The organism is Bacillus sp. NPDC077411, from assembly GCF_044543425.1.
Taxonomy (GTDB): Bacteria; Bacillota; Bacilli; order Bacillales; family Bacillaceae_G; genus Bacillus_A; species Bacillus_A bruguierae.
In genome coordinates this window covers 115,344-173,014 of the sequence record NZ_JBITWA010000001.1, presented here as the reverse complement: position 1 = coordinate 173,014, position 57,671 = coordinate 115,344, and the positions used below count along the sequence as shown (strand labels likewise).

General features: G+C 35.1%; 54 protein-coding genes and 2 riboswitches (1 of these 56 only partly in view). Of the genes, 36 read left to right on the top strand and 18 right to left on the bottom strand.

The window, feature by feature from the left end; translation table 11 throughout:
* Positions 1–107 precede the first annotated feature (107 nt).
* Complete coding sequence (locus ACIGHG_RS00840) at positions 108–1,355, bottom strand: murein hydrolase activator EnvC family protein (RefSeq protein WP_396546702.1); 1,248 nt, start codon at positions 1,353–1,355, stop codon at positions 108–110.
* Between the two features lie 428 nt (positions 1,356–1,783).
* On the opposite strand from ACIGHG_RS00840, the gene gltP reads away from it, so the two are divergent.
* The 8 genes from gltP (at position 1,784) to ACIGHG_RS00800 (ending at position 9,527) form a co-directional block, all read left to right on the top strand.
* Positions 1,784–3,055, top strand: coding sequence for a glutamate/aspartate:proton symporter GltP (gltP, locus tag ACIGHG_RS00835; protein ID WP_336471576.1), 1,272 nt, complete (start codon positions 1,784–1,786; stop codon positions 3,053–3,055).
* Positions 3,056–3,218: 163 nt separating this feature from the next.
* Complete coding sequence (locus tag ACIGHG_RS00830) at positions 3,219–3,746, top strand: ribonuclease FAU-1 family protein (protein WP_336471577.1); 528 nt, start codon at positions 3,219–3,221, stop codon at positions 3,744–3,746.
* Between the two features lie 292 nt (positions 3,747–4,038).
* A riboswitch (SAM riboswitch) is annotated at positions 4,039–4,144 on the top strand.
* Between the two features lie 97 nt (positions 4,145–4,241).
* Positions 4,242–5,558 carry a Na+/H+ antiporter NhaC family protein gene (locus tag ACIGHG_RS00825; protein ID WP_336471578.1) on the top strand — a complete coding sequence of 439 codons (1,317 nt, stop codon included), beginning with the start codon at positions 4,242–4,244 and terminating at the stop codon, positions 5,556–5,558.
* A gap of 372 nt (positions 5,559–5,930) precedes the next feature.
* Complete coding sequence (locus ACIGHG_RS00820) at positions 5,931–6,287, top strand: lmo0954 family membrane protein (RefSeq protein ID WP_396546699.1); 357 nt, start codon at positions 5,931–5,933, stop codon at positions 6,285–6,287.
* 45 nt (positions 6,288–6,332) lie between these two features.
* The gene (locus tag ACIGHG_RS00815) at positions 6,333–6,995 is read left to right on the top strand and encodes a PspA/IM30 family protein (protein WP_336471580.1); all 663 of its coding nucleotides are present in this window, start codon (positions 6,333–6,335) and stop codon (positions 6,993–6,995) included.
* A gap of 105 nt (positions 6,996–7,100) precedes the next feature.
* Positions 7,101–7,841, top strand: a complete 741-nt coding sequence (liaF, locus tag ACIGHG_RS00810; RefSeq protein ID WP_336471581.1) for a cell wall-active antibiotics response protein LiaF — start codon at positions 7,101–7,103, stop codon at positions 7,839–7,841.
* Entirely contained in the window at positions 7,841–8,902 is a 1,062-nt protein-coding gene (locus ACIGHG_RS00805; RefSeq protein ID WP_336471582.1) for a sensor histidine kinase, read from the top strand. Before liaF ends, ACIGHG_RS00805 begins: the two co-directional genes overlap by 1 nt.
* The gene (locus tag ACIGHG_RS00800) at positions 8,895–9,527 is read left to right on the top strand and encodes a response regulator (protein ID WP_396546696.1); all 633 of its coding nucleotides are present in this window, start codon (positions 8,895–8,897) and stop codon (positions 9,525–9,527) included. The genes ACIGHG_RS00805 and ACIGHG_RS00800 overlap by 8 nt, the downstream gene beginning before the upstream one ends.
* 41 nt (positions 9,528–9,568) lie before the next feature.
* On the opposite strand, the gene ACIGHG_RS00795 is transcribed toward ACIGHG_RS00800, so the two are convergent.
* Positions 9,569–11,107: a bifunctional metallophosphatase/5'-nucleotidase gene (locus ACIGHG_RS00795; protein WP_396546694.1), complete on the bottom strand. Its 1,539-nt coding sequence runs from the start codon at positions 11,105–11,107 to the stop codon at positions 9,569–9,571.
* A 400-nt stretch (positions 11,108–11,507) separates the two neighbouring features.
* Between ACIGHG_RS00795 and ACIGHG_RS00790 the strand changes: the two genes are divergently transcribed.
* Complete coding sequence (locus tag ACIGHG_RS00790) at positions 11,508–11,717, top strand: hypothetical protein (RefSeq protein ID WP_336471804.1); 210 nt, start codon at positions 11,508–11,510, stop codon at positions 11,715–11,717.
* A gap of 33 nt (positions 11,718–11,750) precedes the next feature.
* Here ACIGHG_RS00790 and ACIGHG_RS00785 read toward each other — a convergent pair whose 3' ends face one another.
* The gene (locus ACIGHG_RS00785) at positions 11,751–12,527 is read right to left on the bottom strand and encodes a class I SAM-dependent methyltransferase (protein ID WP_336471585.1); all 777 of its coding nucleotides are present in this window, start codon (positions 12,525–12,527) and stop codon (positions 11,751–11,753) included.
* A gap of 111 nt (positions 12,528–12,638) precedes the next feature.
* Here ACIGHG_RS00785 and ACIGHG_RS00780 point away from each other — a divergent pair, with 111 nt between their 5' ends.
* A complete protein-coding gene (locus ACIGHG_RS00780) occupies positions 12,639–13,505 on the top strand; it encodes a YhfM domain-containing protein (RefSeq protein WP_396546692.1) in 867 nt (288 codons plus the stop codon).
* Between the two features lie 49 nt (positions 13,506–13,554).
* Here the strand turns inward: ACIGHG_RS00780 and ACIGHG_RS00775 are convergent, their stop codons facing one another.
* On the bottom strand, positions 13,555–13,752 hold the full coding sequence (locus ACIGHG_RS00775; protein ID WP_090915460.1) for a hypothetical protein: 198 nt from the start codon (positions 13,750–13,752) through the stop codon (positions 13,555–13,557).
* Positions 13,753–13,874: 122 nt separating this feature from the next.
* On the opposite strand from ACIGHG_RS00775, the gene ACIGHG_RS00770 reads away from it, so the two are divergent.
* From ACIGHG_RS00770 to hmpA, 3 genes are all read left to right on the top strand, one after another.
* Positions 13,875–14,972 (top strand): site-2 protease family protein, encoded by a 1,098-nt coding sequence (locus tag ACIGHG_RS00770; protein ID WP_336471587.1) that lies wholly within the window; start codon positions 13,875–13,877, stop codon positions 14,970–14,972.
* A 113-nt stretch (positions 14,973–15,085) separates the two neighbouring features.
* A complete protein-coding gene (locus ACIGHG_RS00765; RefSeq protein WP_336471588.1) occupies positions 15,086–15,604 on the top strand; it encodes a hypothetical protein in 519 nt (172 codons plus the stop codon).
* A 225-nt stretch (positions 15,605–15,829) separates the two neighbouring features.
* Positions 15,830–17,038: an NO-inducible flavohemoprotein gene (gene hmpA / locus ACIGHG_RS00760; protein WP_336471589.1), complete on the top strand. Its 1,209-nt coding sequence runs from the start codon at positions 15,830–15,832 to the stop codon at positions 17,036–17,038.
* Between the two features lie 17 nt (positions 17,039–17,055).
* On the opposite strand, the gene ACIGHG_RS00755 is transcribed toward hmpA, so the two are convergent.
* Complete coding sequence (locus ACIGHG_RS00755; protein WP_090915466.1) at positions 17,056–17,568, bottom strand: Crp/Fnr family transcriptional regulator; 513 nt, start codon at positions 17,566–17,568, stop codon at positions 17,056–17,058.
* A gap of 633 nt (positions 17,569–18,201) precedes the next feature.
* On the opposite strand from ACIGHG_RS00755, the gene ACIGHG_RS00750 reads away from it, so the two are divergent.
* Entirely contained in the window at positions 18,202–18,426 is a 225-nt protein-coding gene (locus tag ACIGHG_RS00750; RefSeq protein WP_090915468.1) for a hypothetical protein, read from the top strand.
* 647 nt (positions 18,427–19,073) lie between these two features.
* Here the strand turns inward: ACIGHG_RS00750 and ACIGHG_RS00745 are convergent.
* The 3 genes from ACIGHG_RS00745 to ACIGHG_RS00735 all read right to left on the bottom strand — a co-directional run bounded on the left by ACIGHG_RS00745 (position 19,074) and on the right by ACIGHG_RS00735 (position 21,616).
* Positions 19,074–19,874, bottom strand: coding sequence for a sulfite exporter TauE/SafE family protein (locus ACIGHG_RS00745; protein ID WP_336471590.1), 801 nt, complete (start codon positions 19,872–19,874; stop codon positions 19,074–19,076).
* Between the two features lie 111 nt (positions 19,875–19,985).
* Positions 19,986–20,984 (bottom strand): inorganic phosphate transporter, encoded by a 999-nt coding sequence (locus ACIGHG_RS00740; RefSeq protein WP_090915470.1) that lies wholly within the window; start codon positions 20,982–20,984, stop codon positions 19,986–19,988.
* 11 nt (positions 20,985–20,995) lie between these two features.
* Positions 20,996–21,616, bottom strand: a complete 621-nt coding sequence (locus ACIGHG_RS00735; RefSeq protein WP_098915380.1) for a DUF47 domain-containing protein — start codon at positions 21,614–21,616, stop codon at positions 20,996–20,998.
* Between the two features lie 305 nt (positions 21,617–21,921).
* Here ACIGHG_RS00735 and ACIGHG_RS00730 point away from each other — a divergent pair, with 305 nt between their 5' ends.
* Positions 21,922–23,955, top strand: coding sequence for a transglycosylase domain-containing protein (locus tag ACIGHG_RS00730; RefSeq protein WP_396546688.1), 2,034 nt, complete (start codon positions 21,922–21,924; stop codon positions 23,953–23,955).
* 76 nt (positions 23,956–24,031) lie between these two features.
* Here the strand turns inward: ACIGHG_RS00730 and ACIGHG_RS00725 are convergent, their stop codons facing one another.
* The gene (locus ACIGHG_RS00725; RefSeq protein WP_396546687.1) at positions 24,032–24,667 is read right to left on the bottom strand and encodes a hypothetical protein; all 636 of its coding nucleotides are present in this window, start codon (positions 24,665–24,667) and stop codon (positions 24,032–24,034) included.
* 141 nt (positions 24,668–24,808) lie between these two features.
* Complete coding sequence (locus tag ACIGHG_RS00720) at positions 24,809–25,261, bottom strand: hypothetical protein (protein WP_396546685.1); 453 nt, start codon at positions 25,259–25,261, stop codon at positions 24,809–24,811.
* Positions 25,262–25,898: 637 nt separating this feature from the next.
* On the opposite strand from ACIGHG_RS00720, the gene ACIGHG_RS00715 reads away from it, so the two are divergent.
* The 4 genes from ACIGHG_RS00715 (at position 25,899) to ACIGHG_RS00700 (ending at position 31,259) form a co-directional block, all read left to right on the top strand.
* On the top strand, positions 25,899–26,744 hold the full coding sequence (locus ACIGHG_RS00715; RefSeq protein ID WP_396546683.1) for a DUF72 domain-containing protein: 846 nt from the start codon (positions 25,899–25,901) through the stop codon (positions 26,742–26,744).
* 19 nt (positions 26,745–26,763) lie between these two features.
* Positions 26,764–26,892 (top strand): hypothetical protein, encoded by a 129-nt coding sequence (locus ACIGHG_RS00710; RefSeq protein ID WP_396547209.1) that lies wholly within the window; start codon positions 26,764–26,766, stop codon positions 26,890–26,892.
* Between the two features lie 149 nt (positions 26,893–27,041).
* Entirely contained in the window at positions 27,042–29,102 is a 2,061-nt protein-coding gene (locus ACIGHG_RS00705) for a hypothetical protein (protein WP_396546681.1), read from the top strand.
* Positions 29,103–29,300: 198 nt separating this feature from the next.
* Entirely contained in the window at positions 29,301–31,259 is a 1,959-nt protein-coding gene (locus tag ACIGHG_RS00700) for a beta-propeller fold lactonase family protein (RefSeq protein WP_461781907.1), read from the top strand.
* Between the two features lie 80 nt (positions 31,260–31,339).
* Here the strand turns inward: ACIGHG_RS00700 and ACIGHG_RS00695 are convergent, their stop codons facing one another.
* The 5 genes from ACIGHG_RS00695 to deoD all read right to left on the bottom strand — a co-directional run bounded on the left by ACIGHG_RS00695 (position 31,340) and on the right by deoD (position 35,268).
* Positions 31,340–31,531, bottom strand: a complete 192-nt coding sequence (locus tag ACIGHG_RS00695) for a DUF3924 family protein (protein ID WP_090915487.1) — start codon at positions 31,529–31,531, stop codon at positions 31,340–31,342.
* A 183-nt stretch (positions 31,532–31,714) separates the two neighbouring features.
* A complete protein-coding gene (locus tag ACIGHG_RS00690) occupies positions 31,715–31,894 on the bottom strand; it encodes a hypothetical protein (RefSeq protein WP_336471596.1) in 180 nt (59 codons plus the stop codon).
* 39 nt (positions 31,895–31,933) lie between these two features.
* The gene (locus tag ACIGHG_RS00685; protein ID WP_090915491.1) at positions 31,934–32,464 is read right to left on the bottom strand and encodes a tyrosine-type recombinase/integrase; all 531 of its coding nucleotides are present in this window, start codon (positions 32,462–32,464) and stop codon (positions 31,934–31,936) included.
* Positions 32,465–32,570: 106 nt separating this feature from the next.
* Positions 32,571–34,388 (bottom strand): sensor histidine kinase, encoded by a 1,818-nt coding sequence (locus ACIGHG_RS00680; RefSeq protein ID WP_396546678.1) that lies wholly within the window; start codon positions 34,386–34,388, stop codon positions 32,571–32,573.
* Between the two features lie 172 nt (positions 34,389–34,560).
* On the bottom strand, positions 34,561–35,268 hold the full coding sequence (deoD, locus tag ACIGHG_RS00675; RefSeq protein ID WP_336471598.1) for a purine-nucleoside phosphorylase: 708 nt from the start codon (positions 35,266–35,268) through the stop codon (positions 34,561–34,563).
* A gap of 435 nt (positions 35,269–35,703) precedes the next feature.
* Here deoD and ACIGHG_RS00670 point away from each other — a divergent pair, with 435 nt between their 5' ends.
* A complete protein-coding gene (locus ACIGHG_RS00670; protein ID WP_090915497.1) occupies positions 35,704–36,477 on the top strand; it encodes a hypothetical protein in 774 nt (257 codons plus the stop codon).
* 3 nt (positions 36,478–36,480) lie between these two features.
* On the opposite strand, the gene mprF is transcribed toward ACIGHG_RS00670, so the two are convergent.
* Entirely contained in the window at positions 36,481–39,054 is a 2,574-nt protein-coding gene (gene mprF, locus ACIGHG_RS00665; protein ID WP_336471599.1) for a bifunctional lysylphosphatidylglycerol flippase/synthetase MprF, read from the bottom strand.
* A 618-nt stretch (positions 39,055–39,672) separates the two neighbouring features.
* Between mprF and ACIGHG_RS00660 the strand changes: the two genes are divergently transcribed.
* From ACIGHG_RS00660 to ACIGHG_RS00600, 13 genes are all read left to right on the top strand, one after another.
* Complete coding sequence (locus ACIGHG_RS00660) at positions 39,673–40,164, top strand: DUF3907 family protein (RefSeq protein ID WP_336471600.1); 492 nt, start codon at positions 39,673–39,675, stop codon at positions 40,162–40,164.
* A gap of 107 nt (positions 40,165–40,271) precedes the next feature.
* Complete coding sequence (locus tag ACIGHG_RS00655) at positions 40,272–41,186, top strand: superoxide dismutase (protein WP_090915503.1); 915 nt, start codon at positions 40,272–40,274, stop codon at positions 41,184–41,186.
* 138 nt (positions 41,187–41,324) lie between these two features.
* Positions 41,325–42,446, top strand: a complete 1,122-nt coding sequence (locus tag ACIGHG_RS00650; RefSeq protein ID WP_336471601.1) for a D-alanyl-D-alanine carboxypeptidase family protein — start codon at positions 41,325–41,327, stop codon at positions 42,444–42,446.
* Positions 42,439–43,035, top strand: a complete 597-nt coding sequence (locus ACIGHG_RS00645) for a nucleoside recognition domain-containing protein (protein ID WP_336471602.1) — start codon at positions 42,439–42,441, stop codon at positions 43,033–43,035. Before ACIGHG_RS00650 ends, ACIGHG_RS00645 begins: the two co-directional genes overlap by 8 nt.
* A complete protein-coding gene (gene spmB / locus ACIGHG_RS00640) occupies positions 43,032–43,562 on the top strand; it encodes a spore maturation protein SpmB (RefSeq protein WP_090915509.1) in 531 nt (176 codons plus the stop codon). Before ACIGHG_RS00645 ends, spmB begins: the two co-directional genes overlap by 4 nt.
* A gap of 290 nt (positions 43,563–43,852) precedes the next feature.
* On the top strand, positions 43,853–44,581 hold the full coding sequence (gene rluB, locus ACIGHG_RS00635) for a 23S rRNA pseudouridine(2605) synthase RluB (RefSeq protein WP_396546674.1): 729 nt from the start codon (positions 43,853–43,855) through the stop codon (positions 44,579–44,581).
* A 432-nt stretch (positions 44,582–45,013) separates the two neighbouring features.
* On the top strand, positions 45,014–45,535 hold the full coding sequence (resA, locus tag ACIGHG_RS00630) for a thiol-disulfide oxidoreductase ResA (protein WP_090915513.1): 522 nt from the start codon (positions 45,014–45,016) through the stop codon (positions 45,533–45,535).
* Between the two features lie 149 nt (positions 45,536–45,684).
* Complete coding sequence (resB, locus tag ACIGHG_RS00625) at positions 45,685–47,337, top strand: cytochrome c biogenesis protein ResB (protein WP_336471604.1); 1,653 nt, start codon at positions 45,685–45,687, stop codon at positions 47,335–47,337.
* Positions 47,321–48,478 (top strand): c-type cytochrome biogenesis protein CcsB, encoded by a 1,158-nt coding sequence (gene ccsB, locus ACIGHG_RS00620; RefSeq protein ID WP_336471605.1) that lies wholly within the window; start codon positions 47,321–47,323, stop codon positions 48,476–48,478. The genes resB and ccsB overlap by 17 nt, the downstream gene beginning before the upstream one ends.
* Positions 48,479–48,893: 415 nt before the next feature.
* Entirely contained in the window at positions 48,894–49,610 is a 717-nt protein-coding gene (gene resD, locus ACIGHG_RS00615; RefSeq protein ID WP_090915519.1) for a DNA-binding response regulator ResD, read from the top strand.
* Between the two features lie 32 nt (positions 49,611–49,642).
* Positions 49,643–51,379: an ATP-binding protein gene (locus ACIGHG_RS00610; protein WP_396547170.1), complete on the top strand. Its 1,737-nt coding sequence runs from the start codon at positions 49,643–49,645 to the stop codon at positions 51,377–51,379.
* Between the two features lie 323 nt (positions 51,380–51,702).
* Complete coding sequence (locus ACIGHG_RS00605) at positions 51,703–52,284, top strand: cob(I)yrinic acid a,c-diamide adenosyltransferase (RefSeq protein ID WP_336471606.1); 582 nt, start codon at positions 51,703–51,705, stop codon at positions 52,282–52,284.
* Positions 52,285–52,369: 85 nt separating this feature from the next.
* The gene (locus ACIGHG_RS00600; protein ID WP_090915523.1) at positions 52,370–52,984 is read left to right on the top strand and encodes a peptidoglycan DD-metalloendopeptidase family protein; all 615 of its coding nucleotides are present in this window, start codon (positions 52,370–52,372) and stop codon (positions 52,982–52,984) included.
* Between the two features lie 32 nt (positions 52,985–53,016).
* Here the strand turns inward: ACIGHG_RS00600 and ACIGHG_RS00595 are convergent, their stop codons facing one another.
* Positions 53,017–53,703, bottom strand: coding sequence for a hypothetical protein (locus ACIGHG_RS00595; protein WP_336471607.1), 687 nt, complete (start codon positions 53,701–53,703; stop codon positions 53,017–53,019).
* A gap of 433 nt (positions 53,704–54,136) precedes the next feature.
* A riboswitch (FMN riboswitch) is annotated at positions 54,137–54,273 on the top strand.
* 164 nt (positions 54,274–54,437) lie between these two features.
* On the opposite strand from ACIGHG_RS00595, the gene ACIGHG_RS00590 reads away from it, so the two are divergent.
* Positions 54,438–55,016 (top strand): ECF transporter S component, encoded by a 579-nt coding sequence (locus tag ACIGHG_RS00590; RefSeq protein ID WP_090915527.1) that lies wholly within the window; start codon positions 54,438–54,440, stop codon positions 55,014–55,016.
* Between the two features lie 180 nt (positions 55,017–55,196).
* Here ACIGHG_RS00590 and ACIGHG_RS00585 read toward each other — a convergent pair whose 3' ends face one another.
* Positions 55,197–55,445 (bottom strand): ferredoxin, encoded by a 249-nt coding sequence (locus tag ACIGHG_RS00585; protein WP_017152544.1) that lies wholly within the window; start codon positions 55,443–55,445, stop codon positions 55,197–55,199.
* Between the two features lie 226 nt (positions 55,446–55,671).
* Here ACIGHG_RS00585 and ACIGHG_RS00580 point away from each other — a divergent pair, with 226 nt between their 5' ends.
* Positions 55,672–56,733, top strand: a complete 1,062-nt coding sequence (locus ACIGHG_RS00580; protein WP_090915529.1) for a YpbB family protein — start codon at positions 55,672–55,674, stop codon at positions 56,731–56,733.
* Positions 56,723–57,671 carry the 5' portion of a RecQ family ATP-dependent DNA helicase gene (locus ACIGHG_RS00575; RefSeq protein ID WP_336471608.1) on the top strand. The gene runs 578 nt beyond the window's last position, so 949 of the gene's 1,527 nt are visible here — the first part of the coding sequence; it begins with the start codon at positions 56,723–56,725; its stop codon lies off the right edge, out of view. The genes ACIGHG_RS00580 and ACIGHG_RS00575 overlap by 11 nt, the downstream gene beginning before the upstream one ends.

Here is a 57,671-nt window from a genome sequence, read left to right as displayed (position 1 = left end):
TTATTGTATGTGTAATGCCTAGAAGGTGTTAAAAATCGCAAAATAATATGAAAGATGAGGCTCACTTGTTTTACATAAATAAAAAACTCGGCAATTGCCGAGTTTTTTTATTTAATATAAGGAGCTGGATCTACAGCATTTGATTTACTTTGATTCCATTCCCCGATATGTAGTTCGAAGTGCAAGTGTTGTCCTTGTGAATCTCCGGTATTTCCCATAAAACCGAGTTGCTGGCCTTGTGTTACTTTTTGTCCAACTGAAACAGAGCGGCTACTCATATGAGCATAAACAGTTGTATATGTTTGACCGTTCATACGGTGCGATAAGTATACAACATTTCCATAGCTAGTAGAGAAATCGGAGCGAATAACAACTCCATCGGCTGCAGCGATAATTGGTACGGTTCCGGGTGATGCAATATCAAGGCCTTTATGGCGACTACGACTTGGATCATTAAATCCAGAAGTAGGGTCACCAGCTGCTGGTTTAATAAAACCGCCAGTATTTTTCACTTGAAATGCAGGAAGAATTGGCGCTAAAGGAGCGGATTGCTGAGATTGTTTTTGTTCTTCAGCTTTTTTCGTTTCTGCTGCACGTTTTTCCTCTTCAATTGCGTTTTGGACAGCTTGACGTTGATTTTCTAGAATAGTCTTAGCTTCTTCTAAACTTTCCATCTCAGAATCTATTTTTGAAGCCTTTGCGTGCAAATCAGCAATCAAAGTTTGTTGTTGCTGTTGGTTTGCTTGTAGTTCTTGCTGTTGTTTCTGTAATGTTTGCTCAGCTTCTTTCAGTTGTTGTTCTTTTTTCTCAATTGCTTCTTTTTCTTTTTTAATGGTATCTTGATCGTATGTTTGTTGTTTTACGATATCTGTATCATTGTTTAAAATTAAACTGATAGAATACACATTTTCTAATAGTTCGGCGATATTGTTCGTATTGATTAATACTTCTGTAATTAAATTTGTACGAGGTTTTTCTTGCATAGATTGTAATCTCTGCTTAATTAATTCTTGGCGTGTATCGATTTTCTTTTGCAGTTCTTCAATATGCTTTTTTTTCTCTGCGATACTGTTTTGTGTTTTTTCAATTTCCGCTTTTGTTGCTTTTAAATCTGCCTCATTTTTATTAATAGAAGCAGTTAATTCATCGATTTTTTTCTGCAATTCTTGTATTTCTTTTTCTAATTGTTGTTTTTCTTCTGATTTCATATGTAATTCTTGTTGCTTACCGTCTAGTTGTGATTGAATATTAGATAATTTATCTTGACTCGTCTCCGCATACGCTGTTGAAAGCACAGGAGAAACGAAAATAGTGCCGGCTGTCAATAAACTAAACGCTGTTATTTTTTTGTTCATCTGCCTAACTCCTTCCCTATGTTTCTATATAATCATAGAAAAGCGAAAAATGTCTATTGTTGTAATGATAATGTAAAAAAATATTTAAATAATTGTTATTAAATGTCGGAAACTAGAAGAATTTTACGTCTTAATTGCTCATTTCTACTATAAAAATTTGTTCAGATAGTAACTGATGTATAGCAAGAAACAAGCGGAAGGAATCGTTCTCATGTTAGGTTTTCTTACATTGGTTTTATTTTTGTCAAGAAAAATATTTGCACATTGGCAAAGTTATTTAGTTGTCAGATTTTTATTTTTGCCTTATCATTTTAAGAGGGGAAGAAAGTATTGAATAGTCGAACAATATTTAATACTTCTATTTTTGTATTTTATAGAAAAATAGAATATGAAAATTAAGAACATCTAAGAAGGGGGTTGCAGCAAGTATGAAAAGAATTGGACTTGCGTGGCAAATTTTAATAGGTCTTGCTCTTGGTATTCTGGTAGGCGCGATCTTTTATGGCAATCCAGAGGTTGCAAAGTATCTACAACCGATTGGTGATATTTTTATTCGTTTAATTAAAATGATTGTTGTACCAATCGTAGTAGCAAGTATTGTTGTTGGTGTTGCCGGCGTTGGCGATGTGAAAAAGCTTGGACGTTTAGGCGGAAAAACAATTATTTATTTTGAAATTATTACAACGATTGCGATTGTTGTTGGTTTATTAGTGGCAAACGTATTCCAGCCGGGAAAAGGCGTGAATATGGCAGATTTACAAAAATCGGATATTTCTAAGTACACAGCTACGACAGAGCAAGTACAAAGTCATTCATTTGCAGATACGTTCGTAAATATCGTTCCAACGAACATTATGAAGTCGTTAGCAGATGGAGATATGCTTGCAATTATTTTCTTCTCTGTATTATTTGGTTTAGGTGTAGCGGCAATTGGAGAAAGAGGAAAACCAGTTCTGAATTTCTTCCAAGGTGTAGCCGATGCAATGTTTTACGTAACAAACCAAGTTATGAAGTTTGCACCGTTTGGTGTGTTTGCGTTAATTGGCGTAACGGTTTCTAAGTTTGGTGTAGCGTCATTAGTTCCATTAGGTAAATTAGTTATTGTTGTTTATGGATCAATGATTTTCTTCGTTGTTGTTGTATTAGGTCTAACGGCAAAGCTATTTGGAATTAATATTTTCCAATTCTTTAAGATTTTAAAAGACGAGCTTATTTTAGCATATTCTACAGCAAGCTCAGAGACGGTTCTACCAAAGATTATGGAAAAGATGGAACGTTTCGGTTGCCCGAAAGCAATTACATCTTTCGTTATCCCGACAGGTTATTCATTTAACTTAGATGGTTCAACATTATATCAAGCAATTGCAGCGATTTTCTTAGCGCAAATGTATGGTATTGATTTATCTATTTCACAACAAGTTACATTACTTCTTGTATTAATGGTTACTTCAAAAGGGATTGCCGGTGTACCGGGCGTATCGTTCGTTGTATTATTAGCAACGCTTCATACAGTAGGTATTCCGTCTGAAGGTTTAGCATTTATCGCTGGTATTGACCGTATTTTAGATATGGCACGTACAGCAGTAAACGTAGTAGGTAACTCATTAGCTGCAGTTGTTATGTCTAAATGGGAAGGACAATATGACGCAGAAAAAGGACAAGCTTATTTGAAAGAGATTTCAGAGAAGCAAGTAGCTTAAATGATAGAAAGGCCTTCACGGTAAACGTGAAGGCCCTTTTCTATATAAATACATATAAAAAACCTTTCTTTTTAGATGGACAAGAGCATCCGGCCATGCATAGCAGCGACTTATATGTAAAAAAATGAAAATGAATTTATATATGGAAAAGGGAGAAATGAGGATGAAACGGAAATATGGAGATGGATCATCATGGAGACGGTTAATTGATAAAACATATTCAGTAAAAGATGTACAGGGTGGTATGTTAGGTATATTACATATAAAGCAAGTGAAGGAGCCTAGTTATAAGCAGTATAATAATCGAAAGATTTGTATTGCGCATAATGGCTATACTTGGATTCAGTATTTTATAAGTGAAAAACATTTTGTGATTACAGCGATGTTAAACGAGAACAAAGAGCTTGTTCAATATTATATTGATGTTGCAAAAGAGTATAAAATTGATGGAAGAGGATTTCCTTATTTTGATGATTTATATTTAGATGTTGTGTTGTTACCAAACGGGGAAATGTATGTATTAGATGAAGATGAGTTAGAAGAAGCATATACGGACGGAGATATTTTAAAAGAGGAGTATGATTTAGCTTGGAATACGGCAAAATGGATTATAAAAAAAATTGAAGAAGAAGATTTTTTATGGTTTTCAATTTTAGAAGCAGAAATTCAAAAAATAAAAGATAGTGTTTGATATATAAATTCATTTTCATTTTTTAACATATAAGTTGTGCTATTAGGCAGAACAAATTACTCTCTTTGTTTTCGTTTTACGCGTGGTAGGAAAATGGTCTGACTGCTTCTATGCATAGCCAGATGCTCTCGCCCGCCTAAAAAGAAAGAGGGTTTTTATGGCGCTGTTTTAATTTGTATTTATGTAATATCAAAAAAATACCAACTATTTTGATAGAAATAATGTTTGACATTTTCTCCTGTAACAAGTAAAGTAAAAAAAGATTAATTCATACAAAATATAATATGAAACCTTCTTATCAAGAGAGGCGGAGGGACTGGCCCTAAGATGCCTCGGCAGCGGACTCATAATAGAGTGCTGTGCCAAATCCAGCAAGCGATATGCTTGATAGATGAGAAGAGTGTTTCTTATATGATATATAAGACCTCTTCTCTTCAGAAGAGGTCTTTTTCGCTCTTGTGAAGGATAGGTTTAGAAATAGGAGAGGATATAACTTTGGAACAAACAAAAGGAAATGCATGGGCATTATTACCACTTGGCATATTTTTAGCATTATTTATTGGCTCTGGTGTAATTACAGGGGATTTTTATAAGTTACCAATTCTGGTTGCTATTTTAATTGCAGTTGCTGCTGCATTAGTAATGAACAGGAAAGAAAACTTTACGACAAAGGTTGAACGTTTTGCTAAAGGGGCTGGCAATCCAGATATCATGATTATGGTATTAATCTTTGTATTAGCAGGTGCGTTTTCTGAAACGGCAAAAGGAATGGGCGGTGTTGAAGCAACTGTAAACTTAGCTCTTTCTATTTTGCCGCAAGGATTTTTAGTTGTTGGTTTATTTGTTATCGGTGCTTTTATTTCATTAGCAATGGGAACATCAATGGGTACGATTGCAGCATTGGCTCCAATTGCAGTAGGAATTAGCGGAGAAACTGATATTTCTATGGCGCTTGCTATGGCGACAGTTGTTGGCGGTGCGATGTTTGGCGACAACTTATCTTTTATTTCAGATACGACAATTGCCGCTGTACGTACACAAGGAACGGAAATGAAAGATAAATTTAAAACAAATTTCTTAATTGTATTACCGGCTGCTATTGTTACGAGTGTGCTGCTAGTCGTTCTGACGTTAGGCACTCATTCAAATATGACGGCACATGCGTTTAATTGGGTGAAAATTTTACCGTATGCAGGAGTGTTAATTACAGCGCTGCTTGGATGTAACGTATTAGTTGTATTAACGGGAGGAACGGTGTTAGCTGGTATTATCGGAATGTTGGATGGAAGCTATACACTCGCAAGTTTCTTTAAAAGCGTTACAGTAGGAATTAATGGTATGATGGAGCTTGTATTATTAGCGATCTTAATCGGTGGAATGGTCGAAATTATTCAATATAACGGCGGTATTCATTATTTAATGAATGTGCTAACACGTAATATTCGTTCGAAAAAAGGTGCAGAATTTGGAATTGCGGGTCTTGTAAGTATGACAAATATGTGCACAGCAAATAATACGATTTCTATTATTTTCACAGGTCCACTAGCAAAGAATGTTGCAGATCAATATAATATCGATCCGAAAAAATCTGCGAGCTTGTTAGATCTATTCTCTTGTAGTGTGCAAGGATTAATCCCATATGGTGCACAAATGTTAACGGCGGCAGGATTTGCTTCACTTTCACCAATTGAATTATTACCGTACTCATTTTATCCAATGCTAGTTGCGGTTTGCGGTATTATCTCAATTATTATTAATTTCCCGCGTCTTTCGCCTGCAGCGGAGAAAAAGGAATATCAAAAAACAGCATAATGAATAAAAGAGGATGTCTTATAAAAGGCATCCTCTTTTGTTTTGGATATCACAACGATAGAATTCCATTTTTATTTTTAAAAATATAAGTCGCTGTTATGCACAATACAGCATGGTCCGTACTCTTTTTCTTCTTTTGTTTGAAACCTTGCATGTGGCAGGGAAAGGCCTTGACCGCTTCTATGCACGGCCAGATGCTCTCGTCCCCCTAAAAGGAAAGTGGCTTTTATGCTTGTTTTTTATCTTGTATTTATATAGGTCTGATAATAAATAGGACTTAAGTCTGAGAGAAAAACGGTTCTTAAGCTCGTTATAGAAAAATGAAAAGATAGGTAAGATAAGAGTATCAAAACGAAGGGAGGCAAGCACAAGATGAAACAATTTTTAGCGTTTATGGCAGCCGGTATTTTAGCTTTAATTGCTCTTGGAAGTCTTGCTGGTATTGTAGGGTTAGCAATTGGAGCAGGGATTGTGTATTGGAGCTATAAATCATTTGTGCGAGCACAATCATTTTTTGGAAAACTAGCTTGGGGGATTGTCGGTTTAATTGGCTTGTCAATTGCCCTGTCCCATTCTCCAGCATTAATCGGTATTGCGGCATTAGTCGTTCTATATTATGGATACCGTGAATGGAAAAAAGAGAAAGATGTAGTAGATGTTGCTTCAGACAGCTCAAAGTCGTATAGCAATTTTGAAGATGAGTGGAACAAATTAATGAAAAATAATTAATATTAAATAAAAAAAATAATAGAGTAGAAGAGAGGAAGATTAAAAATGAAACAATCATTATTCGGACGTGTACGCGATGCAATACTTGCAGATTTTCATAATGTGTTAGACGAGAAAGAAAGAAAAAATCCAATGGCGATGTTAAATCAATATTTACGTAATGGTGAGCGTGAGATAACAAAAATTGAAAAATTAATTGAGCGTCACAAAACATTAAAATCTAACTTTGCTCGTGAGCTTGAGCAGGCGCGTTATTTCGTAAATAAGAGATCCAAGCAAGCTGTAATTGCAAAGGAAGCAGGAGAAATGCAACTACATGATCGTGCATTAGAAGAAGTTGCGTACTACGAAGGGCAAGTAGCTCGATTAGAAAAAATGTATGCGGGAGTTGTAGAACAAATAGATGAGCTAGAACGTCGTCTATCTGAAATGAAAAATAAACTAAAAGAAATGAATGCGAAACGTATGGAATTAATGGCACGTGAAAATATGGCACATGCGAACCGTCGTATGAATACGGCTCTTCATAAAATGGATGAGAATAACCCATTTTTACGCTTTGAAGAAATTGAAAATCACATTCGTGATTTAGAGCTTCGTATTCATGAAGATCATGAGCGTGACACATTTGATATGAAAATTGCAAAGCTTGAGCGCGAAATGAAGGAGAAAAAAGAAGTATCTTTAACGAAAGAATCAGTACAATAATTGTAGTATATTATAAAACGAGCTTATGATATAGTGATAGAAGAAAAGGTGTTGGAATACAATACCTTTTTCTTCTATGTATATAATAAAGAAGGGGGAGCTGCAATGAAGAAACAATTTTCAAAAACACAATTATTAGGGATGCTCCTCGTCATATTTGGATTCGGTCTTTTTCTTGATATGATTCTTGGGCATTTTGAACCTGGTGCTCTTATTTTTGCATTTATTATGATTATGTTTGGACGGCATTATCGAAACAAGAATCGATATGTGAGAGGGAATGTGTGTTTATTTGTTGGGGGACTTGTTTTCTTATTTTTCCTATTTTCATCAGCAGCATTCGTGCTCGTTTTATTTGCTTGTTTAGCCTTCATTGGTTACCAACTGATACAAAGTCAGCAAAAGACAAAAACGGTACAGGTCGAAATTAAGGAAAAAGAATATATAAATGAAGAAAAACCAATCTATCGAACAGAACCGTATATAAAAAATATAATGGTTGGTAACGTACGAATAATGGATCATATTTATGAGTTAGAAGATGTTAATATTCAATATGGAATTGGTGATGTTGAAATTGATTTAACAACAGCTATAATTCCAGAAGGTGAAACTGTCATTGTCATTCGCGGTGTGATTGGTAATATTCGTTTGTATGTTCCATACGACATTGAACTATCTTTAAATCATTCAGTTATTGTTGGGAGAATTTTGCTCCCGTCGCATGAAGAAACAGGCTTTAATCGTAATGTGAAGTTTAGAACGGAACAGTATAAAGAAGCTCCTCGCCGTATTAAAATTATTTCTTCGCTTATCGTAGGCGATACGGAAGTGAGGAAAGTATAATGAAAAAACAGAAGAACATTTCATGGATGTATATTCGTTACTCGATATTATCCTCTATGAGTATTGCACTTATTTGTACTATTGTTTATGTATGGAAAAGCCAGCAAAATGTGTATGATTTATTATGGAAAGAATCTATTGCTTCTGTTCCCGTTAGTTTGTTTATTATCGGTACGAGTCTTCTCATTGGTGGAATTGTTGGATATGCAATTGGTTATTATATGCAGCAGCGTATTCAAGAGCTAACGACTTTTTTATTTGAAGTAGAAAGAGGGAATTTTCCGAGAGATGCTTCCTTTACAGCAGAAGATGAGTTTCATGAAGTAGAACGGAAGGTAATTTCACTTGCTAGACGTTTAGAAGAGCAAGCAGGATTATTTCAAAAAGTAACGAATGAACGAGCGCATTGGAATGAAGAGATGAGACAACAGGCCATTTCAGAGGAGCGGCATCGTTTAGCTAGGGAGCTTCATGATTCTGTCAGTCAACAGCTCTTTGCGATGTCGATGATGATGTCAGCAATTAATGAGCAAACTGCTCATATATCAGAGGGTACGCAAAAACAATTAAAACTTGTTGAAAATATGGTTGTAAACGCTCAATCAGAAATGAGAGCGCTGCTTCTTCATTTACGTCCTGTCCAATTAGAAGGTAAAAAGTTAACAGAAGGCATTGAAGAATTATTAACAGAGCTTTCAAGAAAACAACATATGAAGATTGAGTGGTTGATTGAGCCAATTCAATTGAAAAAAGGTGTAGAAGATCACTTATTCCGTATTATACAAGAAGCACTGTCCAACACTTTACGACATGCAAAAGCGAAGAAAACAGAAGTGAGATTGCGCCAAATTGATGAATATGCAATTTTAAAAATTATTGATGATGGCGTAGGTTTTGAAGTAGGTGTGAACAAAGTAGGTTCATACGGTCTTCGCTCTATGCAAGAGCGCGTTCATGAAATTGGTGGAACTTTAAAGGTATTAAGTTTTCCGAATAAAGGAACGCAAATTGAGGTGAAAGTGCCAATTCTTATAGAAAGAGGGGGGGAACAAGATGATTAAAGTATTGCTTGTTGACGACCATGAAATGGTTCGTATGGGTGTATCAGCGTATTTATCGACTCAGCCGGATATTGAAGTTGTAGGAGAAGCGGAAAATGGAAGAAAAGGTTCAGAATTAGCACTATTGCTAAAACCAGATATTATTTTAATGGATCTTGTCATGGATGAAATGGATGGTGTTGAGGCAACGCGAGCGATTACTCAAGAATGGCCAGAAGCAAAAATTGTTGTTGTGACAAGTTTCTTAGACGACGAAAAGTTATATCCGGTTATTGAAGCTGGTGCAACAAGTTATTTGTTAAAAACATCTAGAGCAAGTGATATAGCAGATGCAGTTCGAGCAACATACGACGGGGAAACAGTGCTTGAACCGAAAGTTACTGGGAAAATGATGTCGCGTATGCGTCAAAAGAAGGAACAGCCGTTGCATGAAGAGCTAACAGAACGAGAGTTTGAAATTTTATTATTGATTGCCGAGGGAAAGAGTAATCAAGAAATTGCTGATGAACTATTTATTGCTTTAAAAACAGTGAAGACACATGTAAGTAATATTTTAAATAAATTACATGTAAGTGATCGAACACAAGCAGTTATTTATGCGTTTCGTCATCAGCTTACAGAATAAAAAAGGCTGTAAAGAAGCCTTTTTTATTTTGTAAGTATTCACTATATTTTTTGAATATGATTCCCTCGAATATTTTCCAAGGATGGAGTAGAACGGATAAAATTTGCGAATGCTTCTTGATCTGTCGGGCCTTCAACACGATTTCGCCCTTTTTGAAATATAGTAAACTTATCTCCTCCATTTGCTAGGAAAGAATTTACTACGACGGAGTATGTTGTATGATCTTGGAGTGGCTCACCATTTTCTAGTGTAATTGATTCTATCCCACTTTTTCCCCATGTGTAACGAATTCCAGATACTTGTAACATACGTATTTCATCATTCCATTGTTCATGCAGTGCGCTTTGAATTTCTTTACCAGTTAAATCCATTTTAATGAGTTTATTTTCAAAAGGTTGGATGAGAAATGTATGTTCCCATGTAATGAAACCGGCTGGTAAATCATGGCGAATACTCCCCGGATTGACAAATGCAATGTCAGCTTGCATGGCTTGACGCTGGGATGTAGCAAGAAGGGCACCAAGATTTGCTTCTCCATCTTTATTTTGATCTCGCGTCAGCTCGTGTACACTTTTTCCAAGTACTTGCTCGGTTAGTGGGGCTATTTTTGTTTGATAGCTTTGGAGCCATGTTTGGATGATTGGATTAGGTTGCATTTGATCATGATGAGTAGGAATAATCTTTGCCGTTTTTCTTGTAATATCTTTCGTTTTACGATTAATTGTGAGTTGCACATTTGCAAAAGCTCTTCCATAAGAATACGCTTCAACAAGTAATTTTCCATTCACATATCCATTCATATAAGAATGATTGTGTCCACCAAATAGTATATCTACATCATCATCAAGCTTACTAGCTAAATCAGCAAGTGGCCCGTAGGTAATTCCGTCTGTTGTCTTACCATCTAGATGAGCAAGAACGATAATAGCATGGATGCCTTTTTGCTGTAATTCTCGTACGTATGTTTGAACAGCAGTAGCTTCATCTATAAAAGTGACTGCCGACATATCATTGTGCATCGTAAGAAATGGTGTCTCTTTTGTAACGACGCCAATAAAAGCAATAGGAATACCATCAATCCACTTAATTGCATATGGTGGAAATAGAGGCTTATTTGTGTTAGCATTTAGTGCATTTGCACAAACATAAGGGAAAGAACTACCTGGAAACATACCGGTTTTTGGATGAAAGCCACCATCAATTAGTCGTTTTAGCTCTTCTGCACCTTCATCAAACTCATGATTACCAATTGTTCCAACGTCAAATTGTAGCATATTTAAAAATTCTATTGTTGGCTCATCTTGAAAAAGAGCCGAAATGGGGGGGCTTCCGCCAATCATATCACCAGTATGAACAAGCAAGGTGTGTGGAAATTGTTTTTTATAGGAGTTGATATAGGAGGCTATGTAGTCAGCGCGGCCGGTGGGCTGTCTGTGCAGCGGCGTAGTTGTGTTGATTTGTCCATGTAAATCGTTTAATCCAATTATTTGTACAGGTATTTCAGGGGATTCTGGAGGAGAAAAAACGGAAGAAAGAGTTATAGAAATGAGAAAAGGGATATACGTAAGAAAGATAAACATGTTGTCACTCCTTCACATATACTAGTATTCTTATTGTATTAGAAGGACAACTTTTTATTTTATTAAAAAATCGTAAATCTTTTATGGAATTATAAAATTTTTTGTTTCTTATAAATTTACTTTCATTTTGCTCTAAGTGAAGTTTTATCCCGCTATTCGTGGGCAGTAAGATCCCTCCTCACATTCTGAACGAGCCGCTTCCGCTTTTCTAAAGAAGATAGGTGGGGGATAACTGCAGGCATGCGCCCGATTGGGCGGGCTAACCATCAGTGGGAGGAAAACCCCCACTGATGGAAGTTTTACTTTATTTTATGACGAAAAGAAGGATTTATTATTTATTATGGAGAATACTGTAATCATCCACTTGCTGGAAAGAACAAACGAAGCAGAGGTGACGATAATGCTTGTAATGGGTGTATTGTTATGTATTACTGCAATTTGTGGTTTTATATGGTTATATTATTCTCGTTCGCTTAAGCAGGCAGGAGTGTTACTTTTTGATAAAGGTAGTTTGTTTGCAAATCAATCCAGATTTTTAGTATGTCCGAAGTGTGGTACTGCACAGGCAAGAAATGGTGGATATCAAGAGTGTTGCCGAACAAGGTTATGAAAGAGTAACAAGCCTCACATGATGTGAGGCTTGTTACTCTTTCGCAGCTTTCCAAATTGTCCAACGATCTTGTTCTATAATGGGGGATTTCTTGTAAAGTTTAGAGTGAATATGTCGTAATAAACCAGAAAGTTCATTGTCTGATAATTCATGGAGAATAGAGCGGCCTGTACGTGGTGATAAGTCTTGAAGTAAATCTTCAATTGAAGGATGTGTTTTACGAACTTCCCAAAGAGTTTGAATCGGATTTGTCTCAAAGCCGTTATCATGTAACAAATGTTGTATTTGATTTGTTTCTGGTCTTCGTTTTGCTTCTATGCGGATTAATTTGGGATAGCAAGAAAAGAAATAGCCGCGAATATGTTCCGGACTTCCTGGAATCGTGCAGTCTTCAATTGTCCGATCTTGGAGAATAAGGATACCGCCTCGTTTTAAAATGCGATATGCTTCTTGAAGAAATTTCGGAATATAATCTAGATGATGAATAACAGCTCGTGATAGAACAATATCAAATGTTTCATCTGCAAAAGGGATGTTATAAGCGTCACCTTGTATAAAGGAAACATTTGATGTATGAGTACAATTTTCTTTGGCAGCCTGGATCATCTGATTTGAAAAATCAACACCAATTACTTCAGCTGCCCCCATCATAGCAAGTTGTTTCGTATAAATCCCACCTCCGCATCCAATATCAATCACTCTTTTTTCTTTGACATCTACAATGTTTTGTATCATATGTGTCCATGAATCTGTTGCTTGACGATTGGTATACGTATATTTGTTGTCTGAACTATGAAAATCTATCGGCATGTTGTAACCTCCTTTTCATGTATATTATATCGAATTTAATTTGTTAGGTTGATTTTGTTTTCTTTCGAGGACAATAAGTTTTTCTTATTTTGAGGAATGAGGATGAGAGCTATGCGAAAAAAATGGTTATTCATGTTCTTTCTTTTTTTATTAGTAGCATGTAATCAAACGGATGAGAACATAGAACAAAGTGAAAAATCAACAAAAGAAGCGGGGCGTATTGTGGAAGAGAATGTACAAGTAATTGTATCTCTAGTAGGGAAAAAAGAAACAATATTGAAGGATGACGAAGCAAAAATAGCGGCTAATATTATAAGTAAAGCAGAGAAACAAAATGTAATCGGTGAATTAGGTAAACCTGAATATGTAATTACAGTTAAGAAAAATGGACAAGAAGAGAAATATAAAGCTTGGCTTCGTACAGAAGCGAGAACAGGATGGTTACAAAAAGAAACAGATCCAAAAAATTTTTATCTTATATCAAAAGTGGATACAGAAAAACTTCTTTCTTTATTCCCGTCGGCACCTTTCATACAAAATGAGGAGGGACAGCAATCAACTATAACTGAAATCACTAAAAAAGATTTACAAATTACTCGTTTTCACATTAAAACAAAGGAAAATACAGTGTATTATACAGTGTATTATACGATTTCAGACGCATTATATAAAAAGCTGGAAAAAGAAAAAAACTATTATTTTCAATTACAATTTCCTTCGAAAATACAAAAGATAATAAATAAAGAAAAAAGTGAACAAGTACAAGGTGAGTTAGTGAAAGAAGGATATAAACAATATGAAGTGGACTTTATTGTTCCCGTTAGTGGTATATCATCATCTCAATTAAAAATGTTAGAAGCGTATTATGATCAATACAACCTAAAAGTATTGAATCATACAAAAGAAGAGATAGGTGCGTTTCAAAATATTATTCAAATAGTAAAAGGATATGGAGAGAAGATGCAGCTAGAAAGATAATGGTTGTTCTAGGAAATGAGAAAAAGAGTGATAAGATACCATCACTCTTTTATTTTGTTTTTGTTGAAGGTTCATTCATGGACTTTCGCGTAATAAAATAAGCGATAATAAGTGCAGAAAGGATAATGGAGCTAATAAAAATATTGTCGGGTAGCCAATCTAAAAGTAATACATATCCAACAGTATAAAAAATTAGCATAGAAGCTAGAAAAGATAAGGCGCCGATCATAACAGATTGCAATGTCACCGTTTTCACCTCCTTACATGTATAGTATTGGCTAAAAATGGAGGGAATAAACGATAGTTTCCAATAAACTTTAAAAATATGACATAATTAAGAAGAAAAAGATTATCGGTAAGGAGAGGAATATGAAACAAAATACAAAAGGATTATGGGGAATTATTGCAGCAGTTGGTGTTTTTCTGTTGTCTAAATTAAAATGGGTATTTGCTATTGTAAAATTAGCAAAGTTTTCTACTGTATTTAGTATGTTGCTATCTCTTGGTGCTTATGCAGCAATATACGGATGGAAATTTGGCGTTGCACTTGTATACTTATTACTTATTCATGAAATGGGTCATTTGTGGGCAGCAAGACGAAAAGGGATTGCAACATCACCTGCTATTTTTATCCCATTTTTGGGAGCGGTTATAGGAATGAAAGAATTGCCTAAAAACGCAAAAGATGAGGCATACATTGCATATATGGGACCGTTATTTGGTTTACTCTCTTTTTTACCAGCCATTCCACTGTATATGATAACAAAAGAACCATTTTGGGCACTTGTTATTGTACTTGGTAGTATGATTAATTTCTTTAACTTAATTCCCGTATCACCTCTTGATGGTGGACGAATTGTTTCTGTTGTAAGTACGAAAATTTGGGCGCTTGGCCTTGTTATATTGCTCGGTTATGCAATTGTACAAAAAAGTATTTTTCTTGGATTTATTTTTATACTAGGTTGTTTAGAGTGGCACAGAGTATCAAAGCGAAATCAACCAATCCAAGAGCTTGGTTGGAAAATAGATACCATAAAAGAATATATTATACGTTTGAAAGAAGAATTGCGAGAAACAGGTGCACTTCATCGCACCATCTATATGATGCATCATGAAGTGACAATGCTTAACCAGAAAGAAAGAGATAAAACATTAACAAAAGAAGAACGTCAAAGAAAAATAGCATTAGATTACTTGTATCCTAAATTTGAACCACTTGATTACGTACCGTATGAAGAGGAAAGCGAACGGTATCTTCTATTGATGCAAGATGCAGTAGCAGTGTCAGAGCGAAAATTACATAAGTGGGAAGAAGAAAAAGAACAGTATGAAAAGTACTATTCTGCAAATATGAAAACTCGTATAAGTATGTTCATTTTGTATGTATTATTACTTGTAGTACTCGGATATGCTACATATCAAGGAACCACTATCTTGCAGAATCAACTTCCGACACGTAATTTGTAGAAAAGTATTGTCGAAATGATAAGAACTATTTATACAGGAACCCCCATTTTTTCATAGAATATTACACTTCTAATAAATAAATGTAATATTTATAAAGCAAAGGGGTAAGGTGTATGAAAAAAATGTGGAGTATACTTGGAATTCTTCTTGTCATGGGAATCGCTAGTTACGGCTTAAGCAAATTTTTTATACACTATGCGAGTAAGCCAGTTGGTGTAGCATCAATGCCAAAAGTAGAAGATGTGGATGAGACGAAAGAAGTGTTACAATTTATCGGTACAACACATGCAAGTTATAATAACTTTTTAAATTATGGAAAAGCAGAAAAGTATACAGATGGAGATTGGGATCATTTCATGAAATGGTTTCAAGAACAGGAGAATGCTTTAAAAAATTTTGAGAAGAAAGTAAAAAACAATCAAATAAAACGAGATGTGAAACGAAGTTATGAAACTTTAAAAAAGGGAGTAACGAATCGGAATATTGAATATATTGTTTATGCACATCGTGTATACCATGATCTTGATATTATTGTAAATAAATATACAGGTGAAACGAACATTTGGGGCTATACAGAGTTTGGAAATGGAAAAGATGTGAAAATAATCGAACAGGTATTGCAAGCACCGTAAAAAGACATACTTAGTATGTCTTTTTATTATTCTGCTACTTTTGAGCAGTAAGTCACTACCTTAAGATGGAGAGACAAGCACAAAAGAGAGATGAAAGCACTGATTAAAGTTTCACTTTATGACGTTTTTCACAAAAACATCATGTTTATAGTGATTAAAATCACAACCTATATTTGGAGTATTCTATAAAATAGAGGTAGATAAAGAAATAGAGGAGTGAATAGTATGTTAAATCCAAAAACAATTGAAATCGTAAAATCAACTGTACCGTTATTACAAGAGAAAGGTGTAGAGATTACAACACGTTTTTATGAAATTATGTTTTCTGAGCATCCTGAACTATTAAATATTTTTAACCATACAAATCAAAAAAAGGGAAGACAGCAACAAGCCTTAGCAAATGCAGTATATGCAGCTGCTAATTATATTGATAACTTAGCAGTAATTATTCCAGTTGTAAAACAAATTGGACACAAGCATCGCAGCTTAGGTATTAAAGCAGAGCACTATCCGATTGTTGGAACATGCTTATTGCAAGCAATTAAAGAAGTAGCTCATGCGCCGCAAGAAGTATTGGACGCTTGGGGAGAAGCTTATGGTGTAATTGCTGATGCATTTATTAGTATAGAAGCAGAGATGTATGAAGAAGCGGCAGCAAAAGCGGGTGGTTGGAAAGATTTCCGCAACTTTATTGTCGTGAAAAAAGAGAAAGAGAGCGATGTGATTACATCCTTTTATTTAAAACCGGAAGATGGAGGGGCGCTATCCTCATTCTTACCAGGACAATATGTAAGCGTACAGCTAAACATCGAAGGAGAAACATATACACATAACCGTCAGTACAGTTTATCCGATGCCCCTGGAAAAGATTATTATAGAATTAGTGTAAAACGTGAGAAAAGTATGGAAGGTCCAGAGGGAGTGATATCTAATTATTTACATGATCATGTAAAAGAAGGAGATATTTTACCGTTAAGTGCACCGGCAGGAGATTTTGTACTTAATATGGATTCACAATTACCAGTTGTGTTAATTAGCGGTGGGGTAGGAATTACACCGATGATGAGTATGTTAAATACATTAATTAAGCAATCACCAAACCGTAATGTATACTTTATTCACGGTGCGTTAAACAGCGATGTACACGCAATGAAAGATTATGTTGCAAATATAGCGCAAGAGCATGAACAAGTAAAAGCATATACTTGCTACTCTGCACCAACTGAGCAAGATAAGAAAGTAAAAAACTATGATAAAGAAGGATTCGTTGATTTAGCGTGGTTACAAACTATTATTCCTTCTAATGAAGCAGATTTCTATTTCTGCGGACCAGTACCATTTATGAAGCATATTCATGCAGATTTGACAGAATGGGGCGTTTCATCAGAACATATTCACTTTGAATTTTTTGGACCAGCAGCAAGCTTACAGTAATTAGAAAGAACGAGGTGTTAGTTCACCTCGTTTTTTGTTTGTTCCCGAAGGAGACGATTTACGGTTTCACGGCGAATGCCAATTAATTGCCCGATTTCCGTTTGTGTTAAGATTTCATAAATGGGGATATCACCTAAATATGTTGCGAACCATTCTTGTAAACGATAAAGGCGTTCTTTTGGTGATACAGTTGTAAGTTGGTCGATACGATGCTGCATCATGCGTAATTTTGTTTGCAGCTGAAGGGCGATCTCGGCATAAGATTCAGGGGCTGTTTGTAATTGTTCATACCATGTTTTACATGTAATCGGTGTTACTTCTGTTTTAATTAAAGCGATTGCAGTACCATGATATTCTTTTGGTGAGATTAAAGAGTGATGAGGAATTGTTTCACCTGGAACAATAATGTTAAATAAAAAAGGTGTGCCATCTTCTTGGACACGAATGACTTTTAATAGACCGCTTTTTATAAAATATAGAGGGCCTTCCTCTCCTTGGCGAAATAATATTTCTCCTTTATGTAAAATCACTGTAAGCACCTCTTTATATTTTGCTGTTAATTTCATTATAGAGGAATTGTTTATATAAGACTATACTTGATACAGATAGAAGTGACTGTATATATAAATCTATCTTGAAAAAACGATATAAAAACCCCGTTCCTTTTAGGTGGGCGAGAGCAACTAGCCATGTATAGAAGTAGTCAAGGCCTTTTTCTGCTACGTACAAGGATTAAAACAAAAGGAGAAAGCGAGTACAGGTCATGTTTTGTTCTGCACAGCAGGATTTATCCCGCATTAACGGGCAGTAAGACCCTGACCTCAAGATTTGGAGAGAAGCGAAGAAAATAGGTGAGGGACAACTGCCCGTAAAAGCCCGATCGGGCGGGCTAACCATCGCTGGGGGATGGAGAACCCCCCACTGATGGAAGTTTCACTTTATATAGCTTTATCAAATCACTTATAAGTAGTAAGATTTGAATTATAAGGTTAAGAGAGTGTGCCTACTAATGGACATTTCACTTTATATATAGTAGAAAAAACATTCACCTATATAAAGTCCATTAATTGTATTGACGAAGGATACCGTATTACAGTAGTATACTGTTTAGTGTGTATGTGTAAGAACGGTACTAGAAAGGAATATTTTTTAGGGGGCATACCATGTTAGATGAAAAAATGACTGATGTGAGGATTTCAGCTGATGCAGTGATACATGTGGAAGAAATGAAGGGCGGAGTTGTTCTATCAGTCGAAATAGATGGACAAATCGTTTATACGATGGCTTATGATGAAGAAACTGATAGTTATGCAGAATTATACGATCGAAATGATAAACGAGCAAGGCAAGTTCATGAAGATTTTATGGGATGGTCGCTTGTACACTAATGGAATTTTTAACAATCCAATAAATGCTGCTTTTCATTTATGAGAGAAGCATTTATTGGATTGTTTTATATTTACAAGTTAAAAAACGACATAAAGCCTCCTCTCTTTTTAGGTGGGTGATAGCAACTGGCCACGCATAGAAAACGAAAACGGTCAGGGCCTTTTCCTAGCACATGAAAGGATTAAAACAAAAGGAAAAAGCAAGTAGCGGCCATGTTGTATTTTACATAGCCGCTACTTATATGTTGAAAAATTAAATTGAATATATTTATAAATATAAAAACAATGAGATTGTATATATAATGTAATAATTACATAGAATTTGTAACACTTATTTCTATATTGTTAGGGCATTGTAAATGTATATGTTATGTTTTTTCGGTATGATAAAGTAAATAGGGATTTTTCATTAGTTGAATCAATGAAGCTCTTATGGAAGATTCATTTTACCTATATCGGTAGGAGTCTTACTGTACGTTAGAGCGGGATCAAGTAAAAAAGATGCAACAAACATAGGAGTGATTATTTTGGAGAATTTACATATTTCTAACTTTATTTTATTATGTGCCTGCTCAGTATTATGTATTATTTTAGGAGTGTTTTTTTATACATGTATATAAAGAAACGCATTCTAAAAAAAGAATGCGTTATAAAATGGAACTAATAATCAAGCGTGTGCCGAGAATAATTAAGGTAATGCGTAATAAATTGATAATGACATTACCGCTTAATTTTGTATTAATATAAGCTCCCAATTTTCCGCCAATCCATGCCCCGGGGATTAAAACAAGGGCATAGCCCCAACTAACATTCCCAAGGGAGATATGAGTTGCTGAATTTACAATTGCAGATAAAAGAACAATAAACATAGATGTCGCAACAGCGATTTGTGCCGGAAAAGCAAAAAGAAGCATCATTGCTGGAACTAATAAGGCACCTCCACCAATCCCGAATAACCCAGAAATAAAACCTACACCAAATGAAATAATGATAGCAAGAAAAGGTGGAAACTGGTAGGTTATGATTTCTCCTTCTGAATTTGTAAAGGAACGTTTCACAACAGAACTACTTGAAAGAGAGATGGGTTTCAGTTTATGTCGTAGCATTAGTAAAATAGATACGAAAATAAGAAAGACTCCAAAATATAAAGAAAAAGATTCTTGATTTAAAAATTTATTTGCCCATGATCCGATGATTCCTCCAGGGCCACTCCCAATAAATAAAATAAGACCACTTTTGTAATCCACTCGTTTATGCCTCATATAAGTAAGGGTAGAAGCCAAACCTGTAAATACGACAGTAACAATTGAAGTACCGACGGCTAATTGTGGGGAAAGGCTATGTAAGCCAATTAGTAAAGGAACAATAATGATTCCGCCACCAAGACCAACTAGACTTCCAATCGTACCTGCTAATAATCCAACAAGTAGTAGCATAATATATTCCAACTGTAACATCTCCTCTTTTATAGCAAATACATCATTCATTATACAATGTTTTGAATGAGAATGATGTGTGTTCACAAAAAAGTCGTCTTCGTATGTAGAAGACGACTTTTTTTAGAAAATAAGATTTAATACGTAATAGCATAAAGCAGCTAATGAAGCTGAAATAGGAAGTGTGATAACCCATGTAATTAACATGCGTTTTGCTGTTCCCCATTTTACACCTTTTACGCGATGTGAAGCACCTACACCTAAAATAGAAGATGAAATAACGTGGGTTGTACTTACTGGTAAATGAATGAAAGTTGCGCCGAAAATAACAAGTGATGATGATAAATCAGCAGCTACGCCATTTACAGGGCGAATTTTCATAATCTGCCCACCAACGGTCTTAATAATTTTCCACCCACCAACAGAAGTACCTAGCCCCATTGCGGTTGCACACGCGAGTTGGACCCAAAAAGGGATATCTGTTGAAGTGTGATAATTATTTGCAATAAGTGCCATTGTAATAATACCCATCGCTTTTTGAGCATCGTTTGTGCCATGTGTGTAAGCTTGCATTGCAGCTGTGAACACTTGGAATAAACGGAAATTTTTGTTCGTTTTCGTTAGGTTAAAGTTCTTAAAGACGACTTTAAAAATACTATATACGATGTAACCAATGACGAAAGCGATAATCGGTGAAGTAATTAAGGCTTCAATAATTTTAATGAAACCTTTATAGTTTAATGAATGTATACCAGCAGCAGCGATAGCTGCCCCAGCAATAGCACCGATAATTGCATGAGATGAACTACTTGGAATTCCATAGTACCAAGTAATTAAGTTCCATGCGATGGCAGCAAGTAGCGCTGCTAAAATAACGAGACTACCATTTGGTAATGTAAATGGATCAACAATATCCTTTGTAATAGTTTTTGCTACACCCGTAAATGTCATTGCACCTAAAAAGTTCATAATAGATGCCATAAGAATAGCTTGCCTTGGCTTTAAAGCCTTTGTTGAAACAGCTGTTGCGATTGCATTTGCTGTATCATGGAATCCGTTAATAAAGTCGAAAGCTAAAGCACAAATGACAACTAAAACGGTTAAAATCAAGAGTGTATCCATGATCAAACTCCTTATGCGTTCTTCATAATAATTGTTTCTAAAACATTTGCTACGCTTTGACAGCTATCAGCAACTTCTTCTAGTTCTTCGTAAATTTCTTTGTATTGAATAATCTTAATCGGATCTTTTTCACGAGAGAACAAATGTTTAATCGCATGTCTACGAATATCATCACATTTGGATTCGTAATCTTTAATTTTGATTGCATTTGTACGAATATCAAGCAGCTTTTTATTTGACATCAATTCAATAGAAGAAGCAATTTCAATCGCACACTGATTAATTGCATCAACGAATTTAATCATGTACTCGTCTGCTTCTGTAATAGAGTACATCTCAAATAGACCAGCACTATGATCTAACCCGTCCAATACATCATCCATACTCATTGCAAGTTGCAAGATGTCTTCACGTTCAATTGGAGTAATAAACGCTTTGTTTAATTCCATAATGATTTCGTGAATATATGAGTCGCCTTTTGACTCATATTCTTTCATGCGCATGGAGAATTCTTTTAAATCACTTGCATTTTTAATTTTGTACTCCACAAAAAATTGCGCGCCTTCTTTTAAATTTTCGGAAATATTCGTTAACATTTCTGAAAATTTATCTTTTTTCGATTTGAAAACCATATTGTTACCCCCACCAAAAAAATAGTTATGTAAAGCATATTGGCTAGTTCATTCTATCAAAAAGCTGTCGTTTTTTAAAACATTTTATCGAAAAGTTTACAAAAACTTAACATTAGACATATTGAAAAATTAGCAATATTAACAAAAAATAGTGATGCTCTCATGTATAGAATACCCTTTTCTTATAAAAAGTATGACTAATAAAGAGAGCTTACACTTGACGAATTATAGCGGTATCATGGAAAATTTGTAAAGGTATAACGGTACATATATACATTTGAAAGTAAGATAGAGGAAGTGAATGAATGAAGTTCAGCAGCACTCATTTACAAAAGATACGGGAGTGGTTCAAAAAAAGAAAAAAATTGCGAATCGCATTGTTAACGATAGGCTTTTTTTTCTTATTCTTGTTTATCTTTGTGAATATTATGATCACAGTCCAAGATATTTCGGCATTAAAACAAGCAGTACCTCAGCCAACAGTTATTTATGATGCAAACAAGGAAGTAGCGGCAACATTGTCTTCTTCGAAAACGGAGGGAATTAAACGGAAAGACATTCCAAATGTTATGATCGAAGCTGTTGTTGCAGTAGAAGATAAAAAATTTTATGAGCACCGCGGCGTTTATTATAGCGGAATTTTTCATGCGATTGTTAAAAATATAACAGCAGGAGAAGTTGTTGCTGGAGGAAGTACAATTACACAGCAGCTAGCTAAAAACGTATTTTTAACACAGGATCGGACATTTTCCCGAAAATTCAAAGAGTATTTTATTGCAAAGAAAATTGAACGAACATATACAAAAGATGAAATTATAGAAATGTATTTGAATCAAATTTATTTTGGAGAAGGAGCTTGGGGGATTAAAAAGGCGGCAAAAACGTATTTTGACAAAGAAGTAAAGGAATTGACGATTCCCGAAGCTGCTACTTTAGCTGGATTAATTAAAGCACCTTCTACGTACTCACCTTTTAAAGACTTTAATAAGTCGATTGAAAGAAGAAATGTTGTTCTCTCATTAATGAAGGAACAAGGTTATATTACAGAGAAGCAATATCAAAAAGCAAAAGATGAAGGGCTTTCACTCCACAGAGGTATTGAAGATAAATATAAAGGAAAGTACTCTCAATATGTTGATTATATTGTTCGAGAGGCAATGAATAAATATAAATTGACACAAAATGAAATTTTATCAGGCGGTTATCATATTTACACGGAATTAAATCCAAAAATGCAAGAAGCTGCAGAAGATGCTGTGAATAATGATCATTATTTTCCAAAGACTACTTCTGATCAGATTATGCAAACAGGTGTTGTGCTTATGAATCCAAAAACGGGTGGTATTCCGGCCCTTGTAGGCGGGAGAGGACCGTATCAATTTTTACAGTTTAATCATGCGGTGCAATTAAAACGGCAGCCAGGTTCTACATTAAAACCATTAGCGGTGTATACACCGGCATTAGAACAAGGATATGAGGTTTATGATGTATTAAAAGATGAACCGCTTGAAATTAATGATTATAAACCGAAAAATAGTGGGAATGTATATCATGGTAATGTGACGATGTATGAGGCAATTGCTAATTCTTATAATGTACCAGCAGTTTGGCTATTAAAACAAATTGGTTTAGAAAAAGGATTGAAGTCTTTAGAACGTTTTGGTATTCCACTGCAAGAAAATGACCAATCGTATGCGTTAGCACTAGGAGGGATGAGTGAAGGCACATCTCCCCTTGTTATGGCACAAGCGTACGCAACATTTGCAAATGATGGTGTTCAAATGGAAGCACATGCGATTCGGGAAATTCAAGATGGGGAAGGGAATACAGTAGGAAAATGGTATAAAAAAGAAATCCGTGTTACAGATGAAAAAACGGCTCAAAAAATGACATATCTATTAAAAGGAGTTGTAGAGAAAGGAACTGGTAAAAAAGCGAAACTTAATAATGTAGAGACTGCTGGAAAAACAGGTACAACACAACTAGCAGATGAATCAAATAATGGCGCAAAAGATTCATGGTTTGTTGGCTATACACCAGAATTACTTGCATCTATTTGGGTTGGTTACGATAAAACAGATAATGAACATTTTATTCCTGCTGGTAGTCAAATAACGACAACGATGTTTCGTGATATTATGAATAAAGCAATTGGAAAGCCAAATCAAAAAAACTTTGATTTGTCTCTTATACCAGAAGCAGAGTATACAAAACAGCTACAAACAATTGAAGAAGAAATGAAGCGAAAAGAAGAGAAAAAAAGACAAGAAGAAAAACAAGGAAACGAACAAAAAGGGAGCTTGATGGATAAAATAAAAGAATGGTTTTCATCCTTTTAAGAAGTAGATCCCAGATTATAAAATAATCTGGGATCTACATGTATTTTAGACTGTTAGCACGGGAAACGTTATTATTTTAGTAACGACGTTTACCACAACGTTTACATCTTTTTGTTTTACATTTATCTTTATCACGCTTTTGGTTACGTGATTCATTATCATCATTGTTATTAGCGTTGTTTTTATTATTATTTTTGTTCTTGTCATTACTGTCATTACTATTATTATAATTCCAGCACATGCTTTGAACATGGAACATTGGTACATACGTAATTTGACCATCAATATCAAGGAGAATATGACCTCTAGTACGGCCTGCAACAATTCCTTCTACTTTTTTCGGGCCGCGATTTAATTGAATTGTTTCTCCTTTTAAACGGTCAATAACACTTCCAAAATAGTTACCTCCTACAATGATAGGTTCTTCATTTTCTTTATTTTGATTATCATTTTGTTCGTTTTCGTCAGATTCTCCCGATTCTTCTGACTCATCTGAAGATTGTTCGGCAAATCCATTAATATGATGTAATGGATAGTAAACAACACCATCGTCAGACTGTAAGACACAAAAGTCGCTTTGAATTTTTAATAAGGTTCCCTCTCCTTTTTCGGGCCCTCCTAAATTAATACGTACGTTTGTACCGATTAAATCTTTTAAATTTTTCGATATATTTCGAGCAAAATAATACGAATGATTATATGGATACATCATACATAGTTCCTCCTTAATGGAAATTCTTTCTCTTTAAATCATTTGTCGTTATATGATATTCATCTTTACAGGACAAGACCTAGGATACTTGACTAATTTATAAAAAATGTGCATATGCATAAAAACAAGCACTCTTTTAGATTAAGAGTGCTTGTTGAGTTGAATATTTATATTTGTATGCATACTATGCTCGGCTTTGGCTAATGTTGTATAAGAGATGACAATATTTCCTTTAGCAATTGGTTCATAAGCAAGGTCTTCATATTGGCCGTTATTTTTATTATGGACTGTTAGTTCAATAGAGTCGAGGTTTGCATGTGCATATTTTTCCTTTATATGTTTTGCAATTGTTTCTAATTGTTTATAGGAAGTGGCATCAGTAATCACCATCCCCTTTAAAACAACTTTTTCTTTTTGTCCGGTATGCTGTAATGGCACATGGTTTTTGTTTATATATAGAATGTGATAAGGAATGGTATCGTCATTTGAGGCTGCTTTTGGTTTATTGTATTCTCCAATTAAAAAGAGTGCAAAACATAATGTTATACATGACATGAGAATAATCCAAAAGCGGATAGATGATAATACTTTCATTAGCATTCACCCTCGTTTCCTATAAATTCTTTCATTATGAATTATACAAAATGAGCATTAAATTAACGTTAAGCTGTGGTAAAGAAAAGTAAAGATGAACATTTCGTATATATAATTACAAATTTTTTTAAAAAATAATGAAATTTATATATATATATAAATTAAAAAAATACATAAAAACCACTTTCCTTTTAGGTGGGATGGGAGCATCTGGCCGCGCATAGAAGCGGTCAGGGCCTTTTCCTACCATATGCGAGATTTAAAACAAAGGGAACAAGTGAGTACAGGTCATGTTGTACTCTGCATAGCAGCGACTTATATGTCGAAAAATTTATATAGATGAACGAGAGCATCTGGCCGTGCATAGAAGCGGTCAGGGCTTTTTTCTGCCACATGCGAGTATAGGTTACGTTTTATTCCATAGAGCAGTGACTTATATATTGAAAATCAAAATGGATGTATATAGAAAAATATCTTAGATTTGTTATAGTTAAGTAAGAAGCTATAGGATATGAATGATCTTGTAAAGAGTGTAAATGCGTCATGAGTTGTTCATTAATGAAATAACGCTTTCATTTTTTTCGATATATTATAAGATGTTTTTAAGATTTAGAGGTAGATAGGGGATGGTGTTCAGATGATTTCTATTGGGTTAACAGGATGGGGGGATCACGACTCTTTATATAAGGATGCATATGAAATGAAGCATAAACTGCAAACATATAGTGAATATTTTCCAATTGTAGAAGTAGATAGTTCTTTTTATGCTATGCAGCCTGTAAGAAATTATGAGAAATGGGCTTTAGAAACACCATCAAATTTTTCGTTTATTGTGAAGGCTTATCAAGGAATGACAGGCCATATGCGCGGAGAAATTCCTTTTGCAAACATTGACGATATGTTTCACGTATTTAAAGAGTCAATTGCTCCTCTTCAAAAAGCCAATAAGTTAAAAATGGTTTTATTCCAGTATCCACCTTGGTTTGATTGTCAAAAGAAAAATGTGGACTTATTACGTTATACGAAAGAAAAAATGAAAGGTATCCCATGTTCATTAGAATTTCGGAATCAAACTTGGTTTGATCCACAATTTCGTAATCGAACATTACAATTTATGAAACAAGAAGGTTGGATTCATACGATTTGTGATGAACCGCAAGCAGGAATTGGCTCTATTCCAATTGTGCTAGAAGCCACGCATGAACAAATGACCTTAGTTCGATTTCATGGACGCAATGTACATGGCTGGCTGAACACGGGAGAGAATTGGCGGGCAGTTCGCTGTTTATATCGTTATAACAAACAAGAGTTAGAAGAATGGGTAGAAAGAATAGAAGAATTGAAAACAAAAACAAAGGAAGTTTATCTTCTATTTAATAATAACTCTGGCGGAGACGCAGCAGATAATGCGAAACAGCTAATGGAGATGCTTGGCATTACGTATGGGGAACCTAAACCTGAACAACTAAATTTATTTGACTGAAGTGAAAGATCATTCATTGATGAATAATCAAAATAAAAAGAAAAACACTGTACAAACAGGGGGAATGTACGGTGTTTTTCTTTATGAAAAAAGAGGGGTAACAATGTTACTGAGCGTTTGGTTGATTTATCAATTGTTGGCTTCGTAATCAATGATAATGGTTATCATTATCATTGTCAATGGTTTTCTCTAGCTTTTATCTTAAAAATTTAAAGTTTACAAAAAATTAATTTAATAATATAATAATATAGTTTATATGATAATAATTATCAATTTCATTTAAAGGGGCGGGAATAGATGAAAAAGCCATGGAAAGTGATGACGACAGTTGCTGTTGTTTCCTCATTATTACTTTCAGTAGGGTGTTCTAATAAAAAAGAAGAGACGGCAAAAGAAAAAAGTACATATGGTGTACCGGTAACGGATTATACATTTGATACAGCAGCAAACATGTTTGCATATGCAGAATTTGAATTAGCCGGTGAACCGTTAGCAGAAGGTTTAGGTTTAGATTTAGATATTTTAGATGCAAAAAAACGAAATAAACCAACAAAATTTGATTATATGGCTGGTATCGAGTCTTATGAGTACTCAGAAGAAGGCATGTATGAGGTAGTAGAAAAATCAGGACTTGGTTTCCATTTACTTCATGCACCAATTGTACAAAAGATGACAAAAGAAGAAAATAAAGAAGTACCATCTTGGCTAGAAGAGAGATTTTATACATTAGCAGATAGTGTAGGATATCCGCGTAAAGAAATCTTTGCAAATATGTATCCAACATTTATGGAGTATGCTGGTGGTGATCCGCATTATATACAAAAAGTAGATACGTCTGTATATGCAGAAAATGATGATAAGACATATGTACCATCTTTCCAGATGGATTTTAAAACACTACGCTGGGATCGTTCAAAAATGAATAAAACATTAACACCAGCAGCATACGGTTCTGCATTTTTAAAACAAGCATTATGGGCAGGGGATTTTTTAGGTGGTTTTCATACAGTAGATAAGGATGAAGAATTAGAAGCTACATCAAACACGCAAGATCAAGATTCGAATATTCGTCTTGGGAAAAGTAGTGCTGATGGTATGCAAGGTGTGATTTTAACAGAGGAAATTTGGAATAAACTTTCATATATTCGCGATGGGCTCTTTTATGATGCAAATACAAAACAATTAACAAACGGGGCAGGAAGTAAATATAGTCCTGCGAGCGGTCTCGTTTACTTACCTCATGAGATTAAAGTAACGGAAGAGAACAAGAATGGTATTGCTAAAGCTAGTCAATTAGAAGTGAAAGACGCGCGCAGTGTGCTTCGGGATCAATGGATGATGTTGTGGCCAACTGCTGAATTTTTCGGAATGGTAGACCAGCGTCCAGGTAATAAAAATGTAAATCCAGCGTTCCAAGCAGCATTTGATGGGGCACCGTTTGCAAAAGCGGTAACAGAAAATATAGATGGGGACACGGCTAACGATGCAAAGGCAGATGATCCTTATTCATTAAATCGTGATGTCATGTTACAAGTCTTTAAAAATATTGAAGCGATGCACTATAATAAAGAAACAGGAGCGTTTGTTACAGAGCATAGCGGAACAGAACAAGGCAAACGTATTGATACGTTTGATGCAAGTTATATGGTAGAAGCGCTTCGTATATTCCAGCGTGCCATTGATGGTATGCCAGTTGGATATGCGAGCGGAGCAGAGGCACAAGGCTTACAAACAGAAGAAGGTAAACGTGCTCTTCAAATGATGAAGACGCAAGCAGACTTCTTATTAAAAAATATGAAGACAAAAGATGGATTTATGGCAAATAGTTATACAATTGGAAAAGGACAAGATACTGATCCGGTTACATTAGAAGCGCAGCTAGGAGCAATTCGAGGGTTGACTGCAGCCTTTTTAGCAACAAAAGATGAAACGTATCGTGAAGAAGCACGTAAACTTTATGACTTAGTAGATCGTAAAATGTGGAATAAAGAAGCACATGCATATGAAACGAAAAAAGGTGAAATGAAGTATACTCCTTATACCGCTGGAAGTGTATCAGCAGTCTTGCGTGTTGCATTGCAAAATTTAAGTAATACAGATGCAGATAAAACGAAATACGATTCATTAGAACAAAAAATAATTACTTCTCGTTATGTTGATTTTTATGATCAAGTAATCAATGGGCCTTCATTAAAAGAAGGAATGCAAACAAGTGAGTTTTGGGATACTGGCGATGTTTATATAAAAGGGAAGCTTGGAAATACAGATAAGGACAATGTACCGCAAATTCAAGCAGGTCATGGTAAATATGGTATTGCTCCAGTTCTTGTCAATGTTGAAGTGAAAAAGGGAAAATAAATTTATGAGATTAATAAACCGAACAAGTTTATAAACTTGTTCGGTTTTTATGAAAGAGTGTAACAAAATGAAATTTCTATCAGAAGATGATGTGTTTTTTATTGATGGCTAAAAAGGGTGGTTACTTCTCTTCTATCTTCATTGTATAGATGGGAGAGACTGTACGGTAGAGTGAGATAAAGAGAGAAGGGCTAAATGATGAAGCGATTGTTTATGGCGATTACATTACTCCTATGTATCGGGATTTTTGCGAGTTGCGGGATGAAAACATCAGGAAAAGAAGAGAAGCGTAGCGCCGCTATTCATAGTAATAACATTGTAACGAGTGCTAATGGAAAGTGGATTTATACAGCAAATATTGATATTAATACAGTAACAATTATGGATGCAAAAAGTAGAAAAGTAGTATCAGAGATTCCAGTTGGAAAAGAACCGAGACAATTAACAATGAGCCCTGATGAAACGAAATTATATGTTTCTTGTATGTACGATAATAAAGTAGATGTTGTTTCACTTGAAAAGAAGAAAGTCATTGATCGAATTTCGACTGAAATTGAGCCATTTGGTGTTGTTACAAATCCAAATGGAACGAAGTTATATGTATCGAATTTTCGTTCTGGTAATGTATCGGTTATTGATATTGAGAAGAAGAAAACGGTACAAAAGATTAAGATTGGCGATCGCCCACGTACGCTTGCGATGACAAAAGACGGAAAGAAATTGTATGTACCGCACTATTTGGAGGGGAAAATTAGTGTTGTAGATACAGAGAGTAATAAAGTGAAGAAAGTGATTACACTTGCATCTTCACCGGATAAAGAAGACCATAAAAAGAGTCAAGGAATTCCAAATACATTAGAGCAATTTGTTATTGCACCAGATGGGAAAACGGCTTGGGTTCCACATCTGCTTACAAATGTGGATACACCCATTCAGTTTGAAGAAACAGTTTTTCCAGCTGTGTCGATTATTGATTTAGAAAAAGATGAGGAAATTATAAATCAGCGGAAACAATTATTCGAAGCGATGAATGTGAAAAATACAAAAAATGAAACGATGATTGTATCAAATCCATATGACGTAGTTTTTAATGAAAAAGGCACAAAGGCATTTGTAGTTATGTCTGGTAGTGAAGATCTCATGATGTTTGATTTAACACGTGGAGGAAATGCAACGCAAATTGTAAGGCGCATTCCAGGAAGTAATCCACGCGGTATTACGTTGCTTCCAAAAGAAAACACATTAGTAGTTCATAATGCGATGAGTCATGATCTTGCTTTTCTAGAAACAGGGGGAGATGATTCATATGCAAAAGTGAAAGCTGATAAGAAGACAGTTAAATTAATTGAAAAAGATTCCTTATCAAAACTTGTTCGTGAAGGAAAAGAAATTTTCTACAGTGCAAATAGCGATAAATATACAACAGCGATTACAGGAAACAACTGGATGAGCTGTGCAACGTGTCATAGTGATGGAGAAATTAATGGTTTATCATTACTGACACCAAGAGGGAAGCGAAATGTACCAAGCAACGTCTTAACGACAAAAACAGGTTTGTTTATGTGGGACGGCGCACGTGATGAGTTTACAGATTATATTCATACCGTACAAGGTGAAATGGGCGGTATGATGGAAATTGATCCAGGAAAAGAACTTCCAAAAGATGTTCAGCACATGTATGATGCGTTGCAAGCCTTTTTGGATGATCCGAATTCGTTTCCTGTCCCAAAAAGTCCATATCGTCAAGGAAATGGAGAATTAACACCTACTGCGAAGGATGGAGAGCAGTTGTTTAAAGGTAAGGCAAATTGTTTAACATGTCATGGCGGGGATAATTTCACAAATAGCACAAAAGCTGTTGATGAAAATGGTACATTAACGACGAACAATACAAACTTCCTTTATAACATTGGAACTGCTAATGAAACAGATACAAATTATGATGGTGATGCGCGTGGGGGATTCCAAAATAAAAGACCAAAAGGATATTTTGATCCTCCAACACTTCGCGGTGCATGGGCGACAGCCCCATACTTACATGATGGTAGTGCGAAAAACGTTGAAGAAGCAGTAGAAAAGCATCAATATGAAGAAAAGCCGCAGCTATCAAAACAGGAAGTTCATGCAATCGCAGAATATGTAAAATCAATTCAATAGGAAGAAGCCGTGGTTATCTTGCCTTAAAAGACAAAAACTCTTATCTTAAAGATAAGGGTTTTTTGTCTTTTAGAAACTTATCACTGTTCTTTTTGTTGTACGTATTGCTGTAAATCAAATGGTGTAACTTCTTGAATAAATTCTCTTGAAATAAGAGATTGAATAAGTGTACTTTCGGTAACGACAGCACCTGTTTTCTTTTTGTGAGCTTGTTGTAATAAACTTAGTTTTTCCAATGTTTCTTTCGGTAATTCAATTGTTAATGTGTTCATATTTCTCCCCCCTACTATTAGAGTATCACTAGAAGAGGAGAGAAACAAGAAAAGAGAAAGATATATAAGGTGTTACAGAAAATATATAAATACATTTTAATTTTCGAATATATAAGTCACTGCTGTGCAGGAGAAACTTCCATCTATATTCTTCGCTTTTCTTTGAATCTTGAGGTGGGAGTCCTACTGTCCGTGGATGTGGGATAAAACATAATCTGCACTCGCTTTTTCATTTTGTTTTAAACTTTGCATGTGATAGGAAAGGGCCTGACCACTTCCATGCATGATCAGCTGTTCTTGCTCACCAAAAAGAAATGGTTGTTTTAATCTATATGTATATAAAAAGAAGGTAACTATTTTCAAAATAGCTACCTTCTTTTACGATCTTTACAGTAAGTATAGTTAAGCGATACCGATGTATTTTAAAGTTTTGGATGGGGTACTATGATCAAAAAAGTGTTGTAAAAATGCAATATCTACGCCAGATTTATAAGCACAATATCCCCACGTTTTGCGAAGTGTATGTGAGCTAATCCCTTCTAAACCAACTTCTTTTGCCGCTTTGTTTAAAATGTACCAAGCATGTTGTCTCGTAATAGATTTTGTTCCTTTTTGAGATTTTAATAATGGTTCATTTCGCTTCCATACTTTTCGTTCTTTCATATATTGTTCAATTGTATGTTGCAATTCTTCATTTACAGCGAACCATTTATGCTTTTTCATTTTGTCATTGTAGAACAAAATAGAATGACGAACATGCTCATTTTCATCGATAACATCGCCAACTTTTAACTGTAATATTTCACTTACTTTTAATCCAGAATTCACAGCTAATACGAATAATAAAGCATCACGCTTTGATGATTGTATTAGTATATCTTTGATTTTTTCTAATTGTTTTTCGTTTTGAATTGGTTGTCCTACTTGTTTCATTTCACGCACTCTCCTCTTTTATATGTGTAAAGGAAAGGATTAACTAGTTATTACTGTAAAGGAAGTGTGTGAATTTCATGTGAACTTTTCGTGAAATTAGGACAATTTATTTGATTACTTTCACTTTTGGCAAATGAAAGTAAAAGACAACGCCATTTTCTTTATTATAAACACCATAATTAGCATGATGCAATTCTAAGATATTTTTTACGATAGATAGTCCAAGACCAGTTCCGCCTGTATGACGGCTACGTGATGCATCTATTCGATAGAAGCGATCCCATATTTTATCTAAACTTTCTTCGGGAATCGGTGTACCGTTATTTTCAATTTCAACTTTTATGGTTTCTTCATACTCACTGACAGATACTTTTACTTGTTCTCCAACTGGTGTATAACGAATCGCATTGCTTAATAAATTGACGACAACTTGTTCAATACGATTTCGGTTTGCTTGTACATAAATAGTGGAATCAAATACAAGTTCTACCTGTAAGTTTTTTTCTTCGATGCTAAATAATAGCTTAGTATATACTTGTTGAATCAACTCTCCTACCGAAAAATTTTCCAATTCTAATTTATATGTGCCAGACTCAAGTTTTGCAAGTTCTAGCATTTCGACAATAAGGCGGTTCATGTTATCAGTTTCTTCTAAAATAACGTCAGTATAATACGTAGTGTCGTTACTTACGCCATCTTTAATGCCTTCAGCGAAACTGCGGATTACACTTAATGGTGTTTTTAATTCATGTGATACGCCAGAGATAAATTCTTTTCTTGTTTTTTCTAGTTGTCGTTCTTTTTCAATATCTTGTTGTAGCTTTGTATTTGCTACATGTAATTTATCAATTCGGTCCTTTAAATTTACAGAAAGAGAGTTAATGCTACTTGATAGACTTCCTATTTCATCCTCTGTTGATATAGGGAGTTTTTCAGAGAAATCAAAGTTTGCCATTTTTTTTGTAACACGATTCATTTTAATAAGCGGGTTTGCAATGATTTTTGAGTAATAGAACGATAATAAAATAATGACAATAAAGACGATAATTAACGCATAAACATAATAATCTTTCAAAACAAGCATAGCCTCATTAACAGGCTGCAATGATGTCATTGCAAATGCAAATTCTTTTATTTCCCCATTTGTGATAACGGGTTTAACAAAAATCTGACTTTTAATTTCGTTTTCTCCGCCGAGTGTATATGTTGTCATTTCACTCGCATTCGTTTTCCCTAATGCGACAGAAAGTTCCCAATGCTGGATGCCTTGCATTAATGTATCTTTATTTGCAAGACGAATATCGTTTGGAGAAGGAATATGCAATTTTGATATAGTACCATCAAATTTGTTAACGCTATTACTAAAATCTTTTGTATATAAGTTTCTTTTGACGTCTGTAAGCTGAATGCCAAATAGCTTCAAATCTGAAATGATATTATCATTTTGCCATGTTTTATTATCAGCAGTAGTAATTGCAACAGGAATAATCATATTGTTTTTTAAAATACCTTGTACACTGATTGGGTCAGATATTTTTAATCCTAAATTGATAAACGAAGAATATTCAGGAATTGTGAAAGTATTATTCAATGGAATAAAAAGTGTATTATTAAATTTATCAACAATTTCAATGTGATAATTTTTATCATCTTTAATAATACCATTGCGGTCTAACAGGACGAGTTCAGCGTTTGTTTTTTCATAAAACTCTTGTTTAAACTTTGAAAGCTCTTCGAAGGTTCCATTGCTTTTTTCATATTTGTTTACAAATTTTTCGAAATTAGTCTGGACCGTATGAACTTTCTTATTAATATAAAATTTCTCTAAAAACAGTGATTGTCCAACGAAAAAGAGTAAAAATGTAGCAGTAAATAACGCTGATGTTAATAAGAAAAGCTTAAACACAATACTTCGTTTTTTCACTTTTTCACCTCATAAGCTGTAAATTCCATAATCGTCATTTTATTATAGCAAACGAATAAATATAGTAGGAGAGAAAATCTGTCGCATGCTGAGATAGTTTATTTCAAAAGGTCATATATAGTAGAGGGATAAAAAAAGAACTTGCCAGACGTATGACAAGTTCTTATCGGATTTATGATTGAATTGCTGCATCTAATGCAATTTCAATCATTTCGTTAAATGTTGTTTGACGTTCTTCAGCAGTTGTTTCTTCACCAGTAAAGATATGGTCACTTACTGTTAAGACAGATAATGCATTTACACCGTATTTTGCAGCTAATGTATATAGTGCAGTTGTTTCCATTTCAACAGCTAATACACCGTAGTCGCCAAGTTTTTTAACCATATCCATGCTTTCACGGTAAAATACATCGGCTGTTAGTACATTACCAACGCGGACGTGTAACCCTTTTTCTATACCAGCATCGTATGCTTTCTTTAATAAATCAAAGTTTGCACATGGTGCAAAATCAAATCCAGGGAATGTTAAACGATTTATGTTAGAGTCGGTACAAGTAGTCATTGCAATAATAACATCACGTACCTTTACGTCTTTTTGAATTGCACCGCATGTTCCAACACGAATTAAATTTTTTACACCGTAACTTTGAATTAGCTCGTTTACATAAATAGAAATAGAAGGAACTCCCATACCTGTACCTTGAACAGAGACGCGTTTTCCTTTATATGTCCCTGTAAATCCTAGCATGCCACGTACATTGTTGTAGCATGTTACATCTTCTAAAAAATTTTCTGCAATATACTTTGCACGTAAAGGATCTCCAGGTAATAAAATAGATTCTGCGATTTCGCCTTCTTTTGCTCCGATATGAACGCTCATATAAAATCCTCCTTGTTATGTAACAATCGATATTACTAAATATCTATCTCACTTTGTAGTATACACGAAGTAGAGCGTTTACAATAGTATATTTCTATTTATCTAACTATTTGGTCAATAAGATGCCACCTCAAGATTCAGGGAGAAGCAACACTTCTGATGGAAGTTTCACTGTATTACCCTTTCATGGGATAGGAAAAAGTCCAGACTGCTTGCCAGGCCAGATGCTCTTGTCCATTTAAAAAGAAAGTGGTTTATATGTCATTTTTTCAATTTGTATTTATATATTTTCTTGCAAATATAGTAAAACTTCTATTCATAGAGAGTGTTTATTATCTGCTTCAGACAGAATGAATTGTGCTCTAATAGATGTTTTTTTACGCAAAAATAATCTGAATTGTGTTACAATTTATTAAAAAATAGATGGGTGATTTCATGAAAAATGTTATTATAGGAGTTATTGCTTTGCTTCTTATTGTTCTTGGTGGATTTTATATGAAAAAATATAAAAATAGTGAAGAAACAACAGGACAGATACAACAAGTAAAGTGGCAACTGCATGATATGGATGTAAATGAAATCGTGAATATTACATTTGAATTACAAAATAAAAAAGGAACTGAAATTCGCGGTGTAAACGATCATATTCGAATGTTTATTGTGGACAAGCGGTTAACACAATCATATCAGATGAGTCCAACTTTTGTGGGGAATGGTTCTTACAAAGCTACTCATCAGTTTAAAAAAGAAGGAGAATATACAATTTTTCTATATGAAGAAACAGGAGATACAACAAAACAGTTCGCTGAAAAAAACATAACAGTAGGAAATAAAGTGGTAGAAAAAAAACAAAATCCAATTACTGCGGATACGGTATTAACGAAAAATATTGGTCCTTACAGAACATCGCTTTTATTTCGTACGTTATATCCGCATGAAGAAGAAACATTAACATTTCAATTTCAAATAGGGAAAGGGCAAAAGCTAAAGTTTCGCTCCAATACGGGAGAACGTGCTGAATTGCGTATAGTGGATGAAGGGCGACAGCATTTTCTATATGTTGTTCCTAATAATGATGAGGAACAATTACAATTTCGCGTTATGTTTCCGAGTGAAGGGATTTATAAAATATGGGGTACTTTTTATATAAACGGAAAGAAATATGAAGAACAGTTTACATTACAAGTTCAGAAACGAAAAGACAGCTAAGTTTTAGCTGTCTTTTCGTTTTCCGATTAATTTTGTTACAGCGAGCATCGTAATAGGTAAGGAATGATTTTTACGAAATGCTAAATACTTCCCGCTCCATGTTGGTTTATATTTTTCTTTGAAATGTCGCAGGCCGCTAAAGCTATATGTATAACGAACGTTATTAAAAATGGCTGCTGCAACGCGCTCTGACCAAAAGGATTGCGCTGATAATCCAACATTAGAAAGTGGAGCCATTCCAATATTAAAGCAGTAATAGCCATTTTCTTTTGTCCATTGGAATAAATGAATGAACATAGCATCCATAATTCCGCCTGGTGCATTAGGATAATAACGCATCAAATCAACAGATAATTCACCATCTTGGTATACAGGCATAAATGTTGTAAAGGCAATAATTTTACCATCAGCATCAGAAAGTGTTGCAATGGGCGCACGGTTTATATAATCACGATCAAAATAACCAAGAGAGAAGCTTTTCTCTTTTTTCCCCCCAAGCCATGCATCTGATACTTTTTTTAGTTCATCATACAATTCATCTGTAAATGGCGGCTCGTGAATCGCAAAAGTGTAACCTTCTCGCTCGAAGCGGTTGAAAGTGGCACGCAATCCAGCTCGTTTTTTTCCTGAAATTGTGAAATCATTCAAATCGACAACTGCTTCTTCACCAAGCTTGAAGAAGTTATAACCAAAATCATGATATAAACTCATCCATTTACTTTCAACTTGATAAAATACACAAATATAGCCGAAACGATCCGCCTCTGTTAGAAATTCTTCTAAAACTTTACGAAAAGAAGAAGGTTGTCCGATTGGATCACCGAGTACAATAAGACGTTTACCTGCAGACGCAAACTGAATCATTGCTTTTCCGTCGCTACTGAAAAAGAATTGCTTATCCCCTAAAAAACCAAGGTGACTTAACACGTTTCCACCGTATTCATCTAAAAAGTGCTGTAGTCGTGTCATATTGGCTGGTTGCCCGGGAAATTTATTTCGATAACGATTGGCGATAATAGAACCAATTAGTAGAAAGCTTGGTACAAAAAAAGCTGCTGCAATTGCACTGCGTTGTACTTGTTTAATATTACGAACAACAAAATCAGGTTTAAATACTTCTTTGGCTTCCGCAAATTGTACCCCAAGTTTTTTGTAAAGATACAATGTAATAAGTAAAAAGAGACAAACTTTTACTACATCTGAGAATGAAACCGCGATTTGTTCTCGAACAAATCGTTTGCGAATCATATATAGTACAGTAAGTACAATGAGTAAGATAAAGGTTTCTTCTAAATCAATTCCTTTTAGTGTATTGAAAATCGCTGCTCCGATTAGAGATACAATCGTCATATAATAGGAGCGTTTCGTGCCGTGATAAATGCCGCGTGATAAAATAACAAGTAAAATACCAAATGTTAGCGATAGACTAAAGGAAATTTGTACAAGGTGTTTAGGAACTAAAATATGCAGTGCATGAGCGCGTCCAATACTTGTTGGGAAAATGGTGGAAAAAATCACCATGAGTCCTGAGAAAATTGTTAATGCAGCAGATGCCCAGGAACCTAGTTTTCCTAGAAAATCACGTTGTAATGTCCAAATGACTCCGGTTGTTTCAAGGGCAGGTGCAATGAACGGTTTATCTTCAAATTTTTTTAAAGCAGCTCCTGTCATTTCAAATGCTGCAAAAATTAAACCGAGCCCAAAGGGTAAAATATAATATACAAGGCGGTATAATAACATAGCAGGGAGCAATACACCTGTATCTACTCCATATTGTCCAATCCCTGTTAAGAAAACAAGATCGAAGGAACCAAGGCCTCCTGGTACAAGACTCACAACGCCAGCCAAAGCTGCAATGACGTATACACCAAGAAACTTAGGGAAGTCTATCTCAATTCCAAATAGAAGTAAGATGACATACATGACTATGCCTGCTGATACCCACTCTACCAATGAAACAAGTGAGTAGAGGACAGTTGGATTTTTTTCTACTTGCTCTTCTTCTTTTCTTTGTTTGCGATTTTTTATTTTGGAAATACCTATGTATAATGGAACAAAAAGAGCAAAAAAGATGAAAACAGGCCATAGCCAAGGTTTTTCATGTAAAATAAATCTTGTATCTAGTACACCAATAAGGCCGAGAAAAGATAATAATGCTAGTCCGTTAATAAAAGCCGTTGTCATCCAGGCGATACTTCGAATAAGTTTACCATTTTCTTGTACATAAGGACGATATAACATTGTACGTATACCTGCCCCAACAAGACCACCAAATCCTATAAATCCATTGAATGTATTAGCAGTCCAAGAAATGCGGAAAATCTTTTTAACTGGAATATCTGCTTGCAAATGCCGCAGCATAACAAAATCATAAAAGAACATTGTAGCAACAGCAAATGCGCCGAGTATAACAGCTAAGAAAAATCCACCGGGTGGAATGTGTTTAATCGTTTCAACTGCTTCTCGAAATGAAATACCAGATAGTTCTTTGCGTGCTTGAAAAAACACAATTGTTAATACAGCAAAGGGAAAAATAAATTTTCCGATTTGTAATATACGTTTCCATGAAAACGACATAAAGACAACTCTCCTTGTATAAGAAAACTGAGGCAATATTTTTATTATGACAAACTTCAATAAAAATAAAAAGAAAAATTCTTTGAAAATTTAGTTGTAATCTTTATATGTGTAAACATTCTCCACTCATAAATTGCTAAATTCGATGCAATGGAGAGCAAATGAGGTTTACAGGCTACAATGGCTATAAACAAAAAAATGTATTCAACCACATCATCAAACTTTTTACATTTCACCACTAATATGTAAGCTAGAATAGAAAAGGCACTACATGTTTTGTGCCGCTATTAATGGTCGGTAAGACTCTAAACTCAAAAATCTGAGAAATCCCACTTTATTTTGAAGTTTTTTTGAAAGAATTTACTTCTTTTGAAGGAAATTGGTTTTTAAAATCGAAAATCAAAACATATATTTGCGTGATGTTGTTCTGTAGTTATGTGGTAAAAATAGAGATAGTGTGAGAGGATTTTCATATTAATACGCTAAAAGACTTTTGCGTATATTTTGATGAAGATACAATTGGGGGAAGACATTTTGTAAAGAAGCTGATCCAAAATAAATACATAACAGAAAAATCAACTTTCAAAATCAGTTCAAATGGTGGGGGGAGAAACTAGCATGTCCAATTTAATGGTTGAAAACCAAACGCAGCAAGTAACTGTTTTTTTGGGAGAAGTAGTTGAAGTAATTACAAAATATGTGAACAATCATACGTTACCTTTATTATTAGAAGAAACACCAGAAGGCGATGAACAGTATTTTGCTGGATTGTTAGCTTCCATTCGACGCTTACTTGTATTTTGTGAAGAAGGCTTAGATGCTTGCTGCGTATTACTGAATAATAAACCGTTTAGGAAAAATGCAGCGGAGAGAACGCTATATAAAATTTATCATCAAGTGATTGCAGAGTTTTTTTCACCCAAAAATGATCATTGGTATGAAAATAGTCGATCAGCTTATACAGGAAAGAATTCAATTGCGTTTCAAAAGCAACCTCCTTTTTCCATTGAACAAATGATGAAAGAGTTAGAAGGAAAATTCCAAATGTTGCGTGAAGAGTTAGAATATTATGAAACAGACTATCAAACGAAAATGATACAAAAATATTAACTACTGTAAGAAGTTAGGTAATTCCTAGCTTCTTTTGCTTTTTGAACCGTCATATACGACCGTAATTTTGAATACATTTAAAAAGGATATATTGATGGGGGTGTCATATGAGCCAGCAAGAAGTGTTCACTGATTACTTTCATGAAGTTGAAAGTTGGTGCGAAAGTGTTCTCCACGTATTAGATAGCCGGGCAACAGAAGTGTATGATGTTCATATGCTTGCATATAAAATTCAAATGCTATTAGATCGGATTAAAGAAAATGAATATGATTACGATGCAGAGTTTGTCTATGAAATTAGTGATGATGTCGAGCATATTCAACACTACTTACAAGAAGCGTTAATGTCTGATTCAGAACAATATGCATTATATGAAAGAAATTATGCAAGAGCTTCTGTACCAATTGGCGGACATACCTTGCCACCGCTTCCGTATCCGTATAATGCGCTAGAGCCTTATATCTCAAGGGAAATTATGATGCTTCACCACGATAAACATCATCGTAGTTATGTAGAGGGATTGAATAAGGCAGAGAAGATGATGGCAGAAGCACGAAAAACAAATCAATTTGATTTAATAAAGCATTGGGAGAGAGAAGCTGCTTTCCATGGTTCTGGACATTATTTACACACTATTTTTTGGAACAATATGAAAAAAGATGGTGGTGGCAGTCCGCACGGAGACTTATCGAGGGAAATTGAAAAAGGTTTTGGGAGCTTTTTACGTTTTCAAAAACACTTTACAGAAGCGGCAGCGAAGGTGGAAGGTTCGGGGTGGGCAATTCTCGTTTGGGCACCTCGTTCCGGACGATTAGAAATTTTACAAAGTACACTTCATCAATTATTTACGCAGTGGGATACAATCCCTTTACTAGTACTTGATGTATGGGAGCATGCATATTATTTGCAGTATCAAAACCGAAAGGAAGAATATATTAAGAATTGGTGGAATATTGTCAACTGGGGTGATGTAGAAAAAAGATTTCAAAGTGTAAAAGAACTTCAGTGGATACCATATTAGACGCATCATACATCGCGATGCGTCTTTTTTAATTGTCTTTCTATTCTTATGGAGTTAGTCTTGCATCTCAACTTCCATTCATATTTTAAAGGTCCAAGCATACACTTGTACAAAAAGTGCTAAAAAGGACGTGAATGCATGAGAGGAAGAGGGATCGTGATTGCACTTATTATAATATGTGCAAGTATGCTACCAAATGATACATATGCGCAAATGAATAATGTTAGTGCACGTAATGCGGTGTTGATGGAGCAGCATTCGGGGCGTGTACTATATGGAAAGTTAGAGCATGAATCTGAAAAAATCGCAAGTATTACAAAAATTATGACCGCACTTTTAGCAGCCGAATCAGGAAAAATGAAAGAAAAGGTATCCATTAGTAATACAGCAGTTCGGGTGGAAGGGTCAGCGATTTATTTAAAACCAGGACAGAAAGTACCGTTAGAAGATTTAGTATATGGCTTAATGTTGCGCTCAGGAAATGATGCAGCTCAGGCAATTGCAGAATATGTTGGCGGAAGTATAGATGGATTCGTTTATTTAATGAATGAAAAAGCAGCACAAATTGGAATGAAGGATACACATTTTTCTAATCCACATGGTTTAGACGGAGATGGAACACATTATTCTTCAGCATATGATATGGCACTGTTAACAAGGTATGCCATGGAAAATGAGGCATTTCGTAAAATTTTTGGAACGAAAACGTATCAGTCTGAAGTATGGGACTATCCATGGAAAAATAAACATAAGCTTGTTACTTCTATGTACGAGTATGCAACAGGAGGGAAAACTGGATTTACGAAAAAGGCAGGGCGCACACTTGTAACAACTGCATCAAAGGATGGGCTAGATTTGATTGTTGTAACATTGCAAGCTTCGAGTGATTGGGACGATCATATGTACTTATTTAATGAAGGATTTAAACAATATACAGCAACTACGGTAGTAGCGAAGGGCCCCCTTTCTGAACTGCAAGACAAAAAGTATACAAATCATATATATACGAAAAATGATTTATTAGTGCCACTAACGGAAGACGAAGCTAAAAAGGTTACATTGAAAATTGAATTTGATAAATCGGCCAAGCTGATAGATGGAGAAAAAGTAGGGCGTGCCGTTGCCTATTTAAATGATGAAGAAGTTGGAGAGCGTAACCTTTTTTATAGTAAACGGAAACTTATTGTGACTACAGGTTTGTTTTGGAAAGATTTTAAAGAAGTATTTTCTCACATGTTAGGTGTGGAAATAGATGGTTAATATTATATGGGTTGCGATGGCGGTAATTGGTATTGTATATGCAATGTTTAATGGAACGATGGATGAAGTGAATAAAGCAGTTTTCGAAGGTTCAAAAAATGCCGTAACCATTTGTATCGGATTGATTAGTGTTCTTGTTTTTTGGCTTGGTTTAATGAAAATTGCCGAGGAAGCTGGTCTGCTAAAGAAACTTGTTGCATTGTTTATGCCTCTTGTAAAAAAACTCTTTCCAGAAGTACCGAAGAATCATCCAGCACTAGGTTTTATCTTATCTAATATGATGGCAAATTTTTTTGGGTTAGGAAATGCAGCTACTCCGCTTGGGATTAAAGCAATGGAACATTTAAAAGAGTTAAATGGAGGAAGAGACTCTGCGAGCCGCTCTATGATAACCTTTCTTGCTTTAAATACATCAGCTATTACACTTATTCCCACTACGGTTATTTCGATTCGGATGACATATCACTCTGCAAATCCAACTGAAATTGTAGGCGCAACGTTTATCGCCCAAGTTTTATCTATGATTGGAGCTATTTGGATTGACCGTTATTTTTACCGAAGAAGAAATAGAAAGGGGAAGAAAAAATGAGCGTCGTTAATACGATTTCTTTATGGGTTATTCCATGTGTAATTGGATTTATTCTATTATATGGGACGGCAAAAAAAGTACCGACGTATGAATCATTTGTAGAAGGCGGGAAAGAAGGAATTCAAATTGCTGTATCTATTTTACCGTTCATGGTTGGTATGCTCGTTTCTATTTCAATATTCCGGGCTTCAGGCGCGCTAGATGCAATGATACATGTCATGAAACCAATGTTAGATGCTATCCATGTGCCAGCAGAAATTGTTCCCCTTGCACTTATTCGTCCTATTTCTGGATCAGCAGGGCTAAGTATTACAACGGATTTAATTGCCACATATGGACCAGATTCGTTTATTGGGAGGCTTGCGTCTACGATGCAAGGAAGTACAGATACAACCTTTTATATTTTAACAGTTTATTTTGGAGCGGTTGGGATTCGGAAAATGGGCGATGCCTTAAAGGTGGGATTATTTGCTGATTTAATTGGTATTGTGTGCTCAATTGTATTTGTTTCACTTATGTTTCAGTAATAATGGTTCATTTTTAATTTAAATTAGACTATAATACGGATACAGCCACTATTAAGAATGTGCTTAATAGTGGTTTTTTTATGGATTATTTTTGACAAAACCGTGAACATTTGTTGTAAGCAAAAAGAAGGGAGTAAATCATAATAAAGAGGAAAAATGTATTTTATTCCTTTATTAGCTTATAAAGTTGGCGATGTTGTTTATGGTAAGTAAGGGGAATTGTCAGCAAGGCTAGACAGTTGCCAAGTCCTTCTAATGAAGGTAAGATGAATTTGAGGTGAAGAAACGAAATGGAACGACTACAAAAGGTAATAGCGCAAGCAGGTATTGCATCGAGAAGAAAAGCAGAAGAACTCATTCAACAAGGGAAAGTTAAGGTTAACGGAAAAGTCGTGACCGAACTAGGAACGAAAGTGAGTGCACAAGATAAAGTTGAGGTAAATAATATTCCTCTCGAAAAAGAAACACCTGCTTACTTTTTATTATATAAACCAACCGGTGTTATTTCGAGTGTAACAGATGATAAAGGAAGAAAAGTGGTGACAGATTTCTTTGCGGAAATTCCACAACGTCTTTTTCCAATTGGACGATTAGACTATGATACGTCTGGTTTAATATTGATGACAAATGACGGAGAGTTTGCGAACATTTTAATGCATCCAAAGTATAAGGTTGACAAAACATACGTGGCAAAGGTAAAAGGTCAGCTAACTGGTGAAAAAATCCGCATGTTAGAAAAAGGCGTTATGCTAGAAGAAGGAAAGACAGCGCCTGCCCGTGTGAAAATTCTTTCTTGGGATAAACGTAAAGAGATTGTAATTGTACAATTGACAATTCATGAAGGAAGAAATCGCCAAGTGCGTAGAATGTTTGAAGCAGTTGGATGTAAAGTTATGAAATTAAAGCGTGAGCGTTATGCCTTTTTAGAGTTAGGTAGTTTACGCCCAGGGGATGCAAGAGAATTATCTCCTCATGAAGTAAAACAACTTCGTGCTCTTGCTTCAACGAAACCGAGATAGTACAGAATATAAAAGCTTCTATCAGTAAAGAAATTTTTGCTGATAGAAGTGAATACATATATAAATTCATTTTAATTTTTTGACATCTTTGTCTAGCTCTGCCTCCTAGGCCCTCATGTCTAAGAACCTTCCACACGAGAAGGTAAAAAACACCTTCTGTGTGAAAGAACCTTAGCCAATAGGCCTAAACAATCAGCGTCGCTTTTCCTTATAAGTCGCTGTTATGCAGAAAAATACATGACTGCTACTTGCTTTCTCCCTTTGTTTTACACCTTGCATGTGGCAGGAAAAGGACCTGACCGCTTCTATGCATGGCCAGACCCTCTTGCCTACCTAAAAAGAAGGTTTTATGTCGGTTTTTCAATTGGTATTTTTATAGAAAAGTTTAGTATGTGCTAAACTTCTTTATTTTGTTAAGGAAGGAGAGACACTGTGAAGAAAAATAGACTGTTATTTCGTGTAATTATATTGCTCATATTAGGAGGGGCATTAGGGTTTACGTTATATCAAAACTTTTTTGTTGATAAAGAGAAAGTACAAGTAGGAAAAGAAGCACCAAACTTCGTTGCCACTGATTTAGAAGGTAAAAAGATTACGCTAAAAGAATTGAAAGGAAAAGGGGTTTTCTTAAATTTCTGGGGGACATGGTGTAAGCCTTGTGAGAAAGAAATGCCATATATGAATGAACTGTACCCGAAATATAAGGAAAAAGGTGTTGAAATAGTGGCATTAGATGCAGACGAAACGGAACTTGCGGTGAAAAATTTTGTGAGTGGATATGGACTGAAATTTCCTGTAGCGATTGATAAAGGGCAAGAAATTTTAAATACATATGGTGTAGGGCCACTACCGACAACGTTTTTAATCGATAAGGATGGCAAGGTTATCGAAAAAATTACAGGTACACAATCAAAAGAACAAATGGAAGAATATTTAAAGAAAATTACTCCATAAGTGAGAAGAGTATAGAAAATCTATTCGTGCTCTTCGGTAATCGAGGTGCTGCACATGGATTTTCAGTACCTATCATGAGATTTCTGAGTATTTCGTTAATTACCTTAGAAACATAGATACATAGGAATAAGAAAAAGGCGGTGAAAAATTTGGAACAAATAAAATGTGTTTGTGGTCACGTAAACCCAATTGGTACAATTTTTTGTGAAGCTTGCGGGAAGCCTTTTGAAGATGAACAGGATACAAATTTACTAGATATGCGATATGAGGGAAGTGCACGGCGCTCTCTTACACATACCAAAACAGTAATAGATAAAATTTGGAGCTTTTTTTCCTCCGTAAAAGTTGGAATATGGCTTATTGTAATTACACTTATCGCGTCTGGGATTGGAACGATTTTTCCGCAAGAAATGTATATTCCACCAACCATCACGCCGGGAGAATATTATGAACAGCAATATGGTTTCCTTGGAAAATTATATTATCAATTAGGATTTAATAATCTATATAGTTCCTGGTGGTATATGATTTTAATAGCATCTATTGGGATTTCTCTTGTTATATGTAGTTTAGATCGTGTTGTTCCTTTATATAAAGCGCTGAAAAAACAAAGGGTAACAAGACATCCAAGTTTTTTAAAAAGACAGCGATTATACGGAGTAGCGTTTGCGACAACAGAAGAGATTGCACGTGTGAACGAGAACTTGAAAAAGAAAAAATACAACATTCAAGTGGAAGATGATAACATTCTAGCAGAAAAAGGCCGTTTTTCACGCTGGGGTCCATATGTAAATCATATTGGTCTTATTATTTTCTTATTTGGAACGATGCTGCGTTTTGTCCCTGGTATGTATGTAGATGCATCGCTTTGGCTTCGTGAAGGTGAAACGAAAGAAATTCCTGGAACAGACGGAAAGTACTATTTGAAAAATGAAAAATTTATTAAAGAAGTTTATGATAAAAGTAAAGAAAATGAAGTATTTAATGAGGCGATTGACCGAGTTGGAAATAAAATGATTGCAAAAAATTATCAAACAAATGCCGTGTTGTATAAAGTGGTCGGGAAAAATGTTGCTGGCGAGCAGCCGAAACTTGAGAAAGTGAAAGAGTATAACATTCGGGTAAATGAACCTCTTAAATTTGATGATTATGCTCTGTACCAAGTTGATTTTAAAGAAGGCGAATTTAGTAAAATGTCTTTCTCTTTACAAAAGAAAGATGGCGGACAAAAATGGGGTCCGATTACAGTTGACCTAACAAATCCAAAAGAAACATACGATTTAGGAAATGGATATTCTTTGCATTTGTTAAGTTATTTTCCCGATTTTTACTTTGATGAAAGCGGAAAGCCGAATACAAAAACGAAGCTTCCTAACAATCCTGCTTTTGTCTTTAAAATGTTTACGCCTGAAACGCCGAATGGAGAAGTAAGCTTTGTCGGAATTCGACAAAATATAGAGCCCGAAGGAAACAACTTATACAAAATGTCTTTTGCAGGTGTAGAAATGCGCAATGTTACAGCACTTACTGTTCGGAAAGATTTAACACTTTGGGTTATAGCTTTAGGAGGTTTTATTTTCATGGTCGGTGTTATCCAAGGGATGTATTGGAATCATCGTCGCATTTGGATACAGCGTGTTGATAATGAATGGTGGATTGCTGGTCATACAAATAAAAATTGGTATGGTTTGCGAAAAGAGATCGAAAAAGTGTTAGAAGGAACAAATATTCCGCAGCCAAATGATAGAGTAAATGAGAAAAAATTAGTTAAGGTGGGGAGAGAGTATGGTAGAAATAAGTAGTAATTTCTTATTTACTGCTTTCGTATTATATTTAGTTGCAACACTGTTCTTTGGGGGAGCGATTAAAGAAAAAGGGCGAAAGTGGGCAAACATCGGGATAAGTATTACGATTTTAGGTTTTGCTGCTCAGTCAGTATATTTTGTTACGAGATGGATTGCATCAGGGCATGCACCGGTGAGTAATTTTTTTGAGTTTGGGACATTTTTCGGTATGATGATGGTTGGTGCGTTTATTCTTATTTATTTTATGTATCGGACAAGTATACTTGGCTTATTTGCGCTTCCAGTTGCTATTTTACTAATTGCCTATGCAAGCATGTTTCCAAGAGAAATTACGCCACTTATTCCATCGTTAAAAAGTAACTGGCTACATATTCATGTAACAACAGCAGCGGCTGGACAAGCTATTTTATCGATTAGTTTTATTACGGGGGTTATATATTTACTGAAAAATGTGGACCAGTCCAAAAAAAGCAAGCAAACATTTTGGCTGGAAGCAGTTATTTTTTCGCTTGTTTGTGTAATTGGATTTATAGCAGTGACAACTGCTTTTTCAAGTGTGAAGTATGAAGCGAAGTTCCAATGGATTAATAAAAATGAGCAGCAAGCAGAAATGGTATATAATTTACCTGCTTTAGTCGGTCCCCATGAAGGCAAGTTAGTTACAGTTGAAAAATTTGAACCTGTAATGGAAACGCCGGCTATTATCAATGCGAAAAAATTAAACACAGTGATTTGGTCGATACTTATAGGGACGGGTCTATATATTCTCTTAAGATTGATTTTGAGAAAACGAGTAGCAGCAGCGATTCAACCTGCACTGCAGAAAGTTGATAGTGATTTGCTTGATGAAATCGGCTATCGCTCTGTCGCAATTGGATTCCCAGTCTTTACGTTAGGTGCATTAATCTTTGCGATGATTTGGGCACAAATTGCATGGACGCGTTTTTGGGGCTGGGATCCGAAAGAGGTTTGGGCACTAATTACTTGGCTCTTTTATGCAGCGTTTTTACATTTACGCTTATCGAAAGGGTGGCACGGTGAAAAATCAGCGTGGCTTGCAGTAATTGGCTTTGCAATTATTATGTTTAACTTTGTAGTAGTAAACTTAGTGATTGCAGGTTTGCATTCGTATGCATAACAAAAATTGAAGTTCAACGAATTCTATTGTGCAGTTCATTATTGCGGTATAAAATAGGAAAGTGACTGTCACTTTCCTATTTTAATTTTGTTAATTTCTTTTCTTTTTTGAGAAAAACATGACAAAGTATAGAGTGATTTTGTAAAATAATGTCGAGGACAAATGATATAGTTCAGGAAAAATACATATTTTTGGAAAAAATATGAACATATTTTATTATTTATGTGAAACATAATGCAAAAGTGAACTTTCTAATCGTGACGAGGTTTGTCTGTGAAAAGTTATTTCACTCTAATGAGAAATTACTACTAGCATGTGTCCTATTGATTTAACTAATTCTGATAAGGGAAGTTTCACTTTATTGAAGAAAGGTAGGTGTGAACCGCTGTGACATGTATGTGTACAGCGGATAGCCATGGAAAATGAACTAAAGATTTTAATTGTAGATGACGAAGATCGTATCCGTCGTTTGTTAAAAATGTATTTAGAGAGAGAGCAGTACATCATTGATGAAGCTGACAACGGAGAAACGGCTTTAGAAAAAGCATTGCAAACTGACTATGATCTTATCCTTTTAGATATTATGATGCCTGGAAAAGATGGTATTGAAGTTTGTAAAGGTATTCGTGAGAAAAAGGCAACGCCAATTATTATGCTAACGGCAAAAGGAGAAGAAATAAATCGAGTGCAAGGATTTGAAGTTGGCACAGATGATTATATCGTAAAACCGTTTAGTCCGCGTGAAGTTGTGTTGCGTGTAAAAGCTGTGTTACGTCGTTCAGTTACAACAACATTCTTTACACAAGATACAACAACAAAAGATGTTACTGTATTCCCGCACTTAACAATTGATAATGATGCACATCGTGTTACAGCAGATGGAGAAGAAGTGAATTTAACACCAAAAGAATATGAATTATTACTATTTTTAGCGAAGGCACCTGATAAAGTGTTTGACCGAGAACAATTATTAAAAGAAGTATGGCAGTATGAATTTTTCGGTGATTTACGTACGGTTGATACGCACGTAAAGCGTTTGCGTGAGAAATTAAGTAAAAAATCAGCAAATGCAGCGAAAATGATTGTAACAGTATGGGGTGTTGGTTACAAGTTTGAGGTTGTGAACGATTGATGCTTTGGAAAAGTGTTGTTGGGAAATTATGGATGACAATTTTACTCCTCGTTTCCTTCGTCCTAGGCTTTGTTGCTATTTTACTTTCTCAGTTTTTCGACAATTATTATGTGACGATGGGAGAAACGAGGCTGACGAATGTTGCAACGAGCGTTTCTGAATTAATAGAAGAGGGAGCAGATGAGAAGACGATAGAACATATCGCATATAAATTCGTTGATCCTCTTTCGCGAATTATTGTTGTTAAAGAGGGTGATAAAGTATCTGCTTCTCCGACTCAACGAGGATTGGTAACATTAACACTAGATGATTTAAAAAATGACAAAGAGTTACAAGCGGTATTTACAGAACGTAAAAAGGTACAAAAAATAAAAAGCGTCCCAGATGAAAAAAACAAGAAAAATCATGAAAATGATATTATGGTTGTCGGTGTTCCGTTAAAGTCATCAAAAGATGGTGCAGTTTTTGTATATCAATCGTTACAGGTCCCAAAACAGGGAATAGAAAAATCGACAGATTTTATCTTTTTATCTGCGGGGATTGCAATTATTTTAACAACATTCTTTGCGTTTTTCTTATCAACCCGGATTACAGCACCACTTCGTAAAATGCGTGAAGTAGCTTTTGAAGTAGCGCGCGGGAAATTTGATGCAAAGGTACCAGCGGTTTCACAAGATGAAATAGGTGAATTGGCAACAGCTTTAAATCAAATGGGGAAACAATTGAAGTTTAATATTAATGCCCTGCAGCAAGAAAAAGAACAGCTTTTTAGCATTTTAAGTAGTATGGCCGATGGTGTTATTACGTTAAACCAAGAAGGAGAAGTTGTTGTAATTAATCCGCCAGCAGAGCGTTTCTTACAAGTATGGCATGAAGAAAAAGAGATAGAGTTAAGTGCAAGTTTGCCATCTGAGCTTGTTGAACTGTTCCATTTAGTTGTAGAAAGTGAACAAGAGCAAGTTGTGGAAATTAATTTAGAAAAAGGTAATTATGTTGTATTGATGACACCGCTATACAATCAGACAAAGATTCGAGGGGCTGTTGCAGTTCTTCGTGATATGACGGAAGAACGTCGTCTTGAGAAAATGCGGAAAGATTTTATTGCAAACGTATCGCATGAATTACGTACACCGATGGTTATGCTTCAAGGATACAGCGAAGCAATTTTAGATGATATTGTTCAAACGAAAGAAGAAGTACATGAATTTGTGCAAATCATTTATGATGAATCTGTACGATTAGGGCGTCTTGTGAATGAATTATTAGATTTAGCTCGAATGGAGAGCGGTCATGTAGAATTACATATATCAGAGGTAGATGTCGTTCCGTTTGTTGAAAAGATTGCCCGGAAATTCCAAGGGATAGCAAAGGAAAAAGAAGTACAATTGTTAGTTGATTTTCGAACTTCCATAAAGCAGCATTCTTTTGATCCTGATCGAATGGAACAAGTGTTAACAAATTTAATTGATAATGCGTTGAGACATACAAATACCGGCGGTAAAGTATCGCTTATTATTGATGAGAAAAATAACGGAATTGTATTTGAAGTTGCAGATTCTGGGGTTGGTATTCCAGAGGAGGACATTCCGTTCTTATTTGAGCGTTTTTATAAAGCAGATAAAGCTCGTACACGCGGGAAAACAGGTGGTACAGGCTTAGGGCTTGCGATTGCCAAAAACATTGTGCGAGGGCATGAGGGTAAATTAACAGTTTCGAGTGTAGTAGGTGAGGGTACAACATTCTCTGTATATTTGCCGTCAGAAGTATGATGAAAAGCTTATCTTTTTTGATAAGCTTTTTTTATAGCGTGAAACAATGAGTAGTAGGGGCTGAATTCTCTAATGAGTACCAATTAAATTTTTATGGATAAGTATCTGTAGTCTATATAAATCCAAATTAAAAAACGACATAAAACCATCTTTTTTTAGGTGGGCGAGAGAAGCGGTCAGGGCCTTTTCCTGCCACACGCGAAGTTTAAACAAAGGGAGAAAGCGAGTGGAAGCTCCTTTTTTCTGAATAGCAGCAATCTATATGTTGGAAAATCAAAATGGATTCATATAGTAAAAGAGTATATAAGAGAAGGGAGAAAAGTATGAAGCTCTATACAAAAACAGGAGATAAAGGCCGAACAAGTCTTATTGGAGGACGCGTAGATAAAGATGATTTGCGTGTGGAAGCATACGGAACACTTGATGAGGCGAATTCGTTTATTGGGCATGCAATGACACTACTGCAAGATAAATTGTTTCAAGATATTTACCTGGAACTTGAAAAGATTCAGCATGAGTTGTTTGATTGTGGCGGGGATTTAGCGATTGTGAAGAAAAAAAATCCGTATAAAGTAACAGAGGATATCATTACTTTTCTAGAGAAAAGGATTGATGTATATATGAAAGAAGCACCGCCACTGGAGCGCTTTATTTTACCAGGTGGAAGTGAAGGAGCAGCGATTATTCATATCGCTCGTACTGTTACAAGAAGAGCAGAACGGTGTATCGTTTCTTTAAAGAAACAAGATGAGATAAATGAACATGTTTTGCAATATGTAAATCGGTTATCGGATTATTTATTTGCAGTTGCAAGAGTTGTGAATAATCGTTTGAATGTAAAAGATGTAGAATATGAAAGAAGCGCAATTGTATTTCGGGATGAGCAAGAAAAGAAAGAGAAATAGACTCTTTCTTTTTTTGTATACTTTTTTCTATAATTAACCACAATAGAGAAAGTGTGATGGTTATTTAGAAAACGGAGGATTTACAATGAAAGCTTTAAAGGTGATATTGTTTTTCTTTTGTATCTTTTTTATAGGACAAACAGAAGGAGTTGCTGAGGAAAAACAGTGGACGTGGCCGGTAGAGGGACGAATTAGCGATTATTTTGGAACGAGAAATGGAAAGCATTTTGGCATTGATATTGCTGCACCAATAGGTACTTCAATTGCAGCTATGCAAGATGGCATTGTAACAAGATCTTATTTTTCTGATAGTTATGGTCATGTTGTATTTATTAAACATAGAGATTATGAAGCTGTATATGCACATATGAATAAACGACTTGTAAGAGAGGGAGAAGAGATTTTGCAAGGGCAAATAATTGGACAAGTAGGGAATACTGGACAATCTAATGGTGCGCATTTACATTTAGAAATTCATAAAGGGTCTTGGACGATAGCGAAAACACATGCGGTTAATCCGCTGCAAATTCTTGGAGAAAAACAAAATACAGTAGTATCTGCTTCTGTATATGTTGTACAAAAGGGGGATACATTAGTGAGTATTGCTAGGAAGTTTGGCACAACTGTTGGAGAATTGAGAGTAAAAAATCAACTGCAAAAAGATATCATTTATCCGTCGCAAAAATTACATATTAATTGAAAAAAGAGCTAGGAAGCCTAGCTCTTTTGTTGTTACCAAAAAATAAAGAGACAAATAAATCCAGCAATTGCTAAATAGCTATAATAATAAAATACTTTTTCTCTTGTTTTTTCTTCTGTTTTAAAAAGGACAATAGTAGGTTCAATAAGGCCGATAACAAAACAAAGTAGACCGAGCAACATACATCCGAGGGACAGTGAATACAAAGCGACTTGGATGACTTGAAATGGAACGATAACTTTTAATACAAACGCAATGAGTGCAGTATAGAAAATTGTTCCAATATACATATTTAATGTTGTATTAGAGCGATAACCGGGCAGTTTTTTGAAAAATGGTCTAGAAACGATTTCTATTTCTAAAGATGTGTAAGTTTCAATGATTTTTTCTGCCTTCTTTCCCTGGTGAAACAGAGAAAGAATCCAATTCCGTTTTCCTTGAAAGACGAACTGGGTTTTTGTTAAATAATGATCGATTTTGACTTTTCTCCAGCTTTTCCATGGGTGTCGTTCGCAGAGCTTTAGTTTACTGTCTGAATCTTTATCATATTGGTATATGCTAATTCCATGTTCATCAAAGGCAGCATAATATGTATCTCTTGAGAATTTTCCTAAGTCAACAGGACAATAGAACAGTAATTCCTTTTTTAAATAAAAGTATTCTTTGCGAAGATTTTTTTTCATAACTTCTTGAATAGGCTGTTTTTTTTCTTTACTCATGACATTTCCTCCACTGTAAGAAAATGCGGTTTTCTTAACAATATCATATCTTATCACTTTCGTGTACGAATGGCTAGAGAATTGTAAACAAAAAGGAACAAACACGAAAAAATGTTCTTTTTTGTCATATTATTTACTGGTTGTTAGAATGTCATGCAGTTAAGAATGTTTGACTATATAAAGTTTAATAAGAATTATATAAAGTGAAACTTCCGTCAGTGGGGGTCTTACTGCCCGCAAATAGCGGGATAAATAAAAATTAAAAAACCTTGTACTTTTAGATAGGATAGAGTATTTGACCATACATAGAAGCGATCAGGGCCTTTTTCTGCCACATGCAAGGGAAAGTGCTGCACAATGTGAATGAAAAAGAAGCATTTTCATTCACATTGTTTTAAAGTTGTTGTATAATGATGGGGAAAATAGAATATCGGTCTATCTTCGGGGCAGGGTGAAAATCCCGACCGGCGGTGATGAACACATGTATTTGTTCTAAGCCCGCGAGCCGTTAAGGCAGGATTTGGTGCGATTCCAAAGCCGACAGTACAGTCTGGATGGGAGAAGATGGAGGTTCAAGCGTTCAAAAAAGATAAGTATTTGAACGTCTATTTGATGTGCCTAAAATTTCTCCCTTTGCGTTTCAGATGCAAAGGGTTTTTTCATGCTAAAATATTAGGGCATAGCAGAACCTTTCCACTTTCCATGAGATGATCGATGGAAAAGGAGAGAGAAATATGAAACAACAGAAGAGTGTAGTAAAAATGATGAGCGTTGCGATGCTAGGTAGCATTGCGTATTTACTAATGATGCTGGATTTTCCATTTCCAGGATTACCGCCGTTTTTGAAAATTGATTTTAGTGATGTCCCAGCATTAATTGTAGCTATTATTTTTGGGCCGCTTTCAGGGGTAATTGTAGAGGCGATAAAAAACGTTCTGTATTATGGCATCCAAGGAAGTTTGACGGGAGTGCCGGTAGGGGAAATGGCGAATTTTATTGCTGGATGTCTCTTTATTCTTCCGGCATCTATTTTGTTTCGTAAACATCGCACAGTTAAAAGTTTAACAACTGGATTGATGTTAGGAGTAATTTGTATGACTCTTATTATGAGTGTGCTAAATTATTTTATCATTTTACCAGCTTACACTTGGTTCTTAGGTCAACCTGCTATGTCTAGCGGTGCAATGCGTCAAACAATTGTGGCGGCAATTTTACCTTTTAATTTAATTAAAGGAATTATAGTAACAATTGTTTTTGTTCCTTTATTTTCTCGATTAAAAGTATGGGTGTTTGCGAAAATGCAAAATGCATAAATAGAAGATTTTGCATCAGTGGAAATTTTTCTGCTGATGCTTTTTTATCCTGTAAAAGTCTGATTGCCGAGAGGTTTCCATTCATTTGGAAGGGAAATAACAATGATGGAAATTCATTTTTATAAAATAAAAAATACCCCTCAAATAATGAGGGGTATTTTTTGAAGTCAACGATGGAGACTATTCGAATTTTAATGCATCGCCGTCAAATGCTTCATCTGCTACCTTAATAGAATCAGTTGGGCAACCTTCAAATGCATCCATCATATCATCGATTAATACATCTGGAATTTCAACGATACCTTGGTTATCATCTAACGTTACGAATGCAATACCTTCATCATCGTAATCATAAATATCTGGTGCAGCTGCTCCGCAAGCTCCACATGCAATACAAGTATCTTTGTCAACGATTGTATATTTTGCCATCTTTATATTACCTCCTAGAGAATATGTATAAAAAACACTGATAAAAATTCTAATCTTATTGTAAAACGGTTTTTGGAACTTTTCAATATAAAATTATAATGATAATGCTTATCAATTAGATCTGTCAACTAATTTCTTTAGTTATCCATGATGTTTTTAAAATATCTAAATAAGATGCATTTTGTTACAATGGAAGTAGAAGTAGACTGAAAGGGTGGAAGCGGCATTGCAGCTACAATATACCGTACTATACTGTTTAAAACAATTAGAAGGTGAACGAACAGTTTCTTCTATTTATTACCTTTTAAAAGGAAAGCGTTCTTCACAAACATTACAAGATGGGAATATGTTTCACCTTTCCTTTTTATTTGGTGTATATAAATCTTTAAGACGTCATAATTATGATAAACAGATTGAAACATTATTAAACGCACAACTTATTACGTGTGTGCATGAAAATACTTACATTTTAACTGAAGCGGGAGAGAAACAAATAAATGAATGGGAGAAAATATTTTATTTTCCGAAACATTTACATGGCCTGCAATACGGCGAACTTGGAGAGAGTTTTTGGAAAAGATTATCTTTAATTATACAAACTGTATCTAATTTGCAGCAGCAATGTGTGAAATTTCTTCCGATTCAACAAGATACAGAAATTACGATATGGGTAAAACGATTTATTATGAGCTCTTCTGTTTCAAGAGGACATTTAGCAAAGCAGTTATATAAAGAAATAAATTTCATATTAATGAATGTGACTTCTATAGAAGCAACTATTTTTGTGTACCGTCTAACGGGATATCATCGTATTGGTTATACAACAGATCAGCTTGGAGATATGATGAAACAAGATGCGTTTCGCGTATATCTTTTATTTTGGGGAACAATTCATTTCATCATTCAACATGTGCAACATCATAAGCAACAGTTTCCGTTGTTAACACAAATCATTGCGTATCCGAATGAAAAAGCAGATTTATTTAGTATATCCACACAAAAAACGTATCAATTATGGAAACAAGGAAGAACTATGGAAGAAATTGCGAGAATCAGGAAACTAAAGGTTGCAACAATTGAGGATCATATTGTAGAAATTGCATTACGTGAGAAAGAATTTGAAGTAGAGCAATTTATAGAAAAAGAAAAAATGAAGCAAATACAGAACATGATTGAGAAGTTACAAACGCGGAAGCTGCGAATATTAAAACAAGCTGCTGGAGAGCATGTTTCCTATTTTGAGATTCGTCTTGTATTAGCGCGAGTAGGGGGATTACATGAAGCTTGAAAATAGTTTATATCAGTGGTTTGGATACCGAACATTTCGATCAGGGCAAAAGGAAGTTATTGAAGATTTATTAAAGGGAAATTCTGTTGTAGCGATGCTGCCAACCGGTGGCGGGAAATCGCTTTGTTATCAGCTACCAGGTCTTGTACAAGATGGAACGGTACTGATTGTTTCACCGTTATTGTCATTAATGGAAGATCAAGTTACACAATTAAAATATATAGTAAAAAATCAAGTTATTGCTCTTAATAGCTTTCGGACAATGATAGAAAAAAAAGAAGCTATGCGGCGGTTGCATTCCTATAAATTTGTATTTGTATCTCCCGAAATGTTGCAATCAGATATGTTGTTAAAAGAATTACGAAAAATTCATATTTCTTTATTTGTTGTGGACGAAGCACATTGTATTTCTCAATGGGGATATGATTTTCGAACAGATTATAAAAAGCTAGATCAAGTTATCGCATCGATGGGTTACCCACCGGTTCTTGCTTTAACAGCTACTGCTACGAAAGAAGTATTACAAGATATTATTGAAAGCTTACATTTGAAAGATGTGAAGCAGCATTTACATTCGATTGATCGTCCTAATATTGCTATGAAAATCAAGTTTGTTCAAACTATTCAAGAGAAAAAAGAAGTATTATTATCTCATGTGAAATATTTACAAGGTCCTGGGATCATTTATTGTTCAAGCAGGGCTTGGACTGAACGTCTTGCAGCGTATTTAAGGGATGAAGGTATTGACGATGTTGCACATTATCACGGGGGAATGGAACATGAAGAGCGGATGTTAATTCAGCAACAATTTATGAACGATCAACTTCAACTTGTTGTGTGTACAAGTGCATTTGGTATGGGAGTAAATAAGCAAAATACACGCTATATTATTCATTTTCATTATCCAATAAATATAGAATCTTATTTACAAGAGATTG

What these genes read in the sequence shown, in the direction of transcription:
- ACIGHG_RS00840 (WP_396546702.1), bottom strand. Translation starts at nt 1,355, where the DNA reads ATGAACAAAAAAATAACAGCGTTTAGTTTATTGACAGCCGGCACTATT.
- gltP (WP_336471576.1), top strand. Translation starts at nt 1,784, where the DNA reads ATGAAAAGAATTGGACTTGCGTGGCAAATTTTAATAGGTCTTGCTCTT.
- ACIGHG_RS00830 (WP_336471577.1), top strand. Translation starts at nt 3,219, where the DNA reads ATGAAACGGAAATATGGAGATGGATCATCATGGAGACGGTTAATTGAT.
- ACIGHG_RS00820 (WP_396546699.1), top strand. Translation starts at nt 5,931, where the DNA reads ATGAAACAATTTTTAGCGTTTATGGCAGCCGGTATTTTAGCTTTAATT.
- ACIGHG_RS00815 (WP_336471580.1), top strand. Translation starts at nt 6,333, where the DNA reads ATGAAACAATCATTATTCGGACGTGTACGCGATGCAATACTTGCAGAT.
- liaF (WP_336471581.1), top strand. Translation starts at nt 7,101, where the DNA reads ATGAAGAAACAATTTTCAAAAACACAATTATTAGGGATGCTCCTCGTC.
- ACIGHG_RS00805 (WP_336471582.1), top strand. Translation starts at nt 7,841, where the DNA reads ATGAAAAAACAGAAGAACATTTCATGGATGTATATTCGTTACTCGATA.
- ACIGHG_RS00800 (WP_396546696.1), top strand. Translation starts at nt 8,895, where the DNA reads ATGATTAAAGTATTGCTTGTTGACGACCATGAAATGGTTCGTATGGGT.
- ACIGHG_RS00795 (WP_396546694.1), bottom strand. Translation starts at nt 11,107, where the DNA reads ATGTTTATCTTTCTTACGTATATCCCTTTTCTCATTTCTATAACTCTT.
- ACIGHG_RS00790 (WP_336471804.1), top strand. Translation starts at nt 11,508, where the DNA reads ATGCTTGTAATGGGTGTATTGTTATGTATTACTGCAATTTGTGGTTTT.
- ACIGHG_RS00785 (WP_336471585.1), bottom strand. Translation starts at nt 12,527, where the DNA reads ATGCCGATAGATTTTCATAGTTCAGACAACAAATATACGTATACCAAT.
- ACIGHG_RS00780 (WP_396546692.1), top strand. Translation starts at nt 12,639, where the DNA reads ATGCGAAAAAAATGGTTATTCATGTTCTTTCTTTTTTTATTAGTAGCA.
- ACIGHG_RS00770 (WP_336471587.1), top strand. Translation starts at nt 13,875, where the DNA reads ATGAAACAAAATACAAAAGGATTATGGGGAATTATTGCAGCAGTTGGT.
- ACIGHG_RS00765 (WP_336471588.1), top strand. Translation starts at nt 15,086, where the DNA reads ATGAAAAAAATGTGGAGTATACTTGGAATTCTTCTTGTCATGGGAATC.
- hmpA (WP_336471589.1), top strand. Translation starts at nt 15,830, where the DNA reads ATGTTAAATCCAAAAACAATTGAAATCGTAAAATCAACTGTACCGTTA.
- ACIGHG_RS00750 (WP_090915468.1), top strand. Translation starts at nt 18,202, where the DNA reads ATGTTAGATGAAAAAATGACTGATGTGAGGATTTCAGCTGATGCAGTG.
- ACIGHG_RS00740 (WP_090915470.1), bottom strand. Translation starts at nt 20,984, where the DNA reads ATGGATACACTCTTGATTTTAACCGTTTTAGTTGTCATTTGTGCTTTA.
- ACIGHG_RS00735 (WP_098915380.1), bottom strand. Translation starts at nt 21,616, where the DNA reads ATGGTTTTCAAATCGAAAAAAGATAAATTTTCAGAAATGTTAACGAAT.
- ACIGHG_RS00730 (WP_396546688.1), top strand. Translation starts at nt 21,922, where the DNA reads ATGAAGTTCAGCAGCACTCATTTACAAAAGATACGGGAGTGGTTCAAA.
- ACIGHG_RS00725 (WP_396546687.1), bottom strand. Translation starts at nt 24,667, where the DNA reads ATGATGTATCCATATAATCATTCGTATTATTTTGCTCGAAATATATCG.
- ACIGHG_RS00720 (WP_396546685.1), bottom strand. Translation starts at nt 25,261, where the DNA reads ATGAAAGTATTATCATCTATCCGCTTTTGGATTATTCTCATGTCATGT.
- ACIGHG_RS00715 (WP_396546683.1), top strand. Translation starts at nt 25,899, where the DNA reads ATGATTTCTATTGGGTTAACAGGATGGGGGGATCACGACTCTTTATAT.
- ACIGHG_RS00710 (WP_396547209.1), top strand. Translation starts at nt 26,764, where the DNA reads ATGAATAATCAAAATAAAAAGAAAAACACTGTACAAACAGGGGGAATG.
- ACIGHG_RS00705 (WP_396546681.1), top strand. Translation starts at nt 27,042, where the DNA reads ATGAAAAAGCCATGGAAAGTGATGACGACAGTTGCTGTTGTTTCCTCA.
- ACIGHG_RS00700 (WP_461781907.1), top strand. Translation starts at nt 29,301, where the DNA reads ATGAAGCGATTGTTTATGGCGATTACATTACTCCTATGTATCGGGATT.
- ACIGHG_RS00695 (WP_090915487.1), bottom strand. Translation starts at nt 31,531, where the DNA reads ATGAACACATTAACAATTGAATTACCGAAAGAAACATTGGAAAAACTA.
- ACIGHG_RS00685 (WP_090915491.1), bottom strand. Translation starts at nt 32,464, where the DNA reads ATGAAACAAGTAGGACAACCAATTCAAAACGAAAAACAATTAGAAAAA.
- deoD (WP_336471598.1), bottom strand. Translation starts at nt 35,268, where the DNA reads ATGAGCGTTCATATCGGAGCAAAAGAAGGCGAAATCGCAGAATCTATT.
- ACIGHG_RS00670 (WP_090915497.1), top strand. Translation starts at nt 35,704, where the DNA reads ATGAAAAATGTTATTATAGGAGTTATTGCTTTGCTTCTTATTGTTCTT.
- mprF (WP_336471599.1), bottom strand. Translation starts at nt 39,054, where the DNA reads ATGTCGTTTTCATGGAAACGTATATTACAAATCGGAAAATTTATTTTT.
- ACIGHG_RS00660 (WP_336471600.1), top strand. Translation starts at nt 39,673, where the DNA reads ATGTCCAATTTAATGGTTGAAAACCAAACGCAGCAAGTAACTGTTTTT.
- ACIGHG_RS00655 (WP_090915503.1), top strand. Translation starts at nt 40,272, where the DNA reads ATGAGCCAGCAAGAAGTGTTCACTGATTACTTTCATGAAGTTGAAAGT.
- ACIGHG_RS00650 (WP_336471601.1), top strand. Translation starts at nt 41,325, where the DNA reads ATGAGAGGAAGAGGGATCGTGATTGCACTTATTATAATATGTGCAAGT.
- ACIGHG_RS00645 (WP_336471602.1), top strand. Translation starts at nt 42,439, where the DNA reads ATGGTTAATATTATATGGGTTGCGATGGCGGTAATTGGTATTGTATAT.
- spmB (WP_090915509.1), top strand. Translation starts at nt 43,032, where the DNA reads ATGAGCGTCGTTAATACGATTTCTTTATGGGTTATTCCATGTGTAATT.
- rluB (WP_396546674.1), top strand. Translation starts at nt 43,853, where the DNA reads ATGGAACGACTACAAAAGGTAATAGCGCAAGCAGGTATTGCATCGAGA.
- ccsB (WP_336471605.1), top strand. Translation starts at nt 47,321, where the DNA reads ATGGTAGAAATAAGTAGTAATTTCTTATTTACTGCTTTCGTATTATAT.
- resD (WP_090915519.1), top strand. Translation starts at nt 48,894, where the DNA reads ATGGAAAATGAACTAAAGATTTTAATTGTAGATGACGAAGATCGTATC.
- ACIGHG_RS00610 (WP_396547170.1), top strand. Translation starts at nt 49,643, where the DNA reads ATGACAATTTTACTCCTCGTTTCCTTCGTCCTAGGCTTTGTTGCTATT.
- ACIGHG_RS00605 (WP_336471606.1), top strand. Translation starts at nt 51,703, where the DNA reads ATGAAGCTCTATACAAAAACAGGAGATAAAGGCCGAACAAGTCTTATT.
- ACIGHG_RS00600 (WP_090915523.1), top strand. Translation starts at nt 52,370, where the DNA reads ATGAAAGCTTTAAAGGTGATATTGTTTTTCTTTTGTATCTTTTTTATA.
- ACIGHG_RS00595 (WP_336471607.1), bottom strand. Translation starts at nt 53,703, where the DNA reads ATGAGTAAAGAAAAAAAACAGCCTATTCAAGAAGTTATGAAAAAAAAT.
- ACIGHG_RS00590 (WP_090915527.1), top strand. Translation starts at nt 54,438, where the DNA reads ATGAAACAACAGAAGAGTGTAGTAAAAATGATGAGCGTTGCGATGCTA.
- ACIGHG_RS00585 (WP_017152544.1), bottom strand. Translation starts at nt 55,445, where the DNA reads ATGGCAAAATATACAATCGTTGACAAAGATACTTGTATTGCATGTGGA.